This window comes from Methylotenera sp., assembly GCF_029945535.1.
Classification (GTDB): domain Bacteria; phylum Pseudomonadota; class Gammaproteobacteria; order Burkholderiales; family Methylophilaceae; genus Methylotenera.
In genome coordinates this window covers 462,892-520,562 of record NZ_JAQSCU010000013.1, presented here as the reverse complement: position 1 = coordinate 520,562, position 57,671 = coordinate 462,892, and the positions used below count along the sequence as shown (strand labels likewise).

General features: G+C 41.4%; 52 protein-coding genes and 3 tRNA genes (2 of these 55 only partly in view). 22 read left to right on the top strand and 33 right to left on the bottom strand.

All coding sequences use genetic code 11. The features are described 5' to 3' along the window. The 3 genes from PSU72_RS10160 to queD all read left to right on the top strand — a co-directional run. Positions 1 to 879: the 3' portion of an HD-GYP domain-containing protein gene (locus PSU72_RS10160; RefSeq protein WP_300432289.1), read on the top strand. Its footprint begins 738 nt before the window's first position; 879 of the gene's 1,617 nt are visible here — the last part of the coding sequence; its start codon lies off the left edge, out of view; it ends in the stop codon at positions 877 to 879. Beyond that, positions 872 to 2,704: an EAL domain-containing protein gene (locus PSU72_RS10155; RefSeq protein ID WP_300432287.1), complete on the top strand. Its 1,833-nt coding sequence runs from the start codon at positions 872 to 874 to the stop codon at positions 2,702 to 2,704. The genes PSU72_RS10160 and PSU72_RS10155 overlap by 8 nt, the downstream gene beginning before the upstream one ends. Before the next feature lie 106 nt (positions 2,705 to 2,810). Beyond that, complete coding sequence (gene queD, locus PSU72_RS10150; RefSeq protein ID WP_300432285.1) at positions 2,811 to 3,251, top strand: 6-carboxytetrahydropterin synthase QueD; 441 nt, start codon at positions 2,811 to 2,813, stop codon at positions 3,249 to 3,251. Positions 3,252 to 3,342: 91 nt separating this feature from the next. On the opposite strand, the gene rfbB is transcribed toward queD, so the two are convergent. From rfbB to PSU72_RS10130, 4 genes are read right to left on the bottom strand one after another with little or no spacing between them, the layout of a single operon-like run. Continuing rightward, the gene (gene rfbB, locus PSU72_RS10145) at positions 3,343 to 4,428 is read right to left on the bottom strand and encodes a dTDP-glucose 4,6-dehydratase (RefSeq protein ID WP_300432284.1); all 1,086 of its coding nucleotides are present in this window, start codon (positions 4,426 to 4,428) and stop codon (positions 3,343 to 3,345) included. A 55-nt stretch (positions 4,429 to 4,483) separates the two neighbouring features. Then, the gene (gene dnaQ / locus PSU72_RS10140) at positions 4,484 to 5,191 is read right to left on the bottom strand and encodes a DNA polymerase III subunit epsilon (protein ID WP_300432283.1); all 708 of its coding nucleotides are present in this window, start codon (positions 5,189 to 5,191) and stop codon (positions 4,484 to 4,486) included. Then, on the bottom strand, positions 5,191 to 5,649 hold the full coding sequence (rnhA, locus tag PSU72_RS10135) for a ribonuclease HI (RefSeq protein WP_300432281.1): 459 nt from the start codon (positions 5,647 to 5,649) through the stop codon (positions 5,191 to 5,193). Before rnhA ends, dnaQ begins: the two co-directional genes overlap by 1 nt. Before the next feature lie 7 nt (positions 5,650 to 5,656). Further along, on the bottom strand, positions 5,657 to 6,445 hold the full coding sequence (locus tag PSU72_RS10130; RefSeq protein ID WP_300432280.1) for a methyltransferase domain-containing protein: 789 nt from the start codon (positions 6,443 to 6,445) through the stop codon (positions 5,657 to 5,659). Here PSU72_RS10130 and gloB point away from each other — a divergent pair. From gloB to PSU72_RS10100, 6 genes are all read left to right on the top strand, one after another. Next, on the top strand, positions 6,403 to 7,245 hold the full coding sequence (gene gloB / locus PSU72_RS10125; protein WP_367186087.1) for a hydroxyacylglutathione hydrolase: 843 nt from the start codon (positions 6,403 to 6,405) through the stop codon (positions 7,243 to 7,245). The two genes, PSU72_RS10130 and gloB, sit on opposite strands and share 43 nt — an antisense overlap. Positions 7,246 to 7,459: 214 nt before the next feature. Beyond that, positions 7,460 to 9,178, top strand: a complete 1,719-nt coding sequence (locus tag PSU72_RS10120; protein ID WP_300432279.1) for a transglycosylase SLT domain-containing protein — start codon at positions 7,460 to 7,462, stop codon at positions 9,176 to 9,178. Positions 9,179 to 9,310: 132 nt separating this feature from the next. Continuing rightward, positions 9,311 to 10,924: a peptide-binding protein gene (locus tag PSU72_RS10115; RefSeq protein ID WP_300432523.1), complete on the top strand. Its 1,614-nt coding sequence runs from the start codon at positions 9,311 to 9,313 to the stop codon at positions 10,922 to 10,924. A gap of 19 nt (positions 10,925 to 10,943) precedes the next feature. Next, entirely contained in the window at positions 10,944 to 11,963 is a 1,020-nt protein-coding gene (locus PSU72_RS10110) for an ABC transporter permease (RefSeq protein WP_300432277.1), read from the top strand. Continuing rightward, complete coding sequence (locus tag PSU72_RS10105; RefSeq protein WP_300432276.1) at positions 11,960 to 12,781, top strand: ABC transporter permease; 822 nt, start codon at positions 11,960 to 11,962, stop codon at positions 12,779 to 12,781. Before PSU72_RS10110 ends, PSU72_RS10105 begins: the two co-directional genes overlap by 4 nt. Before the next feature lie 40 nt (positions 12,782 to 12,821). Further along, a complete protein-coding gene (locus PSU72_RS10100; RefSeq protein WP_300432275.1) occupies positions 12,822 to 13,607 on the top strand; it encodes an SDR family oxidoreductase in 786 nt (261 codons plus the stop codon). A 66-nt stretch (positions 13,608 to 13,673) separates the two neighbouring features. On the opposite strand, the gene PSU72_RS10095 is transcribed toward PSU72_RS10100, so the two are convergent. From PSU72_RS10095 to PSU72_RS10050, 10 genes are all read right to left on the bottom strand, one after another. Then, positions 13,674 to 15,575, bottom strand: a complete 1,902-nt coding sequence (locus PSU72_RS10095) for a SurA N-terminal domain-containing protein (RefSeq protein WP_300432274.1) — start codon at positions 15,573 to 15,575, stop codon at positions 13,674 to 13,676. A gap of 243 nt (positions 15,576 to 15,818) precedes the next feature. Further along, positions 15,819 to 15,895: transfer RNA gene (locus tag PSU72_RS10090), tRNA-Asp, on the bottom strand. Positions 15,896 to 16,023: 128 nt separating this feature from the next. Beyond that, positions 16,024 to 16,099: transfer RNA gene (locus PSU72_RS10085), tRNA-Val, on the bottom strand. A 19-nt stretch (positions 16,100 to 16,118) separates the two neighbouring features. After that, positions 16,119 to 16,391, bottom strand: coding sequence for an HU family DNA-binding protein (locus PSU72_RS10080; protein ID WP_300432273.1), 273 nt, complete (start codon positions 16,389 to 16,391; stop codon positions 16,119 to 16,121). Positions 16,392 to 16,522: 131 nt separating this feature from the next. After that, entirely contained in the window at positions 16,523 to 18,982 is a 2,460-nt protein-coding gene (lon, locus tag PSU72_RS10075) for an endopeptidase La (protein ID WP_300432272.1), read from the bottom strand. A 157-nt stretch (positions 18,983 to 19,139) separates the two neighbouring features. Continuing rightward, a complete protein-coding gene (gene clpX / locus PSU72_RS10070; RefSeq protein ID WP_013148224.1) occupies positions 19,140 to 20,420 on the bottom strand; it encodes an ATP-dependent Clp protease ATP-binding subunit ClpX in 1,281 nt (426 codons plus the stop codon). A gap of 80 nt (positions 20,421 to 20,500) precedes the next feature. Continuing rightward, the gene (gene clpP / locus PSU72_RS10065) at positions 20,501 to 21,160 is read right to left on the bottom strand and encodes an ATP-dependent Clp endopeptidase proteolytic subunit ClpP (RefSeq protein WP_300432271.1); all 660 of its coding nucleotides are present in this window, start codon (positions 21,158 to 21,160) and stop codon (positions 20,501 to 20,503) included. Further along, complete coding sequence (gene tig / locus PSU72_RS10060) at positions 21,161 to 22,465, bottom strand: trigger factor (protein WP_300432269.1); 1,305 nt, start codon at positions 22,463 to 22,465, stop codon at positions 21,161 to 21,163. Between the two features lie 251 nt (positions 22,466 to 22,716). Further along, the gene (locus tag PSU72_RS10055) at positions 22,717 to 23,646 is read right to left on the bottom strand and encodes a TorF family putative porin (RefSeq protein ID WP_300432268.1); all 930 of its coding nucleotides are present in this window, start codon (positions 23,644 to 23,646) and stop codon (positions 22,717 to 22,719) included. A gap of 338 nt (positions 23,647 to 23,984) precedes the next feature. Continuing rightward, positions 23,985 to 24,069 (bottom strand) — tRNA-Leu (locus PSU72_RS10050). 220 nt (positions 24,070 to 24,289) lie between these two features. Between PSU72_RS10050 and PSU72_RS10045 the strand changes: the two genes are divergently transcribed. From PSU72_RS10045 to PSU72_RS10030, 4 genes are read left to right on the top strand one after another with little or no spacing between them, the layout of a single operon-like run. Continuing rightward, positions 24,290 to 24,538 (top strand): hypothetical protein, encoded by a 249-nt coding sequence (locus tag PSU72_RS10045; protein ID WP_300432266.1) that lies wholly within the window; start codon positions 24,290 to 24,292, stop codon positions 24,536 to 24,538. Positions 24,539 to 24,597: 59 nt separating this feature from the next. Beyond that, positions 24,598 to 26,052 carry a TolC family protein gene (locus PSU72_RS10040; protein ID WP_300432265.1) on the top strand — a complete coding sequence of 485 codons (1,455 nt, stop codon included), beginning with the start codon at positions 24,598 to 24,600 and terminating at the stop codon, positions 26,050 to 26,052. After that, entirely contained in the window at positions 26,049 to 27,134 is a 1,086-nt protein-coding gene (locus PSU72_RS10035; RefSeq protein ID WP_300432264.1) for a hypothetical protein, read from the top strand. Before PSU72_RS10040 ends, PSU72_RS10035 begins: the two co-directional genes overlap by 4 nt. 8 nt (positions 27,135 to 27,142) lie before the next feature. Continuing rightward, positions 27,143 to 30,274 carry an efflux RND transporter permease subunit gene (locus PSU72_RS10030; protein WP_300432263.1) on the top strand — a complete coding sequence of 1,044 codons (3,132 nt, stop codon included), beginning with the start codon at positions 27,143 to 27,145 and terminating at the stop codon, positions 30,272 to 30,274. Between the two features lie 11 nt (positions 30,275 to 30,285). On the opposite strand, the gene PSU72_RS10025 is transcribed toward PSU72_RS10030, so the two are convergent. From PSU72_RS10025 to PSU72_RS10005, 5 genes are read right to left on the bottom strand one after another with little or no spacing between them, the layout of a single operon-like run. Continuing rightward, positions 30,286 to 30,657 (bottom strand): 4a-hydroxytetrahydrobiopterin dehydratase, encoded by a 372-nt coding sequence (locus PSU72_RS10025; RefSeq protein WP_013148232.1) that lies wholly within the window; start codon positions 30,655 to 30,657, stop codon positions 30,286 to 30,288. Positions 30,658 to 30,667: 10 nt separating this feature from the next. Next, positions 30,668 to 31,306 (bottom strand): uridylate kinase, encoded by a 639-nt coding sequence (locus tag PSU72_RS10020; RefSeq protein WP_300432261.1) that lies wholly within the window; start codon positions 31,304 to 31,306, stop codon positions 30,668 to 30,670. A gap of 22 nt (positions 31,307 to 31,328) precedes the next feature. Beyond that, complete coding sequence (gene pabB / locus PSU72_RS10015) at positions 31,329 to 32,735, bottom strand: aminodeoxychorismate synthase component I (RefSeq protein ID WP_300432259.1); 1,407 nt, start codon at positions 32,733 to 32,735, stop codon at positions 31,329 to 31,331. 19 nt (positions 32,736 to 32,754) lie between these two features. Further along, positions 32,755 to 33,825, bottom strand: coding sequence for a hydantoinase/oxoprolinase family protein (locus PSU72_RS10010; RefSeq protein WP_300432257.1), 1,071 nt, complete (start codon positions 33,823 to 33,825; stop codon positions 32,755 to 32,757). Beyond that, positions 33,822 to 34,868, bottom strand: coding sequence for an ATP-grasp domain-containing protein (locus tag PSU72_RS10005; protein WP_300432256.1), 1,047 nt, complete (start codon positions 34,866 to 34,868; stop codon positions 33,822 to 33,824). The genes PSU72_RS10010 and PSU72_RS10005 overlap by 4 nt, the downstream gene beginning before the upstream one ends. A gap of 1 nt (position 34,869) precedes the next feature. On the opposite strand from PSU72_RS10005, the gene PSU72_RS10000 reads away from it, so the two are divergent. Beyond that, the gene (locus PSU72_RS10000; protein ID WP_300432255.1) at positions 34,870 to 35,580 is read left to right on the top strand and encodes a HisA/HisF-related TIM barrel protein; all 711 of its coding nucleotides are present in this window, start codon (positions 34,870 to 34,872) and stop codon (positions 35,578 to 35,580) included. Between the two features lie 81 nt (positions 35,581 to 35,661). On the opposite strand, the gene hxlB is transcribed toward PSU72_RS10000, so the two are convergent. The 12 genes from hxlB to PSU72_RS09940 all read right to left on the bottom strand — a co-directional run bounded on the left by hxlB (position 35,662) and on the right by PSU72_RS09940 (position 48,468). Further along, on the bottom strand, positions 35,662 to 36,201 hold the full coding sequence (gene hxlB / locus PSU72_RS09995) for a 6-phospho-3-hexuloisomerase (RefSeq protein ID WP_300432254.1): 540 nt from the start codon (positions 36,199 to 36,201) through the stop codon (positions 35,662 to 35,664). Positions 36,202 to 36,393: 192 nt separating this feature from the next. Further along, positions 36,394 to 37,026 carry a 3-hexulose-6-phosphate synthase gene (gene hxlA, locus PSU72_RS09990; protein ID WP_300388664.1) on the bottom strand — a complete coding sequence of 211 codons (633 nt, stop codon included), beginning with the start codon at positions 37,024 to 37,026 and terminating at the stop codon, positions 36,394 to 36,396. Positions 37,027 to 37,247: 221 nt separating this feature from the next. Next, on the bottom strand, positions 37,248 to 38,201 hold the full coding sequence (gene tal, locus PSU72_RS09985; RefSeq protein WP_300432253.1) for a transaldolase: 954 nt from the start codon (positions 38,199 to 38,201) through the stop codon (positions 37,248 to 37,250). A gap of 206 nt (positions 38,202 to 38,407) precedes the next feature. Next, complete coding sequence (locus PSU72_RS09980; protein ID WP_300432252.1) at positions 38,408 to 40,315, bottom strand: CHASE2 and HATPase_c domain-containing protein; 1,908 nt, start codon at positions 40,313 to 40,315, stop codon at positions 38,408 to 38,410. Between the two features lie 99 nt (positions 40,316 to 40,414). Then, entirely contained in the window at positions 40,415 to 41,752 is a 1,338-nt protein-coding gene (locus tag PSU72_RS09975) for a FecR domain-containing protein (RefSeq protein ID WP_300432250.1), read from the bottom strand. Between the two features lie 6 nt (positions 41,753 to 41,758). Further along, positions 41,759 to 42,481, bottom strand: a complete 723-nt coding sequence (locus PSU72_RS09970; RefSeq protein WP_367186086.1) for a response regulator transcription factor — start codon at positions 42,479 to 42,481, stop codon at positions 41,759 to 41,761. A gap of 136 nt (positions 42,482 to 42,617) precedes the next feature. Then, positions 42,618 to 43,478, bottom strand: coding sequence for a triphosphoribosyl-dephospho-CoA synthase (locus PSU72_RS09965; RefSeq protein WP_300432248.1), 861 nt, complete (start codon positions 43,476 to 43,478; stop codon positions 42,618 to 42,620). A gap of 2 nt (positions 43,479 to 43,480) precedes the next feature. Continuing rightward, positions 43,481 to 44,371: a RimK family alpha-L-glutamate ligase gene (locus tag PSU72_RS09960; RefSeq protein ID WP_300432246.1), complete on the bottom strand. Its 891-nt coding sequence runs from the start codon at positions 44,369 to 44,371 to the stop codon at positions 43,481 to 43,483. Between the two features lie 20 nt (positions 44,372 to 44,391). After that, complete coding sequence (mch, locus tag PSU72_RS09955; protein WP_300432245.1) at positions 44,392 to 45,375, bottom strand: methenyltetrahydromethanopterin cyclohydrolase; 984 nt, start codon at positions 45,373 to 45,375, stop codon at positions 44,392 to 44,394. Next, the gene (locus tag PSU72_RS09950; protein ID WP_300432243.1) at positions 45,362 to 46,471 is read right to left on the bottom strand and encodes an ATP-grasp domain-containing protein; all 1,110 of its coding nucleotides are present in this window, start codon (positions 46,469 to 46,471) and stop codon (positions 45,362 to 45,364) included. The genes mch and PSU72_RS09950 overlap by 14 nt, the downstream gene beginning before the upstream one ends. A gap of 37 nt (positions 46,472 to 46,508) precedes the next feature. Continuing rightward, positions 46,509 to 47,402: a methylenetetrahydromethanopterin dehydrogenase gene (locus PSU72_RS09945; RefSeq protein ID WP_300432242.1), complete on the bottom strand. Its 894-nt coding sequence runs from the start codon at positions 47,400 to 47,402 to the stop codon at positions 46,509 to 46,511. Positions 47,403 to 47,451: 49 nt separating this feature from the next. Beyond that, entirely contained in the window at positions 47,452 to 48,468 is a 1,017-nt protein-coding gene (locus tag PSU72_RS09940; protein ID WP_300432241.1) for a beta-ribofuranosylaminobenzene 5'-phosphate synthase family protein, read from the bottom strand. Positions 48,469 to 48,708: 240 nt separating this feature from the next. Here PSU72_RS09940 and ppsA point away from each other — a divergent pair, with 240 nt between their 5' ends. Together ppsA and PSU72_RS09930 are read left to right on the top strand one after the other, a co-directional pair. Beyond that, positions 48,709 to 51,081, top strand: coding sequence for a phosphoenolpyruvate synthase (ppsA, locus tag PSU72_RS09935; protein ID WP_300432240.1), 2,373 nt, complete (start codon positions 48,709 to 48,711; stop codon positions 51,079 to 51,081). A gap of 40 nt (positions 51,082 to 51,121) precedes the next feature. Then, positions 51,122 to 51,928: a pyruvate, water dikinase regulatory protein gene (locus PSU72_RS09930; protein ID WP_300432239.1), complete on the top strand. Its 807-nt coding sequence runs from the start codon at positions 51,122 to 51,124 to the stop codon at positions 51,926 to 51,928. 71 nt (positions 51,929 to 51,999) lie between these two features. Here the strand turns inward: PSU72_RS09930 and PSU72_RS09925 are convergent, their stop codons facing one another. Both PSU72_RS09925 and chrA read right to left on the bottom strand, forming a co-directional pair. After that, complete coding sequence (locus PSU72_RS09925) at positions 52,000 to 52,530, bottom strand: glutathione peroxidase (RefSeq protein ID WP_300432237.1); 531 nt, start codon at positions 52,528 to 52,530, stop codon at positions 52,000 to 52,002. A gap of 93 nt (positions 52,531 to 52,623) precedes the next feature. Further along, positions 52,624 to 53,982 (bottom strand): chromate efflux transporter, encoded by a 1,359-nt coding sequence (gene chrA / locus PSU72_RS09920; protein ID WP_300432236.1) that lies wholly within the window; start codon positions 53,980 to 53,982, stop codon positions 52,624 to 52,626. Between the two features lie 134 nt (positions 53,983 to 54,116). Between chrA and PSU72_RS09915 the strand changes: the two genes are divergently transcribed. From PSU72_RS09915 to mltF, 6 genes are all read left to right on the top strand, one after another. After that, on the top strand, positions 54,117 to 54,494 hold the full coding sequence (locus PSU72_RS09915) for a hypothetical protein (protein WP_300432235.1): 378 nt from the start codon (positions 54,117 to 54,119) through the stop codon (positions 54,492 to 54,494). 3 nt (positions 54,495 to 54,497) lie between these two features. Beyond that, positions 54,498 to 55,004: a transcription elongation factor GreB gene (greB, locus tag PSU72_RS09910; protein ID WP_300432233.1), complete on the top strand. Its 507-nt coding sequence runs from the start codon at positions 54,498 to 54,500 to the stop codon at positions 55,002 to 55,004. 21 nt (positions 55,005 to 55,025) lie between these two features. Next, complete coding sequence (gene earP / locus PSU72_RS09905) at positions 55,026 to 56,129, top strand: elongation factor P maturation arginine rhamnosyltransferase EarP (RefSeq protein WP_300432232.1); 1,104 nt, start codon at positions 55,026 to 55,028, stop codon at positions 56,127 to 56,129. A gap of 46 nt (positions 56,130 to 56,175) precedes the next feature. Next, positions 56,176 to 56,736, top strand: a complete 561-nt coding sequence (gene efp, locus PSU72_RS09900; RefSeq protein ID WP_300432230.1) for an elongation factor P — start codon at positions 56,176 to 56,178, stop codon at positions 56,734 to 56,736. A 154-nt stretch (positions 56,737 to 56,890) separates the two neighbouring features. Continuing rightward, positions 56,891 to 57,568, top strand: a complete 678-nt coding sequence (gene rpiA / locus PSU72_RS09895; RefSeq protein WP_300432229.1) for a ribose-5-phosphate isomerase RpiA — start codon at positions 56,891 to 56,893, stop codon at positions 57,566 to 57,568. Positions 57,569 to 57,576: 8 nt separating this feature from the next. Next, positions 57,577 to 57,671, top strand: the start of a protein-coding gene (gene mltF, locus PSU72_RS09890; protein ID WP_367186085.1) for a membrane-bound lytic murein transglycosylase MltF. Its footprint extends 1,366 nt past the window's final position; the window shows 95 of its 1,461 coding nt (coding positions 1-95); its start codon is at positions 57,577 to 57,579; its stop codon lies off the right edge, out of view.

Sequence of the window (57,671 nt, the reverse complement as noted above, 5' to 3'; positions counted from 1 at the left end):
ATGTTTGAAGCATTGGCCCTAGACCACGAAATTGATTTAACTAAAATTCATGAAGCATTAGATGGCATGGTGGAAAGCATAGAGCGCAACCCTGATGCGCTGTTGTGGCTGGCTAAACTTAAGCAAACTGACGACTATTCATACAACCATGCAATGAGCGTTTCAATTACGTTAATGGCATTGGCAAACTTTATGTCGCTGCCTAAAAAGCAAGTGAAAGATTTAGGCTTAGCTGGATTACTGCAAGACATAGGCAAAGCAAAAATTCCTACTGAACTTTTGCATAAACAAGACAAAATTACGCATGATGAGTTTGAAATTCTGAAAAAGCATGTTGAGCATGCACTTGCTTTATTAGAAGCTACAGAAAATATTTCCAGCACGGTTATTTTAACGGTTTCACAGCACCATGAGCGCATAGATGGTAGCGGCTATCCATATAAACTATCTGGTAACCAGATCAGTTTAACTGGTCAGATGGCGGGTCTAATTGACACGTATTGCGCACTAACCACTAACAAAGTGTATGCAAAAGGCGTTTATAACCAAATCGCTTTAGAAGAGATTCACTCTCTGCGTGGCTTTAAATTCAACGGTGTATTAATTGACCAACTAGTACAATTTCTAGGCATGTATCCTGTCAGTTCACTTGTAGATCTGAACTCTGGTGAAGTTGGTGTTGTGATTCAACAAAATAGTGTGCGGCGCTTGCTACCTAGAATTATGATATTACTCAACCCAGACAAAACCAGAAATGAATATCCCGCGATTATTAACTTAATCAACTCACCACTTACACCGTCAGGCGAACCTTATAAAATTTTAAGGGGTCTGCCGCCTGATAGTTACGGCTTAAGTGCTAACAATTATTATGCCTAATCTTACTAACATCACGTTACAACTCGCGCACCAATCAAACACAACAACGCTATACCAAGATTTTGAAATTCAATTAGATTCAAACTTACTGCTGCAGTTGATGGCGAGTTACAACCTAAAAGCCTCTGATGTCACGGGTGATTATGTTTTCAACTCTTTGGTGTTTGAGCAGTTTGTTAAAACTGAGCCATATAACGGCGGAAACAGTGTATTAAAAAACACAACTCACGCTATTAGCCGTTGGCCACAAAAATTAAGTTGGTCTCAGTTGAACCAACAAATAAATAACTTTCTACTTGCTTGGCTTAACGATTACAAATTAGGTGCAAATTTAGATGTAGCCTTTTTGCTAACGCGCTGTTTAGAATTAAAATCTAATAAAAATGTTCAATTTCAGAGTTTGCTCACCCATCTTATTGCTCGTGTAACAAACCAGCTTGAACAATATAAATTCAGTTATGTACAAAACTTTGATTTAGATACAGGTCTTCCAAATCAACATTTGTTACTCAACTTACTTAACCTAAGTTTAAATAATAACAAGAGTTTAAGTAACAACCAGGTGAGTGATTTATCTAAACTAGCTAACCCAGCAGAATCAGCACATTTAGGCTTAATATTAGTCAATCTCAATATCAACTATGGTGAAGTCTCTCAATTAAACTCCGCATCCTCTAGCTTAATGCTTGCGGCTATGCACACCATTCAACAGCACTTAAGTGATGATGCAACCTTATTTCATCTAGGTGCCATAGACTTAGCGATTTTGATTAACCCATTAAAATCGCCAACTCAGTTAAACCTAATCGCAACCAAATTATTGCATGCATTTGAAACAGCACTACCACTAGAAAATATCACATTAATACTAAATCCATACTTTGGTGCCATAAGCACGTTTAACATACAAACAAACGCTATTTCTTTATATGAGCACGCCAGGTTGGCTTTAAATCAGGCGATTGTTAAAAATGAACAGATTAAAATTTACGATCAAAATATCTCTTCATCATTCATGAACTCACAACTTCTTGATGAAGCGATTATTGAAGCATTACAGCAAAATGAACTGTCCCTGTTCTTGCAGCCTATAGTCACAATTAACGATCACTCCTCTCCAGATAAAACTAACACCACTGAAAAATGCGCAAGTGCAGAGGTACTATTACGTTGGCCGAGCCAAGAATGGCAATCTATTTCACCGGCAAGGTTGCTTGATGTCATCTATAAAAAAGGTTTCGGCAGAGTATTTATACGTTGGTTAATCAATAATGCATGTCAACGTTGTGCTGAGTTAGCATCTACCTATCAGCACCATGTTTCACTGACAATCAACTTAAGCAGCAGCGATTTGTTAGACTCCGACTTACCCGAACTACTCTGGCAATCTATTGCGCTTTGGAACATCCCAGCTGGCAGTCTAACCATTGAAATCACTGAGAATGACATTCTGGTTGATGAAGTGAAAGTATTGAAGGTACTCGATCAAATCGTAAAGTTGGGCTGTAAAATCGCTTTAGATGATTTTGGCACTGGTTACTCATCCATGGCGCGCCTACGCAATATGCCAATCAACATTGTCAAAATTGATCAAAGTTTTGTGCGAAACATCTCCACCTCAACTCAAGACAAAGCCATTGTTAAATCCATCATTAAATTAGCCCATAGTTTGGGTAAAGAAGTGATTGCTGAAGGTGTTGAGGATTTAGCATGTCTTAATATATTAAAAGAAATGAATTGTGAGAAGATTCAAGGTTATTACTACGGAAAACCCATGTCTTTCGAAGACTTTACTATCTGGCTAGGCGCATTTAAAATGCAATAGTCGTTTAAGCTGTATAAAAATCAACTTAATTTTTTGAATTAAGCTTAGCTTAAAATAGTTAACAGTCAGCGTATAATTGTCATACGTTATCAATTAAGTCACCACCATGCAAATTACCACCCGCCTAGAGTTTGATGCTGGGCATCGTATTCCAAGCCATAAAAGCCAATGTAAAAATCTGCATGGGCACCGCTATGCCATTGAAATCACGCTGTCTGGCGACATCATCACACTTGAAAACGCCTCTGAAAATGGCATGGTGATGGATTTCTCTGACGTAAAAGCAATAGCAAAAAGTGCAGTTGTTGACGTGTGGGACCATGCATTTTTGGTATATCAGCATGATGCAGAAATTTTGGACTTTCTGAACTCACTACCCAACCATAAAACAGTTGCATTCCCTACCGTACCTACTGCTGAGAACATGGCAGCCGAAGCATTTAAAATATTGAAAAGTCAGTATCAAGACACTTACGGCAATCATTTAAAACTAGAGAAAGTACGCTTATATGAAACACCTAACAATTGGGCTGATGCATTAAGTTAGGACGTGTAAGTCAAACGTATCGGGTTAAAACTCGAGCTATACTTTAATAGCACTGGAAGCTGACATTGATACAGCTTCCAGATACTTACTACTAAGCCATCTCTTCACCGCGTTCGGCGTAATGCTTCGCGACCCAATGACGATATTCACCACTCACTATATTAGCTACCCATTCTTGATGATCAAGATACCAGTTTACAGTTTTCTCAATCCCCGTTTCAAAGGTCTCTTTTGGCTTCCAGCCTAACTGTGTTGCTATTTTTGTAGCATCAATCGCATAGCGTTGATCATGACCTAAGCGATCTTCAACGTGAGTAATTTGGTCTATATAAGATTTGCCATCCTCACGTGGTTTTTTTGCATCTAACATTCTGCAAAGCGTTTTCACTATTTCGATATTGGGTTTTTCATTCCAGCCACCTATGTTGTAGACCTCTCCAACCTGCCCAGCTTCTAAAACACGTCTGATTGCAGCACAATGATCCTCAACATACAACCAGTCACGAACCTGATGACCAGTGCCATAAATCGGCAATGGCTTACCTGCAAGCGCATTATGAATCACTAAAGGTATTAATTTTTCAGGGAAATGATGTGGACCATAGTTATTAGAACAATTTGTGGTTAATGTCGGCATGCCATAAGTATGGTGATATGCGCGCACCAAATGATCTGAAGAAGCTTTAGAAGCCGAGTATGGGCTATTCGGCGCATAGGGATGGGTTTCAGTGAATGCTGGATCCGTTTTACCAAGTGAACCATACACTTCATCGGTTGAAACATGTAAAAATCTAAAGTCTTTACGATTCTCTAAACTTAAACTGCCCCAATATGCACGTACAGCTTCTAACAAATGAAAGGTGCCAACCACATTGGTTTGAATAAAGTCTCCAGGTCCATGAATAGAACGGTCTACATGGCTTTCTGCGGCAAAATTAACCACCGCACAAGGCTTATGTTTGACTAACAACTCAGCGACCAGTGACTGGTCACCAATATCGCCATGCACAAAAATATGCTCTGGATTATGCTGAACTTCTACAAGGTTTTCTAAGTTGCCGGCGTAAGTCAGCTTATCAAGATTAACGATTGGGCCTAAACCCTGCTTGATCCAAGCCAATACAAAATTAGCGCCAATAAAACCAGCACCACCAGTCACAATAATCGTTTTGTTCATACAATTAACTTTCTATACTTTGATATTCTTGAGATATTCTTGATATTTTTTCTGTTTATGATTCTGTAGTGTTTGCATCTAATTTAACCCACAAACAATCACTAGATTTTGCCAATGCAGCAATATATTCATCATGCGCAGAAGTTTCTGCTTGATTGGCTAATTTCACTAACACGGGCTGCTTAATCTGTTGTATTGCATCGCCATTTTTTTGCTGTGGCTTATCCAACTCCATCATCAAGCTATCTTGACCGCGCGTCATCGCCATATATACATCAGCGAGTAACTCAGCATCTAGCAATGCGCCATGCAGGGTGCGCTTAGAGTTATCAATGCCATAATGTTTGCACAGCGCATCTAAGCTATTACGCTGTCCGGGTCGCATTTCTTTAGCGATTTTCAGTGTATCGGTAATTTTTGCAGTAATACTCTCAACTGGTTTTTGCTCGATTAAGCCAAACTCTCTATTCAGAAATCCCACATCAAACGGTGCGTTATGCATGATTAACTCAGAGTCTGCAATAAATGCAATCAACTCATTTGCAATATCGGCAAAGCGTGGCTTGTCTTGTAAAAACTCCAATGAAATTCCATGCACTTCTTGTGCGCCTTGATCAATTTCACGGTCTGGATTCAAATAGTAATGAAAATGCTGTTTGGTTAATCGACGATTAATCACCTCAACCGCAGCCACCTCAATGACGCGATGGCCTTGTGCGTGATACAAGCCAGTCGTTTCCGTATCTAAAAAGATTTGACGCATTATGCTACAGCTCCTTGTAAAATCTGCTCTACGCCTTTATTCGCCAGCATATCTGCCCGCTCATTTCCTACATTACCAGCATGCCCTTTTACCCAAATCCATTGTACGGTGTGTTGCTGTGCCAACACATCCAAAGCTCGCCATAAATCGTCATTTTTAACTGGCTTTTTATCTGCCGTACGCCAATTACGCGCTTTCCAACCAACGATCCATTCAGTCATGCCTTTTTGCACATACACAGAATCCGTAAATACTTTGGCATGGCATGATTGATTGAGTGCCTCCAATGCACGAATAACAGCGGTTAACTCCATACGATTATTAGTCGTCAACAATTCCCCACCAAACAACTCTTTTTCGCGTCCTGCGTAACTTATCCATGCTCCCCAACCACCTGGCCCAGGATTGCCTTTACAGGCGCCATCCGCATAAATTTCAACTTCTTTACTATCGTTCATATACTTTTTATTTTCTTCTATTACTTTGTTTTAATAATTCTTTTTGTGTGGGTTTTGACTGTGTTGGACTTGGAATCAATGTCGACTTTAAAGGTGAAAGCTTCCAGTTTGGTTTAATTGGCGTCATACCCACCACACGCTTTTTGGCCACCACAAAATACACACCACCTAGCATAGCACAGCGCCTACTGCTGACCTTATCAAAAAACGAAAAACGCTTGTGCCACGAGTGCTGCTCAAATGGTGGAATGTGGCAGCACATTTCTACCAAAATCACTTCAAAACCAAGTAAGGCCAGCCAATCTTTTAAGCGCGCTAAACCTATAAATTTTCCATTCCAAGGATAGGACAGATGATTTGAAGTAGCTTTTTTAAAGCCAGCCGTTGCCCCCCATAGGCTTAATTGATTAAACCCAGAGATGACCAGATGACCTTCTGGCATCATCACCCTCGCCGCTTCGCGCAAGGTTTGATGTGGACGCTCACTGAACTCCAGCCGGTGCGGCAACAGTAACAGATCTATGCTCATGTCTGCAAAAGGCAAAAAATCGTCACTACAGCTGAGCTGACTTTGTACAGTATCAATTGGAAATTCAGAAGCCACAAATCGATTAGGTATACGAGAATTTCGCAATAACTCCATTTGCGCACACCCCATTTGCAAGGCGTTAAACCCAAACAAATCAACTACTGCATGGTCATACAAATCTTGCTCTTTAGCTTGTAAATATTGTCCCGCAGTGGAAGCAAGCCATGCCTGTAGTTGTTGCTGATTTGAGCGAAGCGCTATTGACATTTAAGTACACAGGCCAAATGATAGATGGTATGAATCATAATCTGCAAATTATACCAATTCCAGCATTTAAGGATAATTATATCTGGCTTATCCATAATGGCACTCAGGCCACGGTAGTAGACCCTGGCGATGCGGCGCCTGTGATTGCGAGCTTAAATCATTTAAACCTCACGCTTACGACTATTTTAATCACACACCATCATCATGATCACATTGGCGGTGTGGCAGAGTTGCTTAAAGCTTTTCCAAACGCGATCGCTTATGCACCTGCACTTGAACAGTATGCTTTTGAGCATACTGCCATTTCAGAGCAAAACACTGTTCACTTAAAAGACTTAAACATCTCGTTTTCCATTTTAGACTTACCTGGTCACACATTAGGCCATATTGCTTATTATTCTGCCAAACATGAGGTTTTATTTTGTGGCGACACTTTATTTGGCGCCGGTTGCGGTAGATTATTTGAAGGTACTCCAACACAAATGTATCACTCACTAAAAAAACTAGCAGCATTGCCATCTGCAACAAAAATTTACTGTACTCACGAATACACTATGCACAACATTAACTTTGCTTTAATGTTTGAGCCCAAGAATCAAAGGCTGATTGAACGGCATAAAACTACGCAAAAACTGCGTGAATCTAACTTCCCAAGCTTGCCTTCTACCATCGAATTAGAGTTGGCAACTAATCCTTTTTTGCGTTGTGATTATCAAGAAATTCAATTATCTATCCAATTGAAAAATGCAAGTGAAATTGAAACTTTTAGTAAATTAAGAGAACTAAGAAATCATTATTAATCAAATAGATAAGACATATTATTAAAGTTAATTTTAATAATAATTAACTTGACTTTAAACGTCATATTTTGTTAACATTTCGCTACTTTTTGACTTTGAGTGTTTTATACTTCACCTAAACTTTGTAATCAAACGTCATTTCAACCACAACCTACAACGCAATATCTCGAGAACTCTTATTAAACTTTCAAGTAAGTTAATTTGGTCAGCTTTAATGGCTGTTTCAACCACTATACCTAGCTTATCCGCATATGCGGATACCAATGTGATGGGCGAAGAAATCATCATCTATTCTGATGATGGTTATAAACCTGCACCTAGAGATCTAGGCGTAATTGACAAATCCACAAGTGACAAAGCTACTAGCAAAAAATTAGGTGGGAATCGTTTAGGCGACTCATTTGATACCGAACTTCATACTGACACAACCGATACACAAGAACCTGTAGCGGTAAATAACGATGACTTATGGCAACGCATACGAAATGGCTATGCAATACCAGATAGCAGATCCAGCTTAGTTGCACGGCATGAAGAGTGGTATAGCACGCGCCCTGACTACATAAAACGTATGGTTGAACGTAGCCAAAAGTACTTATTCCATATTGTTGAAGAAGTAGAAAAACGAGGCATGCCAACTGAAATCGCATTACTGCCAATGATAGAAAGCGCCTATAACCCACAAGCTAACTCAACAAGTAGCGCTTCTGGCATTTGGCAGTTTGTGCCAGCTACAGGCAAACACTTCGGGCTTAAACAAAACTGGTGGGTAGATAATAGACGCAATGTGACGTTTGCCACTGACGCTGCGTTAACTTATTTGCAAAAACTATATAACATGTTTGGCGCATGGGATTTAGCGCTAGCCGCATACAATGCGGGCGAAGGTACAGTTGGACGGGCTATAGAGCGTAACCGCAAGCTTGGTTTACCTACAGATTATGAAAGCCTAGATTTACCAGCAGAAACAAAAAATTATGTTCCTAAGTTGCAGGCCATTAAAAACCTAATGACCAACCCTGAGAATTACGGGCTTAAAATTCAAACCATAGCTAACACACCCTATTTTGCAAAAGTCACTGCACCAGCGCAGATTGACGCTCATTTGGCGGCCAAACTTGCCGAAATCAGTGATGATGAATTTTTAGCACTTAACCCAAGTAATAAGCGACCAGTGATCACAAGTAATGGTGAGAAGCATGAGCTATTATTGCCTATATTGTCCGCACAAACTTTTAGAAACAACCTTGCTGGCTATGATAAGCCGCTTGTGAGTTGGCGCACCTACTTCGCCAAACGCGGTGAGCGCATGGAAAGTATTGCCTCTAAATTTGGCATGCAGCTTTCTCAACTAAGGGTTGTGAATAATCTACCTAGTCAAAATAAAATTAAAAACTCAGCCACAATCTTAGTTCCAAATGGCAATAAAACCGACTTCAACACAGCAAAATCTATTACTAAAACCAATGATGCTGAACTCGCTCCAACAGTGGAGAGTAATGATGAGATTAATGCCAAACAAGGCTCAGCAAATATCGATATTAACAACACTGAAACACCTGTAGAAAACAATGCTGATAAAATTGAACCTGTGAGGCAAGTCAGCGTCACACACAGGGTTAAAAAAGGTGAGAATATGCAAACCATCGCTAAGCACTATGGTATTAGCGTAAAGCAAATTATGGCTGCAAACTCACTAAAAAATTATAAATTAAAAGTCGGACAAACTATAAAATTAGATATTGAAACTGCAAATACTGCAGCTAAAAAGAAAACATCAAATGACAAGTCTAAGGGTAAAAATACTGAGAAAAATCTTGGTAAAAAATCAAATGCCAAGTCAAAAGTTGTTAAAAAATCTGAAACAAGCAACAAAAATAAAACTAAGAATAAGAGCAAAGCGAGCACTAAAAAAGTAAAGCAGCATAAATAGATATTCGCATAAATTGTCTCTACTTGAGCAATGTTGATAAAAGGCAATATTGGAATGATGCAAATCAAACATAATCAATTAGTAAAGCTAGGGTTCATAAAACTAGCAATCATTGCCCTATTCGCGCCCTTCATGATTGCAGCTTGCAGTGATTCATCTTCAAGCAATCAAATAAACAATAAGATTGATTACACAAAAAACTATCCACCCAGCAATGGCGGCACGCTAATAGATGCCATGACTGGCGAACCGAGCAGCTTAATCGCCATGATTGCAGGTGAGTCTGCTGCATCTGCAATTGCAGGTAATATTTTTAACAGTCTATTAAAGTACGATAAGAATTTAGAGTTAACGGGCGAGTTAGTAGAGTCTTGGGATGTTTCAAGCGACCAAAAAACGATTACATTCCATCTCAAAACAAACCTTAAATGGGCAGACAATCAGCCCTTAACTAGTGATGACGTGCTATTCACTTGGCAAAAAGTCACGGATGAAAAAACCCGTACGCCCTATGGTTCAGATTTCAAATTAGTAACGAAAGCTGAAACTCCTGATGCAAACACCTTTCGTGTGACCTATGCCGCACCTTATGCGCCAGCACTTGATACATGGGCTGGCTTACATATTTTGCCTAAGCACCTTCTTAAAGATCAAGACATCAACACTACTGCATTTGCGCGCAATCCTGTGGGCAGCCATTACTACAAACTTGAGAAATGGAAGAATGGTCAATTCTTAAAGCTGACCCGTAATGAAAATGCTACACAAGGCCAAGCCAAAATTGACAACTTACTGTCACGTATCATCCCTGATAAAGCAGCACAATTTTTAGAGTTAAGCGCGGATAATATTGACTCTATGGGCTTAAACCCCATTCAATACGCTAGAATTTTTCCTGCTAGACCTGACCTCAACAAAAATATTGCACTCTACAAAGAGTTGGGGAATAGCTATACCTACCTAGGCTTTAATCTTAAACGCAAACCATTTGATGACATACGTGTACGTCAGGCAATTAATTACGCGATTAATAAGCAAGAAATCATAGATGGTGTGCTGTTAGGTCTTGGCGAGCCTGTCGCATCGCCTTACAAGCCAGGTACAAGATGGAGCAATCCTGACCTTAAACCCTATCCTTACGACCCCAATAAAGCGAGAGCGTTACTAAAAGCCGCTGGATATGAAGACCATGATGGTGATGGCATTTTAGATAAAGACGGCAAACCTTTTACATTTGAGATTCTAACTAATCAGAATAAAGAGCGTGAAATGACTGGGGTTTTAATACAACGGCGCCTGAATGAGATCGGAATAAAAGCGAACATACGCGTATTAGAATGGGCTAGCTTCCTAGGGCGCTTTATTAAGCCTAAGGAGTTTGATGTAGTCGTGTTAGGCTGGAGCTTATCGTTAGACCCAGATCAATACAGTATTTGGCATTCTAGCCAGCAAGCACCAGGGCAGTTCAATTTTATTAGCTACAGCAATCCACGTGTAGATAAATTACTCGAAGCAGGCAGACTAGAACTCAACCCAGATAAGCGCATGAAAATCTATCACGAATTTTCAAAAATTTTACTAGAAGATAGCCCTATCGTGTTCTTATCAGCCGGTTACGGTTTAACAGCTATTCATAAACGTGTGAGAGGTATTAGCAACCCTGCGCCACCCGCTGGCATCGGTCACAATACCTATGAATGGTATATCCCTAGTGCCTATGCCCGTAATGAAATGAGTGAGCATTAAATAATGCAGAAAAATTCATATGCTTAAATATTTGGTCAAACGTATTTTCTGGATGGTTCCATTATTGATTGGAATCAGCTTAATTTCATTTTTTATCATGCACTTAGCACCTGGTGACATTACCACCAGCGAAGCCAGTTTCAATCCAAAAGCTAGCGAAGAGTCACGGCAGAAATTGCGTGAGCTATATAGTCTGGATAAACCAGTGATTGTGCAATATAGCCTATGGGTGAAACGCATGGCGACGCTAGACTTTGGTACCTCGTTTGCATCGCATCAACGTCCTGTGTTTTGGCAAACCAAAGATAAAGATGGCAACGTTACGCTAGGCATGATTCAAGAAGCGCTGCCGATTACCTTGCTTATCAATGTTCTCAGTTTAATACTCATTATCAGTGTTGCTCTGCCGCTCGGCGTCGTTTCTGCACTTAATCAAAATCAGCTAACAGATCGCAGCATCACCTTATTTGTATTCATAGGTTTTGCAATCCCCGGCTTTTGGCTTGCGCTAATGTTGATGTATTGGACTGGCGTACAGCATACATGGCTTCCGATTTCAGGATTACAAAGCATTGGGCATGAAAACATGAGTTGGATCGCTCAAACCACAGACACATTAAAACACTTAGTGCTTCCAGTATTTATTTCTGGCATTACGGGCTTGGCTGGCATCTCGTTATTTGTGAGAAATGGCATGCTGGAAGTACTGCATCAAGATTACATCACCACTGCACGCTCAAAAGGTTTAAGTGAAAATCGCGTGATTTACGGTCATGCTTTGCGTAATGCACTGCTACCGTTAATCACGATTTTCGGCCTAAGCATTCCGGGCTTAATTGGCGGATCTGTTATTGCTGAAAGCATTTTCGCAATTCCAGGCATGGGTAAGCTGTTTTACGATGCAGTGTTAATGCGCGACTTTCCAGTCATTATGGGTATTCTTACCATAGGTGCAGTGCTCACTTTGATCGGCAATTTATTAGCAGATGTGGCCTACGCATGGGCTGACCCCCGCGTTAGACGTGGAGTGGTGCAATGAGAAAGCTACTTTCTAATCCGTTAGTTCTGATTGGCTTTATTATTATTGCAAGCGTTCTTTTACTTGCAGTTATTGCGCCATTAGTTGCGCCATACGACCCGGATGCCATTGATGTAAAAGCAATACTGCTATCTCCCTCATCTATCCATTTAATGGGCACTGATGGCTTAGGTCGAGATGTATTTTCACGCATGCTATACGGCGCCCGTATATCGCTGATGGTCGGTTTTGTAGCTGTAGGTATCGCCACGGCTATTGGCATCGTCCTAGGCGCGATTGCAGGCTTCTACAGAGGCTGGGTAGATACGCTCATCATGCGTATTGTTGATGTGATGTTATCCATTCCCACTTTCTTTTTGATTTTAGCCGTAATCGCATTTTTAACGCCATCAATCTGGAACATTATGATCGTTATTGGCTTAACCTCATGGATGGGAGTCACCCGCTTAGTCCGTGCAGAGTTTCTAAGCTTAAGAAATAGGGAGTTTGTATTAGCCGCTCAAGCTTTAGGAGCTAAAGATGTCCGTTTGATTTTCACCCATTTATTACCCAACAGCCTCACACCAATTATTGTCAGCTCAATTTTAGGCATTGCCAGCGCCGTGCTTGTAGAGTCAGGTCTCAGCTTTTTAGGTTTAGGCGTACAAGCCCCACAAGCCTCTTGGGGCAACATCCTCACTGATGGCAAAGAATATATTCAATTTGCATGGTGGCTTTCACTTTTCCCCGGCCTTGCGATATTGATAACGGTGTTAGGGTATAATCTGCTTGGAGACGGTTTACGTGAAGCGTATAACCCCAGAAGCAGTCAGCATTAGTATTCATCATATTTAAGAGTTAAAGATAGGAACAAATGTCATGGGATTTTTAGCAGGTAAAAAAGTATTAATCACCGGTTTATTGAGCAACCGCTCAATTGCTTACGGTATTGCAGCAGCAATGAAGCGCGAAGGTGCAGAATTAGCGTTCACTTACCAAATGGAGAAACACCAAGAGCGTGTTGCAAAATTAGCTGCAGATTTCGACTCTACATTAGTCTTTCATTGTGACGTTGCCGAAGATAACTTGATTGATGCCCTATTCCCTCAAATTGCTAAACATTGGGATGGCATAGACTCAATCGTCCATTCCATTGCATTCGTACCAAAAGATGCACTTGATGGTGATTACCTAGAAAAAGTAACACGTGAAAACTTCCGCATCGCGCATGACATCAGCTCATACAGTTTCGCTGCGTTAGCTAAGGCAGCATTGCCGATGATGCAAGGCAGAGGCGGCAGCTTATTAACATTGAGCTATCTAGGTGCAGAACGCACGATGCCTAACTACAACGTGATGGGCTTAGCAAAAGCCAGCCTTGAAGCCAACGTACGTTACATGGCGCAAAGCTTAGGCCCTAAAGGCATCCGTGTAAACGCTGTATCTGCCGGTCCGATCAAAACGCTGGCAGCTTCTGGTATTGGTGATTTTGATAAAATGATTAGTTACAACGAAAAACATGCAGCCTTGCGCCGCAATGTCACGATCGAAGAAGTTGGCAACGTATCTGCATTCCTGTGCAGTGATTTAGCTTCAGGTGTTACTGGCGAAATCACTTACGTAGATGGCGGTATGAATATCACAGCTGCTGGCGTGATTGATTAAAATACATCAGATTTAACCAAATAAAAAAGGCACTCTCGAGTGCCTTTTTTATTATCTAACTTTTAACTATTTTGCTGCATTACTTAACAAAAGCTTTTCATTCACTGTCACTTTTGCTTTTTCACGAAGTGATTGCTTATAAGCAGCGATGTATTCATTTGCTAAAGCTGCATTTAACTGGGCTTTAGCTGCTTTTTTAGTTTCCTCATCCACTAATGAAGATGAATCAACTTTAATCACTTTAACGAGCAAGTAACCTTGCTTACTATCAGTCAAACCAGAGTAAGCAGGTAGTTTTGCAGTATTGGTTTTAAATACTTGATTCATCGCTAAATCTGTTAGACCTTGGGCATTTTTACGATCAACCGTTACCTCTTTAATCCACTCAATACCTGCAACATTTTTACCATCACGCAAATCTTTAAGTGCAGCTTCACCTTTACTAACTGCGAGCTTAGATGCAGCCTCTAGTTTAAGTAAAGCCTCAATACCAGCTTTCACTTCATCAAAGCTCTTTGGAGCAGCAGGTTTATAGTCTACAACGCGTGCTGAAACCATATTATCTGTAGAAACTTCAATAGCTTCGGTATTGCGGCGATCTTTAAGCACTTCATTTGAAAAAATCAAACTCATGATTTTGTCATTATTTTTAAAGAACTTCGCGCCTGATTCACGACTTAGCCAATCCGACTTCTGTATCTGACCACCAAAAGCCTTAGCAGCAGGCTCTAAGCTACCTGATTGCGTATAAACTAAATCACTAAATGCTTCTGCTTGTTTAGCAAACTCATCTTTAGCTTTTTGGAACATTAAGTCGCCTTTGATTTGTGGCTTCAAACTATTAAAGTCAGCATTTTGACCAGAGATTTCTGTCACTTTAATAATATGGTAGCCAAATTCAGACTCAACCAAATCGCTCACTTGATTTACTTTCATACCAAATGCAGCATCTTCAAATGGCTTTACCATTGCGCCACGTCCAAAACTGCCTAAATCCCCACCTTTAACAGCAGAGCCTGGATCTTGTGAATTTTTAAGTGCTAATTGCTCAAACTTACTAGGATCTTTTTTAATTTGAGCCAAGATTTCTTCAGCTTTAGCTTTAGCTTGCTGCTTTTGCTCAGGTGTAGCACTTACGCCAAAAGCAATTAAAATATGACTGGCACGTCTTTGTTCATTACCCTGGAACTTAGCAGCATTATCATCATAGTATTTCTTAACTTCATCATCGCTAACATTCACATTACGCATAAAGTTCACAGGTGCTAATGATACAAACTCAATTTTCACTTGTTCTGGAACGATGAGTTTATTTTTATGCTGCTCGTAATAGGATTTTACTTCTTCAGGCTTAACTGTTACTTGATCAACAAAGTCTTTAGTTTTTATTTCTGACACAGTAACAACACGTTGCTGATTAGCAAGTTGAAGCACTTCATCTGCACGCGCATTAGAAATAAATCCTAATCGAGCAATACCATCTTGCGCCTGCTGTGCCAATAAATCAGCGCGCATGCCTGCTTCAAATTTACTTGGTGAAAGCTGGTTTTGAGCTAAAGTTTGATCATAAAGCTCTTGTGAAAACTTGCCGTCCTTCTGAAATTCAGGCATTCCAGTCACATAAGTAGCGAGCTGTGTGTCGCTAATTGCGTACTTAGCATTGTGTATTTCATCACTTAGTAATTGCTTATTAATAAGCTGATCTAAGACTAAAGCTTTGACTTCAGGACTATCTAGTTGTGCTTGTTCAAACTTACCTTCTGATTGCAAGCGATTACGCATATTTTTCAAAGCATTATCATATGCTTGGACAGAGATGCTATTGCTACCTACCTTAGCCACAGAAGCATTATTACCTGCGCTACTTAAGTACGAATCAATACCAAATAATGCAAAAGGAATAGTAATTAAAGCCAATAAAGCTTTGCCAACCCAACCCTGGGCTACGGTGCGAATTTGATCTAACATAAAAACTTTCTATCCTTAATAAATACACATCTTCTAGACTTAAAGTCAGTTCAGAAATTCAGACTTTAAGCTTTAATTCTCATTAAAAACTTTGGATGGAACCGCATGAAATCCAAAACGTCACTAATATATCATAAGATAGGCTGAGTAATTTTCTTAGATGCACAATACAGAAGCATTTCAGCCATACAAAAGCAAAAGTACAAATAAAAATAGCGAGTCCTAAGACTCGCTATTTTTATTTGGCGGAGCGGACGGGACTCGAACCCGCGACCCCCTGCGTGACAGGCAGGTATTCTAACCAACTGAACTACCACTCCATAAAACTTTATATATCAACAATATTTAATTAATGCGCTCTTATTTTCAACAAAATAAAAGAGTGCTCAAAATACCAGCACTCTCAAATTTAAAATTAGGAACGGCTTAGTCACATTTTTGTGTTATTTGGTGGGTGCTAACGGGGTCGAACCGCTGACATTCGCCTTGTAAGGGCGACGCTCTACCAACTGAGCTAAGCACCCTGCTTAACCAACAAAAACGCTAGTTTACAGCATCTTTAAGAGATTTACCAGCCCTAAATTTAGGAGAGTTTGCTGCCTCAATCTTAATTGTCGCCCCTGTACGTGGGTTGCGGCCATTGCGTGCCTCGCGCTTACCAACATAGAATGTGCCAAAGCCAATTAGTGTTACTAAATCGCCTTTTTTCATTGCGGCAGTTATAGCTGCTGTAGTTGCATCTAACGCACGACCAGCTGCAGCTTTTGAAAGGCCAGAAGCACCTGCAATACTGTCAATCAGTTCTGATTTATTCACGAGTAATCCCCTCTTAAAGGTTGTTAAATAAAAATCGAGTTAAATTCAGGGTATTGACTACCCGTACAACTTTATATCAAGCCTATAAAGGCTGTGTCAAGCTTTTAAAGCCTAGATTGGCACTTATTTTTCTAGTGCTTGATAGCCTCAACAACAGTATTATTATTTTCCACCGACTTATCAGCAGCTTGCGCATCATTTGCAACAATTTCATTAACTTGCGGCATTTCTGACAAAGGTACTGGCTGTGAAGCCAATGCAAGCGCCAACACCTCATCTATCCATTGTACGGGGTGAATATCCAAATGGTTTTTGATGTTTTCAGGAATATCCGCCAAATCTTTAACATTTTGACTTGGAATTAATACAGTTTTAATGCCTCCACGATGAGCTGCAAGCAATTTCTCTTTCAAACCGCCAATAGGCAGTACTTCACCACGTAGCGTAATTTCACCTGTCATCGCCACATCTGCGCGCACTGGAATGCCCGTTAAAATCGAAACTAGGGCCGTAGTAATGGCAATACCTGCACTAGGTCCATCTTTAGGCGTAGCGCCTTCTGGAAAGTGGATATGAATATCATTCTTTTCATAAAAGTCATCTGAAATACCAAGTCGTTTAGCACGACTACGAACAACACTCATTGCAGCTTGAGTAGACTCCTTCATGACTTCGCCAAGCTTACCTGTCGTCGTCGTTTTACCTTTACCAGGCAATAACACAGCTTCAATCGTCAGTAATTCGCCACCTACAGATGTCCAAGCTAAGCCTGTCACTTGTCCCACTTGATTATCTTTTGCAGCAACGCCATAGTCGTAACGTTGCACGCCTAAGTACTTATCTAAGTTTTTCGGTGTAACAGTGATTTTCTTAGCAGCTTTAGCTCCTTCTTTAGCCTTAACCGTAATCAACTCTTTAACAATTTTACGGCAAACTTTTGCAATCTCTTGCTCAAGCTTACGCACCCCAGCTTCACGTGAATAATAGCGAATAATGTCACGTACTGCCGCTTCAGAAACACTGGCCTCTTGCTCTTTTAAGCCGTGAGATTTCAATTGTTTAGGCAGTAAATAACGCATGGAAATATTTACTTTTTCATCTTCGGTATAACCTGAAAGATGAATAATCTCCATACGATCTAGGAGCGCCGCAGGTATATTCATTGAGTTTGCAGTTGCAACAAACATAACATCTGACAAGTCATACTCTACTTCTACATAATGATCGGCAAACGTATGGTTTTGCTCAGGATCTAACACCTCTAACAGTGCAGAAGATGGGTCACCACGCATGTCTTGACCCATTTTATCAACTTCATCGAGTAAAAATAATGGATTCTTAACACCAACTTTGCTCATGCTTTGCAAAATCTTACCTGGCATGGAGCCAATATAAGTGCGTCTGTGACCACGGATTTCAGACTCATCACGCACACCGCCTAAAGCCATGCGAACGAATTTGCGATTTACAGCTTTTGCAATACTTTGTCCGAGCGAAGTTTTACCCACGCCTGGAGGACCAACTAAACATAAAATTGGTGCTTTTATCTTATCAACACGTTGTTGAACCGCTAAATACTCAACGATACGCTCTTTGACTTTTTCTAGACCATAATGATCATCGTCCAGAACCTTTTCAGCGGCTAATAAATCTTTACTGATTTTCGTCTTTTTCTTCCAAGGCAAGTTAATCAGAATATCAATGTAGTTACGCACCACTGAAGCTTCAGCAGACATCGGTGACATCAGCTTTAATTTTTTCAACTCACTCGCAACTTTAGCTAACGCCTCTTTAGGCATGCGAGCCGCTTCTATGCGTTTCTCAAGCTCTTCCATTTCAGCGTTTTCATCTTGCTCACCCAACTCTTTTTGAATGGCTTTGACTTGCTCGTTTAAATAATACTCACGCTGAGTTTTTTCCATTTGGCGTTTTACACGTCCACGGATACGCTTCTCAACTTGTAGTATATCTATCTCGCCTTCCATCAAGCGCAGCAAATGTTCTAAACGTTCAGCCACACTGAACATCTCTAATATTTTTTGTTTTTCATCCAACTTCAATGTTAAATGGGCCGCAATCGTGTCTGCTAAGCGTCCCGCTTCATCAATGGTAGCAAGCGAAGTTAATATTTCTGGTGGGATTTTTTTATTAAGCTTAACGTATTGATCAAACTGAGCGAACACAGTGCGCATCAAGGCTTGAATCTCTACATCATTCACAGACTCAGCAATTAGCTCAGCACTAGCGGCAAAGCACTCTTCTGTTTCAACAAATCCAGTAACTTTGGCGCGCTGCACACCCTCAACTAAGACCTTAACGGTGCCATCAGGTAGTTTCAGCATTTGAAGCACAGTTGCAATTGTGCCGACTTCGTACAAGTCAGCAGCATCTGGCTCATCTTTATTAGCCGATTTCTGAGCAACCAACAAAATCTGCTTATTACCTTCTGAAGCAATTTCCAGAGCTTTTACAGATTTAGTGCGACCAACAAATAATGGAATCACCAAATGTGGGTAAACGACCACATCTCGCAAAGGCAATACTGGCAATAAGCCATTATCAGGAGAATATACAGGTAATGATTTTGTCATGGAGACTTCCGAATTAAGCTAAAAAGTAAGCCATTTATGCCTACAGAATCATTTATGGGGCTGAAACTTTAGAGTTCAAGTCTAAAGTTTCAGCAGATGCTTTAATTTTCAAACAAAATAATTTAAAGACGAAAGCAATGAGGTGTGTTAACGGCGCTTAGCCAACTGCTTCTTCAGTAGGTTTATCTGCATAAATTAAAATTGCTGGTGCATCACCGCGGACAACGCCTTCGTCGACCACAACTTTACTCAAGTTTTCTAAAGAAGGTAACTCATACATAATATCGAGTAAAGAATGCTCAAGTATTGATCGTAAGCCTCGTGCACCTGTTTTACGCTCTAATGCTTTTTTAGCAATTAAGAGTAATGCAGATTCTCTAAACTCTAACTCGACACCTTCCATCTTAAAGAGCTTGATATATTGCTTAGTTAGCGCATTTTTAGGCTCTGTCAAAATAGTCATCAATGCAGCTTCATCAAGTGATTCTAATGTTGCAACCACTGGCAAACGACCGATAAACTCTGGAATTAATCCGAATTTAATCAAGTCTTCAGGCTCTACATCGCGTAGCACTGCACCTACCTGACGAATGTCATTTTTACCTTTTACTTCTGCACCAAAACCAATACCACCTTTTTCGGAGCGTAAGCGGATAACTTTTTCTAAACCGTCAAAAGCACCACCACAGATAAATAATATATTAGTCGTATCAAGCTGAACAAACTCTTGATTTGGGTGCTTACGACCACCTTGTGGTGGTATAGAAGCAACCGTACCTTCTATTAGTTTAAGTAAGGCTTGCTGTACGCCCTCACCCGAAACATCACGTGTGATAGAGGCGTTTTCAGATTTACGTGAAATCTTATCTACTTCATCGATATAAACAATACCACGCTTGGCTTTTTCTACATCATAATCACATTTTTGCAATAGTTTTTGCATAATGTTTTCAACGTCTTCGCCCACATAACCTGCTTCAGTCAAAGTGGTAGCGTCTGCCATCACAAAAGGCACATCAAGCAATCGTGCCAATGTTTGAGCTAATAATGTTTTACCTGATCCTGTTGGACCGATCAACAAAATATTACTTTTTGAGATTTCAACTTCGTCTTTTTGACCACCATCAGACAGATTATTGTGCCCAAGACGCTTGTAATGGTTGTATACCGCAACCGCTAAGTTCTTTTTAGCGTGTGTTTGACCAATCACATATTGATCTAAAATCTTACAAATTTCTTGTGGTGTAGGTAAGCTTTGATCTGTAGATTTCAAGCCATCAGTATTCTTTACTTCTTCTCTGATAATGTCATTACACAAGTCAACGCACTCATTGCAAACGAACACAGAAGGTCCAGCAATGAGTTTTTTTACTTCATGTTGGCTTTTGCCACAGAATGAACAATAGAGTAGCTTGTCGCCGTCGGCTTTATTCGCCATGTGTAATTCCTAATTAAATTGTAGCTTTTGTAACAACATTACTATTATTACGACTTCAAAACCATTAACTTAAAGCAATCTTATGCCGCTTCTGTGCGACTTTCAATCACTTTATCAATCATGCCATATTCAACTGACTGTGTAGCACTCATAAAGTTATCACGTTCAGTATCACGGTCAATTTCTGCAGCTGTTTTGCCTGTATGGTGAGCCAAAATATCGTTTAACTTCGCACGCAAATACAAGATTTCTTTAGCATGAATTTCAATGTCTGTAGATTGACCTTGGAAACCACCTGACGGCTGATGAATCATCACGCGTGAGTTTGGAAGACTGAAACGTTTACCTTTAGCACCCGCAGCTAGTAAAAATGCGCCCATACTTGCCGCTTGACCAATACACAACGTGCTTACATCGGCTTTGATGAACTGCATAGTGTCATAAATAGACATGCCAGCAGTCACAGAGCCACCTGGAGAGTTAATATACAGTGAAATATCTTTATCTGGATTCTCGGCCTCTAAGAATAGAAGCTGAGCCACTACAAGGTTTGCTGACATATCGTTGACTGGGCCAACAAGAAATATCACACGCTCTTTTAGTAAACGGGAATAGATGTCATAAGAGCGCTCACCGCGACCACTTTGCTCTACAACCATTGGGATATAACCCAAGCCTTGTGGGCTCATATCTAACTCTGCTTGCGGTTGTTGCATACTATTTATATTAAAACCTGTCATTTAGGCATTCCCCATTAAATCATCGAATTTAACTTTTTTATCAGTTACTTTAGCCTTGGACAACACATAAGCCACAGCGTTCTCTTCAGTAGCCAAAGCTGATGGCTCATCTAAACGTTTAGGATCAGCGTAGTACCAAGTCACTACGTCTGCTGGGCGCTCAAAGCTTTGTGAGAACACATCAACCATCGCACGGATCTGGTCTGCATTTGCATGTAAACCATTAGTATTAATCAATTCCCCCAAAATCAAACGAAGTGTAGTGCTGCGTTTAGCCTGCTCTTCAAACATTGAAGGCTCAAGTTTTATGGTACTCAAATCAGCACCACGTTGTTTTAGGTTTTGTGCAGTAGTTTCCATCATGCGGTTGATTTCAGAACCAAGCAGTATGCGAGGAATCTCGAAATCAGCACTATCAACCAAAGCTTGGAATACTTGTTCTTTAAGCTTAGCACTTACACGCTTAGTCACTTCTTGATTCAAGCTTTCAGTGATTTCCGCCTTCATTTTTTCAACGTCACCGTCTTCGATACCTAAACTTTTAGCAAAGTCAGCATCTAGTTCTGGCAATTTTGGCTCTGAAACGCTTACATAACTAACATCATAAGTGACAGTTTTGCCTGCAAGTTGCTCAGGTGTATGGTCTGCCGGGTAGCTAATATCAAACTGTTTTGATGTACCAGCCTTACCACCTGTTAGCTCAGCATCAAATGACTCTACACGACCAGCCTCACCTAATACTAAATCAATACCTTTGTCGCCAGTAGACTCAACTTCTTTACCATCAATAGAGGCTTTAAGCGTGACATTAATACGATCACCTTTTTTAGCCGCACGTTTAACAGGTGAATAACTCACACGTTGTTTCACCAAAACATCTAATGTTTTTTTAACATCAGCCTCACCCACTTCAATCACTGGGCGCTCAATTTTCATTTTAGCCAAATCGCCATAAACAACTTCAGGAAATACTTCAAAAGTAGCTGTATACTCTAAGTTTTGAGTAGCCGCATCAAATGGTTTATGCTCAATATTTGGGTAGCCCGCAACGCGCAATTTAGCCTCGTCCACGGCATCGCCAAAACTTTTCTCAACCGCGCCAGAATACACTTCATCACGCACTTGCTCACCATAGTGCTGATTCACCAATCCCATAGGCGCTTTACCTGGTCTAAAACCAGCGAATTTTGCCGTACGTGACATTTGAGCCAAACGCTGATGAATCTGCGCCTGAAGTGGTTGGAGTGGAACTGAAATCGTAATACGACGTTCTAGTTTACTGATAGTTTCAACATTCAATGCCATGCGGTTTATTCCTAAAGGTCAAGATTCTAAAGTGTGCTGAGAGTTTTAGATTAAGGTTAACACACAAAAATTTTCTAAAACTCGCTTAATTTAAGCGCCAAACTATAGCATATTAGGCATTTGTTCACAAACAACAAGGATTAGTTTTATTTGCAAACATTAATAAATTGTATCTAGGTATTTATATTAATAACCCATGAAAAAAGGCGCCTAAGCGCCCTTTTTACTCTAGCTAATTTGCAGAAGTACTATTACCAGCTACGTTTAACAAAGAACGTAAACGCCCGATCATTCACCACTTTGCCATTGTCATCTGTGTAATACGCAGTGTTAATTGAACATTGCTCTTCACCAAAGGTTCCAGTGTAATTAAAGCCAGCATTAAAACCATCTAGAGGTTTCCCAGCAGTTGGCAATGAAAAGTTTCTATTCAAACCAATCAAATAGTCTTTCTGATTTAAACAAATATCGTTAGAACGTTGATAACCCACTTTGGCAGCCAAGTTTAGACCTGCAAATGGTAAAGTATTACTATATTTGAATTCATGATATTCAACACCGCTAGTGTCAGCTGCCGCTTCTGCGGCATTTGGACCTCGACCAGCAGCTGCGCCAATTCTTGTATTACCAATACCATACCAGTCGGTAAACGCATGATAGAAAGTATACGTGAAGCCGTAAGCAGAAATATTTAGATTACCTTCAAAAGTATCTTGATTTCTATCGTGATACGATTTTTCACCTTCTGGATACCATACATAGTTACCGCCAATACCCAACGTAACTGGGCCAAATGCATGCGTGTAACCGCCGTACCAATCCGTCTCCACATGATTACCAGTGCCTAGCGGGGCACCATTTGGTGCAACGCTAACAGCACTACCAGAGCCGCCTAAAGTTAATGGGTCTGTAGTTGAAAACCAAGCGCCTAAGTAGAAGCCACTGCTGTGCGCCCAATCAATACCACCTTGCAAGGCAGGACCATCACCCCAGTTAACACCACGTCCAATATAATTAGAATATACGCCAAGGTTGTATGTAAGTGTATATGGAGGTGCTGCTTCAGAAGAAGCAGCCGCAGCAACTTCTTCTGCAGATGTATAAGCACAGTTTAATAAAATTGGTGCTGCGCATAGTGCGCTTACCACGTGACGATTTGTAATCCAACTCAATGCTTTCATGTGATTTCCTTAATTAATGAAAAGATTAAAACCAAAAATAATTTTCTTGTACAGATATTGAATTAATTATTCCTGTGCTGCAACATATAATTCACATATATACAACAATTCAACATAAATACAACAGCTTAGTTAGCTTGAATTTGGTGCAAATTTACTAATTTTGCACCTTGCGGGTGCGGCGGCGAAACAGAACTTACTTACCCTAATGATTTATAAGGAAATTTAAAGTTAGATTCAACTTTATTAGCTGCACTGATTGAGGGGTGATGACTTTAAAAATTTTGAGATTTTTCAGACAACAAAAAAGGGCTTTCCAATTGGAAAGCCCTTATATTTGGTGCGAAAGGAGAGACTCGAACTCTCACGCCTTACAGCGCTGGAACCTAAATCCAGTGCGTCTACCAATTCCGCCACTCTCGCAGGTAGATAACGACAAAATTGCTGCCGTTTCGAACAAGCGGGCATTATATCTTAACTACTGCAAATGGGAATAGATAAAACTGAAATATTTATATATTTCAGTTTAAATGCATTTTTGCTTGGGTTTGCGACTGATTATCTAGCAGAGCTAGCCACGATTATGCGAGAATGACACATATATTATATGAATCATTAATACCATTTAAATAGAGTCGATACCATGCAAACTAACATCAATCAAAACGAAATCAGTATGCTAAGAGCTGAATTAGAGCTTTTAATGCGCGAACGCCAATCTTTGTTGAAAGTAACGGGTGCTGCTGCGGGCTTGATTGCAGAGATGGATAGTCACGATCTAGCTATTTCAACGATAGAAGCCGCTGACTTACTTGCAACAACCATTAACGGCTTAAGTGAAGAGACGTTGCAAGATGCATTAAGCGCAGTAAATGCAGAAATCGTTGAGTAACACTCCCGTAATGATGCCCGAGTTCTGCATTCATTACTTCTGCTGCCATTATTACTGCTTTGATTAAGCACGCTAAACTAAACACAAACCACCAACCAAGGCTACTTAGAGCAATTGCCTTAGCGACTTGCTTTTCAACAGCTTTAACCGGCTGTAGTTTTCAACAGTATTCTGCTAAACCCATTAAACCTGCCACTATAGCTGCCAAGTTTGAGCTTAAAGACCCTTCAGGCAAATCGTTTACAGAATATTTGCTAAATAACGGTTACCCAGCCGAACACTTACCAATTCAACAATGGGGCTTAGACGAACTAACCTATTGCGCACTCTTTTTTCACCCCAGCTTAGATGTTGCGCGCGCTCAGTGGCGTGCAACTCAATCTTCTGAGGCAAGAGCTGCGCAAGGCCCAGCACCTACGCTAAACGGTAATGTAGCTCACAGCGATGATCCCGACCCAACAAAAAAGCCATTTGCTTTTGGCTTGAGCATTGATGTACCAATAGAAACTGCCAATAAGCGTGATATACGCATAGAGAACGCTCAACACTTATCACAGGCAGCCAAGCTTGAAATTGCACAAACGGCTTGGCAATTACGAAACAATATTGCACAAACGCTGAGTGAATATGAGTTTAATCAGACTCAGTTGCGCTTATTGTCCGCGGAGGAGCTGCGTCGCGCAGAAATTGTGAATATCTACCAAAAGCGCGTCAGTGCTGGTGCAGCTTCTAATATTGAGCTTAGCAATGCAAAACTACAATTGCAAACCATAAGCGCTACTGTCAATTCCGCGCAACAAAATAAGCTGATATTACTATCTAAACTTGCCAGCAATGTAGGGCTACCTCTAGCAAAGGTAGAGGTAATGTCACTGGCAATTGACCATAAGCGATCATTAGACAATATTCCAAAAACCGATTTACAAACCACTGCCCTACTCAACCGCCTAGATATTCGTATTGCACTTGAGCGTTACGCGGCGGCAGAAGCTAAATTGAAGTTAGAAATTGCCGGGCAATATCCTGACATTGTGATTAGCCCAGGTGCAGCTTATGAATTTGGCGATAATATTTGGTCGCTTGGTTTATCTGGTCTACTTAGCTTATTGAATAAAAACAAGGTCGCTATTGCAGAAACGACTACGCTACGCGAAGTTGAGGCTGCGCAATTTGAAGCATTACAAACGAAAGTGATATTAGATGCATCCATTGCAAATGCTGAAGTCAATCAGGCTAAACAGGCATTGGAACATCAACAGCGTCTATTGACTCAACAGCAATCAAACACTCAACGCATGCAGCGAAAACTAGCTGCAGGTGACATTGATAGATTAGAAATGACTTATGCTAAATTAGAAGATATTAACGCTGAGAAGAATGTCGCTATAGCCAATTTTCAGTTAAACAAATCACTAGACCAATTAGAAAATACTTTGCAAAAACCGCTTGCCGATGATGGTGCGGCAGGTTCAAACATAGTGAAAGCTGCGATTAAATTAGAGGGTAAAAAATGAACCGTAAGGCAACCATTATTATCGGCCTGCAAGCGGCTTTAATTGTCATTTTATTTTGGTTTTTAATTTTTTACGGTAAAGACGAATATGAAGCAGCGAGTACCAAAGGCGAAGAAGGTATTGAGACTAAATCTCTGGTAGTCGCCAATCAAGCAAATGAAAAAGGTGCGGCAACCCTCATATTGCCAACTGCATTACAACAACAAAGCGGCATACAGACCACTAAACTACAAACAACACAAAATCAATCGGCTACGGCGTCATTCGGTACGGTAGAACCAATCGACAGCTTAATTGAAATGCGCACCCGTTATTTAGCCGCTCTTGCTGATGGCAATGTGACGCGCTCAACGATTACAAGCGCCGAGCAAAATTTACACCGCTTACAGCTTTTAAACCAAGATGATAAAAACGTGTCTGACCGCGCAGTGCAAGAAGCACAAGCGAGCTTGAATAGTGAGAAAGCAAAATTAGCCACTTCCGCAACATTAGCCAATGGCATACGCGATAATATGCGTCAGCAATGGGGTAGCACGTTAGCCAACTGGGCAACGCAAACTAGAAGTAACAGTGAGTTTGAATCACTTTTGCAATCACGTGAAGTGCTGCTAAAAATCACTTTACCATTTGATGTTACGCCAAATAAAAATACCCCACTGCAAATTGCACCTATGGGTTCGCAAACACAGCTTGTTAAAGCACGATTTATCTCAGATGCACCACAAGCTGACAGTACTATTCAAGGTAAAACTTATTTTTACAGTGCGCCCGCTGGCAGCCTACGTGCTGGCATGCGCGTAACAACAAGGCTTAACACGCAAGGTAAGACGAGTTCTGGCGTGATTATTCCGCATGAAGCCGTTGTTTGGTACTCCAATCAGGCATGGGTTTACCAAAAAATCGGCGCAGATAAATTTGTTCGTCGCCTGATTAGCACTGAAGTTGAAATTGAAAGTGAAGCGATTAGTGGTTGGTATAACACTACAGGGTTGGTGGCAAACGATGTAGTGGTGATTAGTGGCGCGCAGCTATTGTTATCAGAGGAATTGAAATATCAAATTAAAAATGAGAACGAGGACTAATCTCCATCATGATGTCCGCCCTCGTACGATTTTCCATTCGCTTTCATGGTGTAGTCATTGGCTTGGCTTGCCTACTCGTCGTGTATGGCGTGTATGGCCTTAGCCGCACTAATTTAGATGTATTCCCAGAGTTCTCGCCTACACTAGTCGTTATACAAACTGAATCGCCGGGCTTATCCTCTAGCCTAGTAGAGCAGTTAGTCACCCAACCTATAGAAACCACGCTATCAGGCACGGTAGGTGTTGAGTCTATGCGCTCTCAATCTATACCTGGTTTGTCTGTTATCACTATTATTTTCGACGAAAACACTGACATATATCGCAACAGACAAGTGGTGGCTGAGCGATTAGCTACGCTCAATAACCAATTACCAAAAAACATCGTACCCAACATTACACCATTGGCATCAAGCGCCAGCACAGTTCTAGGGATGGGCATTACCTCAGATAAACGCAGCTTGATGGAGCTACGGACATTGGTAGATTGGACAATACGCCCACACATTATGGCCGTGCCTGGCGTGGCGGATGTGAACGTATTGGGTGGTGATGTACGGCAATTTCAGATTCTGGTGGATCCTAGCAAGCTCATACGCTACAACCTGTCTATCCAAGAAGTATTGACTGCAACGGCACGTGTTACAGGCGTGCGCGGCGCAGGGTATATTGAAAATAATAATCAACGTATTTTAATTAATACAGAAGGCCAAGCTAAAAATGTAGGTCAGCTTGGACAAATGCCTATTGTGCATCGCAATGGACAAACAGTACGCTTGAGCGACTTAGGTCAGGTGGTAGAAGGCGCAGCACCAGCCATTAGTGCAGCAGCCATTAACGGTAAAGAAGGTGTATATTTTTCTGTGCAAGGCCAATTGGGCGCCAATACCAAAGCGGTAACTGAGGCGGTTGAAAAGGCCATGCGCGAACTGGCGCCAGAACTAAAGGCACAGCAAATCACTTTCTACCCTGCCCTATTCCGCCCTGCCAGTTTTATCGAAACCGCAATCGATGGCGTTAAAACTGATATTTTAATTGGTTCCACGCTGGTCATTGCCGTGTTATTTCTATTTTTGTTTAATGTGCGTACTGCGTTTATTTCTGCCACGGCTATTCCACTTTCACTACTCGCAGCTACCATCGTGTTGGGCTACTTTGGCACTGGCTTGAATATTATGGTGCTAGGCGGCTTAGCCATTGCATTGGGAGAAGTGGTCGATGATGCGATTATTGACACTGAGAATATTTTTAGACGTATGCGTGAAAATCGACTGTTAACTAACCCCCTGCCTGCGCATCAAGTCGTGTTTAATGCTTCTATGGAAGTGCGAAGCTCGGTTGTATATGCCACGATTATTGTCGTTCTGGTATTTCTACCACTACTGACTTTATCAGGTGTGGCGGGCAAGCTGTTTGCACCTTTGGGCTATGCTTACATTAGCGCGATTGTAGCTTCTTTAGTAGTTGCTTTAACTTTAACCCCTGCTTTATGTTACATATTTTTTTCTCGTGGAAAATTAGACAGTAGCGACCCACCACTCATTGCTTGGATGAAAAAAGGTTATGTGCGCTTATTGCAACGCATTGAGCGTAATTACGTGATGGTGATTAGCTTGACAACTATCATTATTGCGCTAGGTCTAGGCATTTTGCCTTTATTTAAAAGTCAATTTATCCCCAATCTGCATGAAGGCCATTACATCATGCACATGACTGCCGTACCTGGAACGTCTGCACGCGAGTCTTTACGCATAGGTGAAAAAGTTGCTACGGTTGTTGGCCACATCAAAGGCGTTAAATCAGTGACGCAATGGGTTGGTCGCGCACCTAATGCCGCAGATACCTTTGGCACACATTACAGTGAGTTTGAAGTTGAGTTAGATAGCTTGTCAGGCCCGGAACAAAACCGCGTACTCAATAACATACGTGAAGAATTAGCGGGCGAAGCTGTTGATGATGATAATGACGGTAAAGCTGAAACAGGCTTTATCGGCGTGACTTTTGCCATCAATACTTTTTTAACTGAACGTATTGAAGAAACCATTTCAGGCTTCACCGCCGCTATGGTCATTAATATTCACGGGCAAGATTTAGATGCCTTAGACCGCGATGCCCGTGAAGTGGCCAACATACTTAGCAGTATTCCAGGCGCGTCAGAAGTACAAATTCAATCTCCACCAGGCACCCCAGAACTCACCATACGCTTACGACCAGAGCAGCTTGCCTTGTATGGCTTACAATCACTTGATGTACTAGAAAACATACAAGCAGCCTATGAAGGTGTGCAAGCTTCGCAAATCTATCAAGGCAATCAAGTGACCAGCGTGAATGTTATGTTTAGCCGTTCCGTACGAGATGATTTGCGCGAAATTGGCTCGCTGCCACTTAAAAATCCTGATGGCAAGATTATCTATCTCAAGAATGTAGCAGATATTAGCCAAGAAAATGGCCGCTCAAAAATTCTGCATGCAGGGGCTAAACGCATTCAAACTGTGACTTGCAACATTCAGAATCGCGATATTGCTAGCTTTTCTAGAGAAATGAAAAAGCGAATTAACACTGAAATTCAATTATCGTCTGGCAATTTTGTGACTTATACAGGCGAAGCTGAAGCCAATGCAAAATCACGCGAAGACTTAATTGTGCATTCGTTACTCGCAGCAGTTGGTATCTTCTTGATGCTGTACATCGCCTTTGGCAGATTACGCAATTTGTTACTCACTTTCGCTAACCTACCCTTCGCCCTGATTGGCGGTGTGATTGCAGCTATGTTTACCGGTGGTTGGATTTCATTAGGCTCTTTAGTTGGCTTTGTCACACTATTTGGCATCACTCTGCGCAACTCAATCATGATGGTATCGCACTATCAGCACCTGATTGACGAAGAAAACTGTGTTTGGGGGCTAGAAACCTGCATACGAGGTGCATCAGAACGACTACCATCAATCTTAATGACAGCACTGGTAACAGCGCTGGGCCTGCTACCTTTAGCCCTAGGTAGCGGTCAGCCAGGGCGAGAAATCGAAGGCCCAATGGCGACGATTATTGTTGGAGGTTTGGTGACGTCAACGATACTAAATTTATTAATACTGCCCACAATCATGTTGCATTTTGGGCAGTTTAAAAAAGAGAACTTTACTTAATATTATCCGAACTAATCGTATTTAATATACTTAAAACGCGCATCTTCATTGGGCGTGCCTTCTAGCACACCACCTTCTAATGCGGGTTGCCAGGCAATCACTGACTCAATCTTCGTTGCCAACTCAAAGTCTTTATCTGTGATGCCTTTAGCGTCATGGGTGCACAACTTCACAATTACAAATGCATAAGAAACTGTTAAATCTGGATGATGCCATGCCGCTTCAGCCAAATGCCCTACCGTATTCACCACCATGAGCGTGGCTTTCCAGCCGCTAGTTCTATACTTACGGCGTATCCAGCCATTTTCTAAAAACCAATGTGGCAGTTCAGCCTTTAATTTCTCTTCAACTTCTTGGTCTGAATACACTTTACTTGTCGTCATAACATCACCTTTAATTGATTATATTATTGAGCTGCAAACCTTTTTCTTGCAGCTTTTGCACACTAAAACCTTGCTCAAAAATAGTGTAGTCCGCTTTATTTAGCGCCCAAGCATTAAAGCTTTTACCTTTGGAAAAGTTAACGAATTGACTGTCTATCAATTCATCATCTACTAAATGCTGCAACTTGCTTGGCGCTTCTTTTTGATAGGTGATTAAAGACTTAGATTTCACCAATATAAGCTGTTCCGCACCTAATTTATTAGCAAGCCAAGCGCTCAAGCTATCGGAGGTCACTTGCCAATTTTGCGGAATACTAGTATCAGCCAAAGCCATTTTGCTGGGTAGCCACACAATGCCACGATGTTGCCAGCCGCGCTCAGCAAGTTCTAACTCACTGCTCGCAGTAACCAAGCCAGGATTCATACCTGCAAGCAATAAACCAAACTGATCCATCGCTAAAAGTGCTAATTGATGTGCCACTTCATCGCTAGCATTTGAAATTTGCTGCGCCTCGCGCACAGAGTTTGCAAACAAGCCGCCACCGGGCACAATCACCACTTTGCCATCACCAAATTTCACCAATAGCTCAAGCCAGCGCAACAATTCTGGTGCGCCGAGCAAACTACCGCCTAATTTGATTACCCACATGTGGTCACCCTCAAATGCTTATCTAATCCGCATGCCTAAAAAATCGCATAGTTTTCATCATACTTGAAGCCTTATCCAAAGTTTCGGCGTACTCTTTTTCTAAAACTGAGTCTGCCACAATGCCGCCCCCAGCATAAAAATTAATTTCACCTGCACCATGCTCATCTTGCGAATAGACAGCAGTACGAATTGCAATATTCGTATCCATATTGCCGTCAAAGCCAATATAGCCAATGGCACCACAATAAACACCGCGCCGATTGGGTTCTAATTCTTCAATAATCTGCATGGATCTTAACTTTGGTGCACCTGTAATCGAACCGCCGGGAAAACAACCACGCAGTAAATCAATCACAGATTTACCCGGTTTTAACATTCCTGTGACGATGCTGACCAGATGATGCACGTTAGCAAAGCTTTGTAGTAGAAACAGTTTATCAGCCTTCACTGAGCCAATTTCGCAGTTTTTGCTAATATCGTTGCGTAGTAAATCAACGATCATCAAGTTCTCTGCGCGGTCTTTAATGCTTGCTTGCAAATCATCGGCATATTGCTGATCTTGCTCGGCATTCTCAGAACGCGGCCGAGTGCCTTTAATTGGTCGAGTTTCCACATGATTGCCGACCACTTGCAAAAATCGCTCTGGCGAGCCTGAAAGTACCTGCAAATCGCCAAAATTCATATATGCCATAAACGGTGCGGGGCTGATTTCTCTCAGCTTATTGTAAGCAACCCAGGCATTTCCTTGTGCTTTAGCCGAAAAGCGTTGTGCTAAATTCACCTGATAACAATCACCCTCAACAATGTAGCGTTTAATCGTATTAAAAGCTTTGGCATACTGGTTAAAATCCATATTGCTAGTTACTGCAGAGGTTAACTTAAAGTTTTCTAAACTTTGTGATTCTATAGGCGCATCAAACAGAGCGCATAAATCAGCCCAGCCATCACGTGTAGATTGCTGAAATCCATTTGAAATCAAACAAGCTGTTTTCTCACGATGATCAACCACCACGGCCCAATCATAAATACCTACCATCATGTGTGGAATAGTTGGATTAGGTAGACTTAAATTTGGTAACACTTCTACTTGCCGCGCTAAATCATAAGAAAAATAGCCAACGGCACCGCCACAAAATGGCATAACATTCTGCGCGGCTTTATAAGGAGCCATCAGACTGTTCAGAATATCGAATGGATCATCAGCACTTACTTCCACCATACCCTGCCGAGTAATCCTAGTCTTAGTTTTAACACCATCGTCAACGCTACTCACTGTGATAAATGGATCTGCCACAATAATGTCATAACGCCCATATTGACTTTGGGGCTGGCCGCTATCAAGCAGTATCGCCCATGGTTTATGACTTAAGCGTGCAAATAACTGCGCTGTTTTCACTTGATATTTCAAATTATGTTTAAGCAAATTCATGTCGGGTTCTATTGCATTATTAATTATTATGGAACGCCAAATAAGCTACGGCATATGCAGGCAAACAGACCGTTGCCCAATGTTTTAATTCACTATCGCAGAAAGATTGCGAATGAGCAATAAAGTCTGCCACGTCTATATACGGCAATTTCATATTCTCGGCGATTTCTCGCACTAAAAAACTGCCCGCACCGGCGCCTATGATACTTAATTTTGAATTATTTTTAACACGTAAAATATGTTGAGCTGCCACCTCTTGCAAACGCGAAACTTGCTGCTGTTTAAATGACTGTGCTAACGCTATCCAAGTGTCTAAAGACTTGTCATCAGCATCGTGTCCTATCATGCGTGCAAGTCGTTGCGCACTGGCTTGAATAGTCTTTTCTTTGCCGTCCGCAGTATCTGTCATATCATCTTCGACCACTAAGTCATCTGTCAAACGGTAGGCATCCGCAGTAGTAGCAAAGTATTCAGCCGCAACAGAAGTAACCATATTCTCAAACTGAATCTTTTGCGTAAGCGCCATCAATGGCGTGCGTATCACACCAGTGTAAACCAACTCCTCAGTCTGCATACGCGCTGCATCGGTTAAGCCTAAGCAAACTGGCGTATGTTGAGTAATCAAAACAAAATCTGAGGTGGTACTGCCAATATCAATCAGCAAAGCATGCTCCACTTGCTTGGCAACAAAAGCCGCACTTGCTAACCAATTGGCAGAAGCAATATGCTGCCAATGGGCATTCACTTCATCTATCGCTACAAATCCAGCAAAATCTAAATCATGGGAGCCTGTGTAAAACTGTTTAGTACCTACAAGGTTGGCATGCATTATGCGGCTAATTTCACATACGCCAGTTTGGCGATTAGCGAATAAATCGACAAGCTCGCCTGTCATCGTAATCGCGTGTGTTGCAGTTGAAATAGAAAACTGACTTAACACCTCGTCAATGGCTGCTTCTAATTCATTCAAACCGCGCCACAACGCACAAGGCACTTGAAGCACTTGCAACAAGTTACCTTCAGCATCAAGCAAAGCGGCTTTAAGGTGCGCCCCACCTATATCCCAGCCTATGGTAGGTGATTTGTTCATAATGAAATTTCAACCATGTTTCTCTGCAATGCTGGCATTGTGAATTGGGAATCTTTAATACTTTCTAAAATTATTTTGGCTGGATTATGCCCGATTGCCTCACGCAAACCGACATAGCTAGTGGTAAGTCGTGGGTTGATTTCAACCACATAAATCTTGTCATTTTCCACATCGACAATCACATCAACCCCTATATACCCAGCTGCATCTGGCAACATTTTAGCAATTTTACGCGCAAGTGTTTCAAACCGTTGCCAATAAGTCTGCATGCCGTTTACTGTAATGCCAGTTAAGTTAAACGTATCAGCATTAAGGCTAATATTTTGTTTATTACAACTTAATAACCAGCCCTTACCAGCGCGACATAGCATAGACAAGCTTGCAGTAATGCCTTGCTGAAATGGCTGAATAATATAATTCAAATATCTATCATCTTGCTTTAGCCAAACCATTAATTTTTGCAAGTCATCAAATATTTTAATACCCTCACAACCTGTACCATCCTCAGGCTTTGCAATCCAACGGCTATGGTTAAGCGCTTGTATGGATTGAGCCACAGTAAATTCTTCATCTAGAACAAAATCGTCACCTGTAATGGTAGGTATTGTCAAAATTTTAGCTTCTTGTAAAGCCTCGCAAGCTAAAGATTTACTGGTGCCAATTAAAGTAGCATCAAACTCACAACCTAAAAAAATCACATCAGCTTCATAGCACATTTCGCTTAGCTTCAACAAAGTGCCATTTGATTCTGGAGCAATCAGCCAAACCAAATCAACTTGAGTTAGCATATTTTTAAAGCTAACTTCGAAGTTGTTATCAACTTGCAGGCTGCTTTTAACTAGGGGCGAAGCAGCTAATCTTGCATCATGTGTCATCACAATTTCATAGCCATCAAGCTCAATCAAGTCAGCCAGCAATGCATCACGCATTAACGCACCTTCTTTAACCAGCGATGCAGGCAATGCCTCCGCACATAAACCGCCACCAGTGATAAACTCGCATACAAACAGTTTTAACAGCGGCTCTATTTTAGGCGATTCCATTTTGAAAGTTATTCCAGTAATCGATTTATTAAATGGTGTGGTGGTTCATGCAAAAAAAGGTGACCGAGCGGCGTATCAAGCGATACATTCGCAGCTCACACCGTCATCACAACCATTAGATATTGTAGCGGCTTTATTAGATGTTTATCCGTTTCAGCAGCTCTATATTGCGGACTTAAATGCTATTCAAAAATTAGAGGCTAGCCACGAAAATAATTATAACGTGATTGCTTCCATTAAAGCAGTCTACCCAGCGCTTGAGTTGTGGGTTGATGCGGGCATTAGCAACAACGCCGAACTTAATTTTTGGCTAGGACTCGATGCACGCTTAATAATCGGTAGTGAAAACTTCTCTCATATTAAAAATTATACTTCGCTTAATATTCAAGACAAAAACTACATTCTATCCTTAGACTTCATGCCGCTTGGTTACCAAGGCCCAACGGAACTGCTCACCAATACAGAGTATTGGCCACAGGATGTCATTGTGATGTCGCTAAGCAATGTTGGGGCGAATAATGGTGTGAATATAGATTTGCTGAATAAGACTATGGCACGCGCAAAGAGCTTTAATATCATTGCGGCTGGTGGCATTAGAAATGCCGACGATTTAGTTATGCTAAAAGAAATGGGGATAAGCGCCGCATTACTAGCCACAGCTCTACACCAGAAGCAAATTTCAACTGAGCAACTTGAAAGTATCAAGCAATAAAGTTTAAGCCAATAAAAAGCCCGACAAGTCGGGCTTTTAACAAACAAAAATAATTACTTTAAGATAATTATTTTTAGACAACTACTCTAAGTTAGCATGAATTGCGCGCATGCCTTCTTCAGTTAAGCCTTTAGCCTCAATCAAATCAGCAATAGCTGCTTCTAAGAACACCAATGTTGAAAGCTCAAACTGTGAGCCCATTGGCATACCTTTTGTTAGCGGGAAACTATTATCGTTACCAATTTGGATAACCAAATCAGCAACATCTGCCATTGCAGATGTCTTTTTCATTGAAACAACAACTAACTTAGCACCAACAGATTTTGCTTTTTTCACGAATGGCAATAATGTTTCTGTACCGCCTGAACCTGAAACCAATAACAATAAATCGCCGGCTTTGATTGCTGGAGTTACCACTTCACCAATCATACTGACATTGTAGCCTGCATGTACTAGGCGCATAGCGAAGAAACGTGAAACTAATAGTGAGCGACCTGCGCCACCAATGAATGTGCGGCCAGCACCTTCTACTAACTTTAAAAGCTCAGCGGCTTTAGAATTATCTGTTTCAGACAGAATGCTAGTTAATTTGTCTAAAATTAATTTTTGACTGCTACTCATGATTTTTTCCTTAAATATTCAATGGCACTGTAATTAAGCCAGATGTTGTGGTTAAACAGGGCTCTTTTAGCAAGCCACTATGTTTAAACACTTTATTAAAAAAAATCCCGACTCGATAAAGAGTCGGGATTTTTTAATTACTCATTTCAATAATTACTTATTGAGTTTGGTTAATTAAAACCAAGCTTAAACTTAAGCGTGAGCAATAGCTGTGATTTCAGCAGCAGAAGCAGCAGGATCAGCAGCACCGTAGATAGCAGCACCAGCAACAATGATAGTTGCGCCAGCATCACGTACTTGAGCAGCTGTAGAAGCTTTAACGCCACCAGCAACTGAAATTTCAACGCCTAGGTTCAAAGCAGCAACCATACCTAAGTCATTGAATGGTGTTTGACCAGCAGCTTGTTGATCTAAACCAGTGTGAACGCCAATGATGTGTGCACCAGCAGCAACAACTTCTTTAGTTTTAGCAGCTTTATCAGCAACGTTGATCAAGTCAACTTGAGCTTTTTTACCGTATTTGTTAGCAACATCGATTACACCTTTGATTGTACCGATATCAGCACAACCTAGAACTGTACAGATGTCAGCGCCAGCTTTGTAGAATGGCTCAGCTTCGTAGAAACCAGCATCCATTGTTTTTAAGTCAACTAAGATTTTGTTGTTTGGGAATTTAGCGCGCAAAACTTCAAGCAATTTAACACCGTTGTGTTTAATGCAAGGTGTACCGATTTCAAGAATATCTACGTGCGGTGCTACTAATGTAGCTAATGCAACTGTACCGTCAAAATCTAATGAATCTAAAGCCATTTGTGTTAATGCCATGGTGTTTCTCCGTTTAATAATTTTTTAAAATCTTACTAATTTATTGCTATTTTAGTAAAAAAACTCCATTTCAATCTTATCTAAGGCTGAAATGCTAATTTAATACTATAATTTTTTACTACACTAAAAACTGGACACTTATAGTAAATGTCTAGCAAATATAAGTCAATTCTAAACTTGTAACATTACATTCAAATTACAAAATTTAGAATTTGACTAAATTACAATTTTGCGCTTAAAGCCGCCTCAAGTTTGTTTTGATCCGCTACAAAACCGCGAATACCTTCTGACAATTTCTCAATAGCCATGGCATCTTGGTTCAATTCAAAGCGGAATTCTGCTTCAGTCATTTTTGCTGGTGCCGTCTTAGTTGCGCCATTATCCTTCATCACTTGTACTAAAGTGCCTTCTGTTGCTGCCAAATCTTGCAATAAGTTTGGTGAAACAGTTAAACGATCACAGCCAGCCAACGCAATTAACTCGCCAGTGTTACGGAATGAAGCACCCATTACCACTGTTTTATAGCCATGCTCTTTGTAGTATGCATAGATTGCGCGAACTGAAACTACGCCTGGATCTGTTTCTTGTGTGTATTCTGTTGTTGGGTTTTTAGCTTTGTACCAATCTAAGATACGACCAACAAATGGTGAAATCAAGAATACGCCAGCTTCAGCACATGCACGCGCTTGACCGAAACCGAATAGCAATGTTAGGTTACACTGAATGCCTTCTTTTTCAAGAATCTCGCCCGCTTTAATACCTTCCCATGTTGAAGCCAATTTAATCAACACGCGGTCTTTGCTGATGCCTGACTCTTCGTAAAGTGCAATCAATTTACGGCCTTTAGCCACCATTGCATCTAAATTGAAAGATAAACGTGCATCTACTTCAGTTGAGATACGACCTGGTACTTCTTTAGTAATTTCAGCACCAATCAACACTGCTAATTTGTCAGCAGCGCTGTCAATTTGTTCTGCTTTAGTACCACCTTGTGCTTTTGCATAAGCAATCGCTGTTTCAATTAAAGGTGCGTATTGTGGCAATTGACTTGCTTTTAAAACTAATGATGGATTAGTTGTTGCATCCACTGGTTTTACTGCTTTAATCGCTTCTACATCACCAGTATCGGCCACGATAGTTGTGATTGCTTTGAGTTGGTCTAATAAATTTGCCATTGATTGCCTCCTGAAAATTATTTGAAAGTATTCTTGCTTTTCAAACCTGCTAACTAGGCAAGCTAATTAAATATTTGAAATTGCTGAAGTCATGCATAAAATCTAGTGCAAGATTATATCTTAAAATTCTAGCGCTGTCGTTATAAGCGCTATTTGATTAGCCTTTTATCACGAACTATTTTTGTGTTGATTGCTGATTGTTAAATTTATTGCAACTCTAACGGCAAAGTCAAAGTAAATGTTGCACCATGACCAAGCTCACTACGCACAAAAAAACTTCCGCCATGCTTTTTAATGGTCACATCTACAAAATACAAACCTAAACCGGTACCCTCTGCGGCCTGATGATCACCTTCTGCTCGGCTAAAGCGCTTAAACAACTTAGCGACTCTTTCTGACTCTATACCTGGCCCAGCATCAGTAATGCTTAATATTGCCTCGTTATTTCTTTCTTCTAACTCTACATATATCATGCCTTCTAATGGCGAGTACTTTACTGCATTCAATAAAACATTCGTGACAGCGCGCTGCAGCAAACCAAAATCACCTTTTAGCCAAAGATTATCGTCAGGCAAGTTAGTATTGAGTATTATTTTCTTAGAATGCGCTACCGCATAAACATCGTCCAAGGCCTGTTGAACTAGACTCACTAAATCTAAATCTTGAAATTTACTCGCATCAGCCATTTCGGCTCTTGATGATTGCAAGAAGCTATCAGCCATAGCGAGAGATTTATTAAGCATATTGGCAATACGTGGCAAATGCTTATGATTAACATCATCTTCATTTAGTAACATAATTGCAGCCCCAAGCGGCGCACGTAAATCATGCGAAATAAAAGATAAGGTGTCTCGCCTCACACCGTGTAGATCTCGCAAATGTTTTGAAGCCAGCCTTACATTAGAGATACGTGAACGCATGGAGTCTTTATCGTTTTCATACTCCAACTCTCTTTTATCTACGCCTAACAAAGCTAAATCATCATGAAGGTTTTTGAGTGCATGATCTAAATAAACTTGAGCGGACTCCAGCTTACGCCAACTCCATATAGGATATGCAAGTAGTATTGCGATTAACGCGCTTGCTGGCGGCACCCAAATATTAAAGAGAGATGGCATCGCGATAGCCATCACCATCACTACAAAGTAATATCCAACAATAGAAAGTAAAGATTTTAATGGGCTGAGCTTTGGCAAGAACAGTAATGGAACCAAGGCCAACATAACGCTTATCAAACAAGTAAGCCAAATTGGTAAGTTAACAATTAAAGCAGAATCTCGCATTGCCGCAATAGTATTTGCATGAAACTCAACGCCGGGCATGGGCTGCATTTGTGCTGACACTGGCGTAGGCAATATATCCCCCATACCGACAGCGGTTGCACCGACCAAAACAATTTTGTCTTTAAATAAATGAGCTGGAAACTCTCCTGTGAGCACGTTGATGTAAGAAATACGTCGGAAATGTCCAGGTGGGCCTAAAAACTTAACTCTGCGTTCATCAAGTGAAATTAAGCGGTCTGACTTAGTTAAAGATATTTTTGTGTGTAATGTATTGACAGGAAATAGACTGAGATTGCTAGGCAACTCTTTGGCTGCCTCTAACACAGCTTGTGAGAAATGCTGAAGGCTAGCTGAGCCCAAACCTTCCCACAAATAAATGCTACGGGCAATACCATCGGCATCTAATGGCACATGGACTCGTCCTAAAGCCGCGGCATGTAGCGCAAAACTTTCCAAAGGTACACTTTGCTTAATTGGTGAGCCTTTGTATGGCTCTTCAAATAACACGGGTAATACTACATTGTCAGCTTTTTCTATAGCTTCAGCCAATGCCAGATCAGCTTTAGGATTGCTTAACTCAGGCTCAGAAAAAATAATATCCAAACCTATCACGCGTGCCTGCTGTTGCTTAAGTTTATTAATTAAATCAGCATGAACATTGCGAGACCAAGGCCACCTGCCTATGCTTTTCAAGCTAGCCTCATCGATTGCAACAATCACAATGTCAGCAGGCGCTGGTTTAAATGTGAGGTAACGACCTAAATCGTAATGAAGATTGTCAAACCGAACTAACAAGCCGCTGTAAGCCAACACTGAAGCAAAAAGCGTCAATATCAGGGCTGTAAAAAGACGGTCACTTAGCTGGTTAAATTTAAATAGCACACTGATGGACAATATCTACATTAGAGATCTAAATTTAGATCTCTAGGTTTAACGAGAGAATGTTCTAATGTTTGAAAATTTTTGTGACTTGCCGCCAGACAGTGCTGCAACTCGCCAATAAAACACACCTGCACCAAACGACTGATTGATTGTGAGCTTGCTGTAAGAACTATGACGCTCATATAAATTATCAGTAAAGTTAATATCTCGAGCCACTTGTACGAGGTAGCTAGTCGCTGTTGGTACAGGCGTCCAGCTCAAGTCGGTTGGCGCAAGCGGAATCACCGCACCATCTAAAGGCTCAATTAACTCCAGCAACGGTTCTGGCGGCAGTGCTTTAACATGGAAAACATGGGTTGCATCTATACTTTGCAAACCATGCTGATCTTGCGTTCTAAGCTTCAAGAAATATTGACCATCGGTTAAATCTGCAAAAATCAACTTTCCTGCTTGAGTGGTTTGCTCATTCAATATTTTTGTAAAGTCTGCATCTAAAGCCAACTGCCCAATCCATGCAACGACACCTTGTTGGGCAGAAAAGTTAAATTCAGCAGAGTTAATCTCAAATAACTTTGGCAATGCGCTTACATCTGGCGCACCAGGTAATTGAATCGGCGGCAAAGGCGCTTTGTCTTTTTCTGCCGCGCTACCATAACCTTTTACCAACAACACTTCTTGGCCACTTGCACTAAAGGCTACTCGACCTTCTAGAGTTTCTTGCAAAGAAACATTCTCTTCAGCAGCCACTCTAAATTGCGTGCCGCGTACAGCAGCAACTGCCGACGGAGTTTGTATCTTTAAAGTATTGCCTACAACATGCTCTGGATTAGCAGAAACTTGGCTGCGGCCTTTGACCAATTTCAAATTCGTTACAAAAGTTTCTTTACCCACATATTGGTAACTGTCTTGAATACTTAGATTAGAGTTTGACTGAATATCGATCTTTGAGCCATCTGCAAAAAGCAACTTTGCAAGACTATTTTTACCTGTAGCTAAAGAATCACCAGCCACGAATAAGTCATCTTTTTTCACTTGATGCGTATCGCCACCTGCAATGCTAGTAGCATTTACATCACCATAAACCAGTAAAACCTGTGCGTTTTTAGGTGTTCTTCTAAGCATTTCAACAGGAATGTTGATGACTTGTGCGGGTTGTAATTTCTTGCTGAGCGGGTGATGATTGTATTCTGACAGCGCAGCAATATTGGCACGCTTATTTAAATACTTTTGATAAATACGCTCGAAAGAATCATCCTTAAGCACACTATATGCCCAAACTGTTTCTTGGTTTCCCGCAGGATTCAGTTCGGCACTTACGTCATCGGCATGACTAACAATACTAACAAACAACAGCGCAATGCTGAAAATATGGAGAGAGTTTTTCATAGATGACTATTCAGCTCTCTCTAAACGGTAACCTTGCTGATAAATGGAAGTAAGCTTCCATCCATACTCAGGTGTTAACTTCAGCTTAGTCCGTAAATGGCTAACATGTACATCAACCTTGCGCGTTTCGATATCTGCGCTGGAACCCCATACCACCTGCATCAAATGTACTCTAGATAAAAGCACCCCAACATTTTTCAAAAAGTACCAAGCTAAATCCAGCTCCTTGTCTGTGAGTTTAACTTCTTCACCATCCAACAATACCAAACGCTGCTTAGTATCAATTTTTAGGCTACCTAAATCACAAACCGTTTCGTTCTTATATTCAGGCTGCGTTCTTCTTAGTAGCGCGTTGACTCGTGCCATAATCAACTGGCGGCTGGCTGGTTTCACCATGTAATCATCAGCGCCTGATTCAATCACGCGAACAATATCATCCTCCTCGCTACGGCCCGTCAAGAAAATAATTGGAGGTAGTTTATTAGATCTGAGCTTAATGCTCACCATGACATCTGGGCCTTCCATATCAGGCAGCGCCCAATCAAAAAGACAAAGATCATATTGTGAATTGGAAAACTTACGAAGGAAATCTAAGCCTGTCACAAAGTGATCTACCTCAAAACCAGCTTCGTTAAACCACTCTAAAATTGTTTCAGCAAAGGCTAAATCATCTTCTAAAAACGCAATTCTTGGTTTTTTATTAGCTTCCACCATTATTTTTACTCTCAATTTTTATTTTCTAGTTTAAATACCAAAAAACATCCAAATGTTTGATATTTAATATTATTCTTACAAATTATCATTAATTTACATTATCCACAATACACCCTTTTGAGCTGTAAAACCCAGCCACCACTCAGATTCTCTAAACAATTCCCTCAAAATTACTCACCATTAAGCAAGTAACAGTCAAATCTGCACTAGTACCAGGGTTGATGTTCTGCGCCTTCAAAGAAGCATCCCATACTAATAATTTTTTTTGCACTAATTTTGGGTTTTCCGTCGCCCAATATAGGGTTTGCAGATCAACAGCCTCTTGCATAACTTCTTTGGCTAACGCTTCACCGTACTTACGGATGACATGGCTATCTAATTGTCTTGCTAAAAAGCCTAAATACAGCGCTGTGGTGGCCCAAGCTTGGTTATTCCATTTATGCATCGCCTTCTTGTAATGAGGCAAACCAAACTCAAACACATCAGCAAAAGCATTTGCATATTGCCAGGCAATGCGGTCTTTATCCTGTGCTGAAGCCATCATCTCTAGCAAGCTCACACTAGAGGACTCATGAACATCGTTCACGTTAGAGTTGCCTAACCCTGCTGGATTTGCCAATACAATCGCCTGTCCAGTTAAAGTGGCATCCTCCACCTTCAGTTGATTTAAAGTGAAATTCAAACGTTGCTGTAAGCTTTGATTTACGACATCTGGAGCCTCATTATCATGTAAAGCCGCATGAATCAAAGGTGCACATAATAAAATAATACCTAAGTTGGTATTCATCCCAACGGCTATTTGCGTGGCTTTTACTGACTGGAATACTCGCTCACCAACACTTAAATTTTCTTGAGCGATTACTGCCGCTGAAGCATCCGCGCTCTTAATAAAGTCATGTATCGTCATGCCATGACCATCGGCAAACACATGCACGTTACCTGGCTTTAAAGCTTCAAGTTCAACCATGCAGGCGTTTCGATAAGCTTGTGCTATTTTTGCTGAAATCGCCATTGTTAAGCCTTTAATTTAGACAAAAAATCATCGGCTAATAATTGCGCAACATCTACCCTAGACACACTCTGCAAGCCTTTCCACGCAGGGACACTATTGACTTCCAAGACATAATATTCACCCGAAATAGACTGAATAATATCAACACCACAATAATCAATATCAAGTGCTAAGGCAGCTTGTATAGCTAGCGTTGTCATCTCATGATTGGCATCAAGCTCAACGCCTTCACAGCGACCGCCTGCTGCAACGTTATTCACCCAACTACTCCCTATGCGCCTCATGGCGGCAACCACTTTGCCTTGAATAACAAATACGCGGTAATCATGCGGCGCATCGCCAGTTTCAATGAATTGCTGAAGATAATAGACGCCATCCACAAATTGCTGCATGGGCACGGGCAATGTTTCGTTAACTAATAACTGACGAACGCCCAACCCCTGAGAACCAAACAAGGGTTTTAATACTAAAACTTGCTTATTTTGATTGGCAGTATGACGAAAATTTTCTACTTGCGCTTTGGATTCACTCACCCAAGTTGCAGGTGTAGCTACACCATTTCGACGCAATAAAAAGCTTGTCATCGCTTTATCTACGGTACGTTCTATGGCCTTTACATCGTTATAGATAACGACCTTAAGCATAGACAGCATGTGTAAAACGTTTAAACGTGTGATGACTTGCTGCATGGTACCGCCAGAAACGCCGCGGACGAAAACCGCAGGTGGCAGAGTGTCGAAATTGGGGATTTGAATACTAGGCTGAGCGCCATTCAAATTGATGACACAGTCTTGCAACGAGACGTAAACTGCTTCTACATTATGTTTAGCAAAAGCTTCTTTTAAACGCGCGCCATGCCAGCCTGGGTCATCAGTAAAGATTGGGATTTTCAAAACAACTCACTACATAAAGACTAATCTCCGAATGATAGCGCAATTAAGTCTGCGTTTAATTGACCACCTTCAAAAACTTTGCCTGTTTGTAGATTAGTCACTGTCACCTTAGCAGGGCTAAACAACATGGCATCAATTTTATAAAAATCCATATTGTAAAATTTAAAGACTTGCGCAAAGGTTTTGCCATAGTCTTTAGATGAACTACTAGGTAAATTTAAGGCAAGCTCTGCAGCCGCAGCGTCTTCACAACGTACCTGCAAGCTTACTTCACCGCCAAACAAAATCGCGTCATTAGTGCGACCCATCGCCGTCATAAAGTCTTTAGACACAGGCGGTAAAACGGCTACACCTGAACCGCTGACAATATTTTCTAAAGGGAAATGAATGGTATGCGCTTTATGCAGTGCCACCTCTAAAACCCGTCCAACGATCTGTACAACGCCAGCAATACTAGTGGTTGGCGTAAGAATAATCGTCAGATCCTCTGCTGAAACTTGTGTATCACGCACAATCTTGTCGATGACTTCCATAGGTGGAATTTTGTCAGTTTCCAACACGATGCAAGTGCTATCAGCGGAATCTTTATAGGCTAGCTCTTTAAACAAATCTTCACGCTGCGCCAATGCGCGTGCAGGGCCAGAACCTAATGAGAAGAACTTTTCATGGCTCAACGCCCAACCTGCATATTGGCTTGCCAAACAAGCTAATACTGGTTGATTTGATGTCACGGCAATCGCCTCAGTGAAACCAGCAAAACGATTGTCTGCTTGCAAACTGACCTCACCAAGCCCGCCCATACAAATCTCAGCAATCAAGCGCCCTGCTTCTGCACAGCCCGCATGCTGAATCCCCGCATCGACAATCGTACAGCCAGAGGCATGAATAGAGATGCCAAGTTGCAAAACATCAGCCTGCGCAAGCAATTGCGTGACAATCAGGTTAGCGCGCTGATTCACGCTGATTGAATTAGCACTCACATCCATCGTATTATTTTGAGTCATGAAGCAGCTCCCTCTTTAATATTTTAGTTTTTTGTAATACTAATTGCTGTGCGGCTAAAGCATCTTGCGCTTCCGCAAACACAGTACAAATAGGTTCATTCTCAGCAATTTTAATGCTGCCATTTTCAAAACTCGGTATATCTGCAACCCAATCTGGCCAACTAAAATCTACTGGGATATTAAGCGCGTGATCCGCATATAAAATCAATTCTGCTTTAGATGTACTCATTTTGGCTAGGTAAAACTCGTTAGATACCTTTACAAACTCACCACTACTAGCTCCTATGTGCGATTTCAGCAAATTTGGATAGAGGTTAAAAGTTGCACTCAAACGTGGGTTCAACTCTAATATCCACAACTTTTTACCTTCAAGCACCGCATCAAGGCTATTAATACCTTTTAAACCCAACGCAGCCGTTAACTTTCCAGCTGCTTCAACAAATTGCTGCTGCACCTGTAGAGGCAATACCACATTGTTAACAGCACCTGCAAAACGATACGGCATCTCAACAGTAGGTGCGCTAAACTGTTGATTAAAACCTATCGTTGTCGCTACTTTTCCATCTGCAACAAACAATAATGAAACAGGAACACCTTCAATTTTTCGCTGAAAATAATCATCTTTTTTGCACATTGAAGCTGGTTTTACATGCGTGCCACCAGTGCTAAACAAACTTTTTGCCAGCCAGTCATCGGCATCATCTGGCGCGCTCAACTGCACCTCAGGATGCACGATATTCAAATCATCAAGCAACTTAAAAAAATCAAAACTTCTTACTAGCTGCAAGGCTCCGGCTGAATTACCTATCAAATTTACACGCTCGGCAACCCATGCCAATAAGGCAGGTTTTGTATCGAATAAGCTGCCATATACAAAACAACTATCGCTATCTAGTTCTATTTGTGAAAACTGATGCTTAAAATCAGCTTCATCCACTCCATTTTCGCCGAACTTAATCTTAAAACATTGCTCAGTAAGCGCTTGCGTATCTGCGTCAGCAAAAGCATCTAAGGTAATCACACTGTAAGCTTGCGCTTGAGCAGCTTGCGCATACCCTCGCGCGGAAATCGCCGCGATAATCAGCTTTTCTTTCACGCTATAAAATCTAGGCAGGTAATTATTAAAAGGCTCGTTAACCTAAACTACGCGCCATTTCAAATGCCGCCATAAACTCTAAATAGCAAGGTTTGTCAGCGGCGAGCATTTGCTTAAGCAGGTTATGTTGTGTTGTATATTTCAAATTACCAATCGCTAATGCGCCTATGCCTACGACTTCAGTACCTTCAATCAGCACGCCGTCTGCCATCACATCCACGCCTTCTGCACCTGTAGGGGCTACTGCATTGACATCAGCAATCACTTTTAAGGTTTTTGATTGTGCAATTTGCCCAATGGTGACCACGCGAATTCCAGCTGCAGCTGCACATAACACGACATCGGCAGTGTTTACGATGGCTTGTTTTGCATTTTCATTAGTACCGTCGGCAAAACCGATTCTAGTACCATAACGTTGATTGTAACCTTCGGCTTTTTCACGCACTTCATCCACCGTTTTGTGTCCTACTAAAATAGCTTCAGCGCCTAAATTAGCTGTAATAACCGCTACACATCCACCAACAGGGCCAGTTGCACCAAATATGGCCACTCTCTTACCTGCTAAATCTGTGTGAAAATGTTTTTTAAGTTGCAATTCCACCTTGGCAACCATCGCTGCTGCGGTAGTAAAAGCACCCGATGGATCCGCAAATACCGAAATCTCGAATGGTGGAAACATGGCTTTTTCTGCTGCGCCTAACATATCCATGGCTAAATCAATATCGCGCCCACCTATAAATATAGATTCGCGCTTAATACCTGATGGACTTCGTGAAAAAATAGCATCTTGCGTTAAACCAACTACCTCTGGTAGCGCGACGTTGGTGTATGGAATAACTTGGTCAAAACCTGCATCTATAGCCATGTTCACATCAAATGGACTGGCATTTTTAGCCGCAGTGATTAAATGCAAAATACTATCTTTTTCCATGATTTCAGCTTCTCTTAAATTTGGTGCTCTAAAAATTTTGGTGCGTTTATTAAGCTCTGAGTACTTCAGAGCCTTCATTGTTAGCACTACATATTTGCCATGTTAAATGAGGTTCAGTAAATTTCATTTTGAGCTCTAGCATGGTTTTCTGTGCCAGTTCTTCATTTTCAAATACGGCAAATCCAGTTGGTCCCCATGAACTTTGTCCATGGCAAGCCACACCCAAGGTTTCCAGGTGTTGCAAAACTGCACCTACGTACTTGCTAGCATAGCGCCCACCTTGGGCAGGTGCAAAATAGTCTCCAACATACATTTGTAGCTCTCTAATGCTATACCCAAATGCTGCTAAATCTTTCTCTACCATTGCAGGCATTGCTTGCATCAGCACACTGCGACATAGATGTGCCGCTAAATTTTCCGGGAAAATAGGCAATGTTTTAAATGCAGCTAGCTCTTCTTCGCCATGAATACCTGGCTGATTATTGTCTAATATCAGTAATATTCGCCAATCCTTAGGAAAATCATAACGCGCAATTAATGGTGGTACTTTTAGATTAGTCAGTGTCGCTTGGCTTGGCTGCACTTTACTTGCGTGTGAACGAGCTGCATGAGAAACACGCCCTCCATCAATTAACAACCCGCCTTGATCAAATGCAGCTATCCCAATACCAGAACGGCCGCCGCGACCTGTTAATTCAGCTATTTGCGCCGTATTTAAATTCAAACCATATAGTTGACTGATAGCAGTACCAATCGTTAACGCAAACTGCGTACCTGAGCCCATGCCCGCATGTTCGGGTATATTTTGTTTAATTTTAAGATTCACGGCACCAGTGAGATTAAGTTTAGCAATCAATTTTTTTGCAACTTCTTCAGCACGATTACTTGCAAAACCGCTAACGCAGAGCTTTTCCGAACGCATTGCTAACAACTCAACGTTAGGCGCAGCCAAACTTAAGCCTATACTCCCAAATTTGCGCCCTAAGCCACCATGCAAGTCAAAAAAACCCATGTGTAATCGAGCCGTGCTCTTAACAGTAATTTCAGTAAAATTGACTAGCGACATAACTTTTTCATCAGTTCATTTTTCTTGTTAATTAAGGTATTAGGAGAAGCTTCATGCATCATTAATGCCTATGCATTTTAGCTGACAGTCATGCAATTTGGTGCGTAAAGACAGGCACCAATTAAACTTTTTAGCCTCAAGCGCTTCTTTTCAGGTGACAGCGCTTCGTTATTTAGGCAAAATGTAACCTAAATATTAAACCAAAATTAATCCTCCCGTTCGAACATCTAAGGAACTATCATGTCAGTCCACGTTATTCCATTTGAAAATCTCAGAAATATCGACGTACCTTCAGTTGGCGGTAAAAACGCTTCATTAGGCGAGATGATTTCGCAACTATCAGCAAAAGGCGTGCGCGTGCCAACCGGTTTTGCAACAACCGCAGACGCATATCGTGAGTTTTTAGCACAAAATGGTTTAGACGTTAAAATTAATGCAGCACTTGATGCTTTGAATGTGGATGACACACAAGCGCTTGCCATTTGCGGCAAACAAGTGCGTGATTGGATTATGGCTGCCCCCTTCCCAGCTGCATTAGATAAAGCAATAGCTGAAAACTATGAATTGCTCACAGCTAAATCTGGCAACGGCGCAACTTTCGCCGTGCGATCATCTGCTACGGCAGAAGACTTACCTGACGCTTCATTTGCAGGTCAGCAAGAATCATTTTTAAACATTCAAGGTTTAGATAACATTCTGCACGCGATTAAAGAAGTGTTTGCTTCTTTATACAATGACCGCGCGATTTCATACCGCGTTCATAAAGGCTTTGTGCATGCTGATGTAGCGTTGTCTGCTGGTGTACAACAAATGGTGCGTAGTGATATTGGCTGTGCAGGTGTGATGTTCACGATTGATACTGAGTCAGGCTTTAAAGATGTTGTGTTTATCACTTCATCATACGGTTTAGGGGAAACGGTTGTACAAGGTGCAGTGAACCCTGATGAGTTCTATGTGCACAAACCAACGCTAGCACTTGGCAAGCCATCTATCGTACGTCGCACGATGGGTTCTAAACTTATCAAAATGGTATTCTCAGATGCAACTCGTGCAGGTAAAAGCACGCATACCATTGAAGTTGATACTGCTGATAGCGACCGTTATTCATTATCAAATGAAGATGTGCTTGAGTTAGCACGTTATGCCATGACCATTGAAGCGCATTATGGCTGTCCAATGGATATTGAATGGGGCAAAAATGGCGTGGATAACAAGCTATATATCTTGCAAGCACGTCCTGAAACCGTGAAATCACAAGAGTCATTAAACAACATCACCGAGACTTTTAAGCTCAATAAACACAGTGAAAAACCTTTAGTGGTTGGTCGTGCTGTAACGCAAAAAGTTGGCGTTGGTCCTGTACGTATTGTGTTAGATCCAGCAGACATGCACTTGGTACAACCTGGTGATGTACTAGTTGCCGACATGACAGACCCTAACTGGGAGCCTGTGATGAAGCGTGCTAGTGCGCTGGTCACCAATCGTGGTGGTCGTACTTGCCATGCGGCGATTATCGCTCGCGAACTTGGCATTCCAGCAATTGTGGGTTCTGTAAACGCAACAGATGTATTACGTGAAGGCGAAATCGTTACAGTTTCTTGCGCTGAAGGTGAGTCAGGTTTTGTTTACCACGGTGCGATTGAATTTGAAGTGAGCACTCAAGCAACTGCGTCAATGCCACCAGCACCTTGCAAAATCATGATGAACGTTGGTAACCCAGACATGGCGTTTGGTTTTGCAAAAACACCTAATGACGGCGTAGGTTTAGCGCGTTTAGAGTTTGTCATCAACAACATGGTTGGCATTCACCCGAAAGCCATCTTAAACGTTGATGCGATGCCACAGGCAATACAAAAAACCATCAAAAATCGTGCTCGCGGCTATGCCTCACCTAAACAGTTTTACATTGATAAAGTGGCTGAAGGCGTGGCTACTATTGCTGCAGCGTTCTATCCAAAACCAGTAATTGTGCGTACTTCTGATTTCAAATCAAACGAGTACAAAAAACTAGTCGGTGGCGAGATTTACGAGCCAGATGAAGAAAACCCAATGATTGGCTTCCGTGGCGCTGCGCGCTACATGGCAGAAGACTTTAAAGAGTGCTTCGCTATGGAATGTACTGCCATGAAAAAAGTACGTGATGAAATGGGTTTAACCAACGTAGAGTTGATGATTCCATTTGTACGTACTCTTGCTGAAGCCAAAGCCGTGACTGAAATCATGGCAGCGAATGGTCTTAAACGTGGTCAAAACGGCCTGCGCTTAATTATGATGTGTGAAATTCCATCAAATGCCATATTAGCTGAGCAGTTCCTTCAATACTTTGACGGCTTCTCAATCGGCTCTAACGACCTTACCCAACTTACATTAGGTATGGACCGCGACTCAGGTATTTTGGCTGACGGCTTTGATGAACGTAACGAAGCAGTGAAAGAACTCATCAGAATGGCGATTCACACTTGCAACCGCTTAGGTAAATATGTAGGTATTTGCGGCCAAGGCCCATCTGACCATCCTGACTTTGCGGAATGGCTAGTAGCTGAAGGCATACAATCAATGTCATTAAACCCAGATACAGTGGTAAGCACTTGGCAAAGACTAGCAAAGAAATAACTAGCTAAAATAACTAGTCAAAATTAAAAAGGTTGCTGTAATGCTAAAACGCACTGTATTTTTCATTTCAGATGGTACTGGCATTACAGCAGGCGCCTTGGGTAAGTTACTGGAACATTTTCCAGGTACCAACTTTACCCAAGTGCGCTTACCTTTCTCTGATACCTTGGATAAAATCAAACAAGCGCAAGAAGACATACTCAAAGCGGCTGAAGAAGACGGTGGCCGCCCAGTAGTGATTATGTCTTTAGGTAACATAGAGTTACGCAATACCTTAAAGCAATCAAATGCTTACTTCATTGACTTATTTAATACGTTTATCGATCCCCTAGGCTTAGAGTTAGATCAGCAACCGCTGACAGGTGCGGGTATTGCGCACAGTGTCATGGGTACCAAATACAATGACCGCATGGAAGCGGTGAACTTCACGCTGAATCACGATGACGGCATGACCAATTCAGGTTTAGAAGAAGCACAAGTCATACTTATCGGCGTGTCACGCTGCGGCAAAACCCCCACCAGCGTTTATCTTGCAATGCAGTTTGGTATTAAAGCTGCCAACTACCCGCTGATTCCAGAAGACTTTGAGCGCGGCTCTTTGCCTGCTGTGCTGCATAAACATCTGGATAAAATATTTGGCCTTACTATTAAGCCAGAACGCCTGCATGCAGTGCGTAATGAGCGCAGATCTGGTAGTTTTTATGCTTCACTAGATAATTGCCGTAAAGAGATTGCGACAGCAGAGACGTTAATGCGTAATGCTGGTATCACATGGGCAGATTCAACTAGCCGCTCAGTTGAAGAGCTTTCTGCCATCATTATGGAAAAAACGCGTAAACACGTTTAAAAAAACATATTTTATAAAAGACCAGCAAAAAAGGCGCTATACGCGCCTTTTTTGTTCTTTCAAATTTACGGTTATTTCAAACTTGGTTTTATCTTACCTAAAATCTCCGCAGATTCCGGCGTCACTTCGCTACTGTAAGCATACACATTCTTACCACCCGGCAGAATCACATATTTATAAAAATTCCACTGGGGCTCTTGGCCTGTTTTAGCAATCAACTGTTTATAAAACGGGTTGGCATTTGCACCTGTGACAGAGCTTTTAGTCATCATAGGAAATTTAACCGCATAAGTGAGTTTACAGAAATCACCGATTTGCTTGTCGTTACCCGGCTCTTGCCTAAAGTCATTAGATGGAAAGCCTATTACCAACAAGCCTTTGCTTTTATATTGGCTATACAAGCCTTCAAGTGCTTCAAACTGTGGTGTGAAGCCACATTTACTCGCCGTATTCACCACTAAAATAGGCTTATCCTGATAATCACACAGATTGATTTTCTCACCCTGCAACGTTGTGAACTGATGATTGTAAATATCTAAACAAGCAGCATTAGCCATATGTGATGCTCCAAATAATAGAACTGAAAGTAGGATTTTTTTCATGTGAGATCGCCTATTAAAATTTGTGTCTAAGTTATGATTAAATTTGAATTAATAACCATTTTTTGACTAGGCAACGCTAATTTCGTTCTTCATTCAAATAAAACTTAATGCTAATCCAATCAAGGCATACGCCAGAATCAATTTAATAATGCTGACTTTAAACTTAAATAGTGCAATAAAACCTACAACTGCCAATGCAAGTGCCACCCAATCCATATGCATTGTTGATTGATTAGGCATAAAAACATGCATTGCAAAAAATAAGGCTAAACTCAAAATCACCCCCACCACAGCGGCTGTAATGGCAGTTAGCGGCGCAGTAAATTTTAAGTTGTTTTGTGTGCTTTCAATCAGTGGCGCACCTAAAAAGATAAACAAAAATGATGGCAAAAACGTAAAAAATGTAACCACGCTAGCCGCTACGATACCTGATAGCAAAAGGCTATCAACACCAAATACCTGTTGCGTCCAACCTCCCACAAAACCAACAAATGCCACCACCATAATCAACGGACCTGGTGTAGTTTCACCCAAAGCTAAGCCATCAATCATTTGTGTTGCCGTAAGCCATTGGTAATGGTCAACCGCGCCTTGATAAACATAAGGTAATACCGCGTAGGCGCCACCAAAAGTAAGTAAAGCTGCCTTGGTAAAAAACCAACCCATTTGCGTGAGCGTCGCTTGCCAGCCATACACCACCATTAACAACCCCATAGCGAGCATCCATAAAGCAATGCCCACCACTAACACCTTAGCCAAATGACACAAGTTGAATTTTGCATGTTCTGGTGTAGGGCTACTATCATCAATCACGGCTTTGCCATAGCTTTTGTCAGAAGCCTTGTGACCACTACCCGCATTAAATGTAGCAGGTGAATATTTGCCTCCTACATAGCCAATTAAGGCTGCAAACAGCACAATTAAGGGGAAAGGCAACCTAAATAAAACGATTGCTACAAAAGCGGCCAGTGAAATCAGCCACAACCATTTATTTTTTAAAGCTCGGCTGCCAATTCTATAAGCGGCAAATAGCACAATCGCTACCACCGCAGGTTTAATACCGTATAGTACGCCTGCAACCAAAGGTTGATTACCGAAGCGTAAGTAGATATAAGTGAGGGCAATTAAAATAAATAACGAAGGCAATACAAACAGGCAACCTGCAATCAACCCACCCCAAGTGCGATGCATCAGCCAGCCGATGTAAGTTGCTAACTGCTGCGCTTCAGGACCAGGCAACACCATGCAATAATTTAACGCGTGTAAAAAGCGCTTTTCAGAAATCCAACGTTTTTTCTCTACCAAATCGTGGTGCATGATAGAAATTTGCCCAGCTGGCCCGCCAAAACTAACAAACCCGAGTTTTAACCAATACCAAAAAGCTTCTTTTAGCGTTGGTGCGACTGGTGCTTCGTCGTTAGTAGGTAGTTGATTTTTGTTATCCGGACTCACGCATGACCTCAACTCTTGGTAGATTTAAATTGGAGAAATACACGTTTCAGAAAAATGTCTGAACAGGTATTATCTGATTTTAGCTTGATTACATAAATCTCAACACATTTTCTCACCCAATTTTAAGGTCGCTTATGTTCAGTAATTTAAAAAGTTTATTAAAGTATGTCGCGTGGATAGTGATTATTCCAATCGCTCTGTTTGCGCTTTACACTTGGGCAAGCACCAACTGGGTTTACTCTTCAGGCGAGCGCGCAGGCTACGTACAGAAATTCTCGCTAAAGGGTTATGTATGTAAAACGTGGGAAGGCGAAATCGTTTTAGTCTCCATGCCAGGCACCCAAGCGGAGAAATTTCTGTTTACAGTGAAAGATGATGCAATCGCAAAAATGGTGAACGACTCGTTGGGAAAACGAGTGAAACTCAGCTATGAAGAGCACAAAGGCATTCCAAGCGCATGCTTTGGCGAAACTTCATACTTTGTTAAAAACATTAGTGTTTTAGAGAAATAACTTTTGCAAAAAAAAACAGTATCAGACGAAAAAAACTACATCACTCCTGAAGGCCACGCGGCGATTGAGGCTGAATTTACCGAGCTACTCAAAGTTGAGAGACCCGCACTAGTCAAAGTGGTTTCATGGGCTGCAGGTAACGGCGACAGAAGTGAAAACGGCGATTATATCTACGGTAAAAGACGCTTGCGACAAATCGATAGCCGCTTACGCTTTTTAATGCAACGTATGGATTTAGCAGTCATCGTAGACCCGGCCGCACAGCAAGGCTTAGAGAAAGTATTCTTCGGCGCATGGGTGACCTTATTTTCGCTTAAAGACGACACTGAACACACTTACCGCATCGTTGGTAAAGATGAATTGCAACCGTCTCTAGGCTATATTAGCTGGATATCCCCATTGGCGCGCGCCCTGCTTGGTAAACAAATTGGCGATATTGTGAAAGTCAGCGTACCCGTTGGCGAAGAAGAATACGAAATCATTGACGTTCAATACAATCCACCTAGCTAAATCACTCTTAAATTAAGTTAAATGAGCAATAACGTAGCTAAACGCTGGGATGTCTTTTGTCGTATCGTCGATAATTTTGGCGACATTGGTGTTTGCTGGCGCCTTAGTCAGCAGCTAGCGCAGGAACACCATTTGCAAGTCAGGTTATTCATTGATGATTTGACAGTCGCAAGTCATATCATCCCTGCCTTAAATTGTGAACTCACATCACAAGTCATCCATCATGTAGAAATTCTCACTTGGCAAAGCGCCGATACTACTCACCCCGCTGACGTGGCCTTAGAAACCTTCAGTTGCGAGCTTCCAGCCAATTACTTAGCCGAAATGCAAGGGATTTCGACTTGGATAAATTTAGAATATCTGTCAGCTGAATCTTGGGTGGCAGAGTTTCATGCCAGAAGCTCGAACAATACCAAACCAGCACGGCATTTCTTCTTCCCAGGCTTTACCGAAGCCACGGGAGGTTTGATTCGTGAAGCTAATATTTTTCAAAATAATCAGCTGATTGCAAGTCAGCAGCCACTGGGAAACGAGACCTTAAAAGTTTCTCTATTCTGCTACCCACATGCGCCTATTGCTGACTTACTCAATGCGATGGCAGAGTCTAATCAACCCATAGATTGCCACGTACCTACAAGCAGAATTTTCCCTAAAATTGCTGAATTCTTTCATTTAGATATCATTGAAACAGGCTCGATACTCCGCAAAAAAAATCTAACTGTTCATGCTCTACCATTCTTAAGCCAAGCCGACTACGACCAGCTACTTGCAAGTTGTGACATCAATTTTGTACGTGGTGAAGATAGCTGGATACGCGCGATTTGGGCGGCTAAACCATTTATCTGGCAGCCCTATTTGCAAACAGAAAATACGCACGTGACCAAACTGAATGCTTTCTTAGATTTGTTTTACGCTGACTGTGAGGGGTATGCCAAAGATGCTGTCTACAAAATGCATTTAGCTTGGGTCTCAGGTAACTTAACCGCCGACATATGGCAAAACTATTTAGATGCCCTTAATACTACAAAGTCATTTACCTTCACCAAAGCAAGTCAATTAGCGACACAAAATGACCTAGCCTCTAAGTTGGTGATTTTTTTGCAAAAAGTACGAGTTAAGGTATAATTCGCGACTTTATTATTTAACCAATTTCAATCAGTAAGGCAATCTCATGAAAACAGCTCAAGAACTTCGCGCCGGTAACGTTATTATGGTCGGCAGTGACCCATTGGTCGTAGTTAAAGCCGAATACACTAAATCTGGCCGCAGCACAGCTGTGGTAAAAATGAAATTTAAAAATTTGTTAACAGACACGCCTAGCGAAACTATTTACGGCGCTGGCGACAAATTTGAAGTGGTTGTGCTTGAGAAAAAAGAAGCCACCTACTCTTACTTTGCTGACCCTAGCTATGTATTCATGGACGCAGACTACAACCAATATGATGTAGATGCAGAGTTCATGGCTGACGCGCTTCCTTACCTTGAAGATGGTATGGCTGTTGATATTCGCTTTTACAATGAGAAACCAATCTCTGTAGAGTTGCCAACAACAGTAATTCGTGAAATTACTTACACTGAGCCAGCTGTTAAAGGCGATACATCAGGTAAAGTAATGAAACCGGCTAAAATTGCATCTGGCTTCGAGTTTCCAGTACCGTTATTTTGCGCACAAGGCGATAAAATTGAAATCGATACACGCACTGGTGAATACAGAAACCGTGTATTGAAATAATGCATCAATAATTTTTTCTTAGAGAAAATTTACAATTAGGGAGCAAACAAGCTCCCTTTTTTTATGTCCAAAAGAACATATTCACGTTAATATACCAAGTCACTCGAAAATGAATCTAGAATAATCAATCTAGTAAAAATGGTTGGAGAATGTAATGAACGACAAACAAATGGTCGCTTTACAGGCCGCAAAGTACGTTAAAAGCGGCATGCTTGTTGGTTTAGGCACTGGCTCTACAGCCAATTATTTTATAGAAGAGCTCGCACGACTGCAGCGTGAAGAAGGCCTGAAAGTTACTACAGTAGCCAGTTCAACGATTAGTGCCATCACTGCACAATCGCTCAACTTACCTATCGTCGCTTTAGAACATATCACTAGCATCGATTTATATGTAGACGGTGCTGATGAAGTCACGCCTGACATGACTTTGCTCAAAGGTCGAGGCAGTGACCTGGTTAAAGAGAAGTTACTCGCCAAAGCCGCTAGCAAGTTTATTGCTGTGGCAGATGAAAGCAAACTCGTTAGTCATATTGGCCAGAATTTTGTGATCCCAATTGAGGTCATTCCATTTGCTTGGCAAGTCACAAAGAAAAGTCTAGAGGCAGCAGGCGCAAAGGGTAACTTACGTCCCAACGTAGCAAAAGATGGTTTTTGGGTGACCTCTCACGGTAGCTATGTGCTCGACATGACGTTTGACCGATCACTAGATGCTAAAACGCTGAATGATTTAATCAGCAATACGCCTGGCGTTGTTGAACATGGCATTTTTTATGGCTTAACAGATGCTGTATTTATTGCGGCTAACGGTCTTATAAGCGAGCGTTGGATTTAACTTACGCCATGCGTATGTATAGTAAAACAAGTGCTATTCAGCTTAGCCAATTGTTGCGCTGGGTTTTTTTTGTATTAGTTGGCTTGCTCGTGGTTGCTTGTGA

Bases quoted from the DNA above. Each gene is read 5' to 3' on its own strand.
- PSU72_RS10115 (WP_300432523.1), top strand. From the start codon at position 9,311: ATGATTGCAGCTTGCAGTGATTCATCTTCAAGCAATCAAATAAACAAT.
- PSU72_RS10100 (WP_300432275.1), top strand. From the start codon at position 12,822: ATGGGATTTTTAGCAGGTAAAAAAGTATTAATCACCGGTTTATTGAGC.
- PSU72_RS10155 (WP_300432287.1), top strand. From the start codon at position 872: ATGCCTAATCTTACTAACATCACGTTACAACTCGCGCACCAATCAAAC.
- PSU72_RS10055 (WP_300432268.1), bottom strand. From the start codon at position 23,646: ATGAAAGCATTGAGTTGGATTACAAATCGTCACGTGGTAAGCGCACTA.
- clpX (WP_013148224.1), bottom strand. From the start codon at position 20,420: ATGGCGAATAAAGCCGACGGCGACAAGCTACTCTATTGTTCATTCTGT.
- PSU72_RS09915 (WP_300432235.1), top strand. From the start codon at position 54,117: ATGTTCAGTAATTTAAAAAGTTTATTAAAGTATGTCGCGTGGATAGTG.
- tal (WP_300432253.1), bottom strand. From the start codon at position 38,201: ATGGCAAATTTATTAGACCAACTCAAAGCAATCACAACTATCGTGGCC.
- tig (WP_300432269.1), bottom strand. From the start codon at position 22,465: ATGGCATTGAATGTTGAAACTATCAGTAAACTAGAACGTCGTATTACG.
- rfbB (WP_300432284.1), bottom strand. From the start codon at position 4,428: ATGAACAAAACGATTATTGTGACTGGTGGTGCTGGTTTTATTGGCGCT.
- queD (WP_300432285.1), top strand. From the start codon at position 2,811: ATGCAAATTACCACCCGCCTAGAGTTTGATGCTGGGCATCGTATTCCA.
- clpP (WP_300432271.1), bottom strand. From the start codon at position 21,160: ATGACAGGTTTTAATATAAATAGTATGCAACAACCGCAAGCAGAGTTA.
- PSU72_RS10130 (WP_300432280.1), bottom strand. From the start codon at position 6,445: ATGTCAATAGCGCTTCGCTCAAATCAGCAACAACTACAGGCATGGCTT.
- dnaQ (WP_300432283.1), bottom strand. From the start codon at position 5,191: ATGCGTCAAATCTTTTTAGATACGGAAACGACTGGCTTGTATCACGCA.
- PSU72_RS10120 (WP_300432279.1), top strand. From the start codon at position 7,460: ATGGCTGTTTCAACCACTATACCTAGCTTATCCGCATATGCGGATACC.
- PSU72_RS09925 (WP_300432237.1), bottom strand. From the start codon at position 52,530: ATGAAAAAAATCCTACTTTCAGTTCTATTATTTGGAGCATCACATATG.
- PSU72_RS10110 (WP_300432277.1), top strand. From the start codon at position 10,944: ATGCTTAAATATTTGGTCAAACGTATTTTCTGGATGGTTCCATTATTG.
- PSU72_RS10025 (WP_013148232.1), bottom strand. From the start codon at position 30,657: ATGACGACAAGTAAAGTGTATTCAGACCAAGAAGTTGAAGAGAAATTA.
- PSU72_RS09930 (WP_300432239.1), top strand. From the start codon at position 51,122: ATGCTAAAACGCACTGTATTTTTCATTTCAGATGGTACTGGCATTACA.
- rnhA (WP_300432281.1), bottom strand. From the start codon at position 5,649: ATGAACGATAGTAAAGAAGTTGAAATTTATGCGGATGGCGCCTGTAAA.
- hxlA (WP_300388664.1), bottom strand. From the start codon at position 37,026: ATGGCATTAACACAAATGGCTTTAGATTCATTAGATTTTGACGGTACA.
- lon (WP_300432272.1), bottom strand. From the start codon at position 18,982: ATGACAAAATCATTACCTGTATATTCTCCTGATAATGGCTTATTGCCA.
- PSU72_RS09940 (WP_300432241.1), bottom strand. From the start codon at position 48,468: ATGTCGCTAGTCAATTTTACTGAAATTACTGTTAAGAGCACGGCTCGA.
- PSU72_RS10105 (WP_300432276.1), top strand. From the start codon at position 11,960: ATGAGAAAGCTACTTTCTAATCCGTTAGTTCTGATTGGCTTTATTATT.
- hxlB (WP_300432254.1), bottom strand. From the start codon at position 36,201: ATGAGTAGCAGTCAAAAATTAATTTTAGACAAATTAACTAGCATTCTG.
- efp (WP_300432230.1), top strand. From the start codon at position 56,176: ATGAAAACAGCTCAAGAACTTCGCGCCGGTAACGTTATTATGGTCGGC.
- pabB (WP_300432259.1), bottom strand. From the start codon at position 32,735: ATGAATTTGCTTAAACATAATTTGAAATATCAAGTGAAAACAGCGCAG.
- PSU72_RS10020 (WP_300432261.1), bottom strand. From the start codon at position 31,306: ATGTGGGTAATCAAATTAGGCGGTAGTTTGCTCGGCGCACCAGAATTG.
- rpiA (WP_300432229.1), top strand. From the start codon at position 56,891: ATGAACGACAAACAAATGGTCGCTTTACAGGCCGCAAAGTACGTTAAA.
- PSU72_RS10045 (WP_300432266.1), top strand. From the start codon at position 24,290: ATGCAAACTAACATCAATCAAAACGAAATCAGTATGCTAAGAGCTGAA.
- PSU72_RS09945 (WP_300432242.1), bottom strand. From the start codon at position 47,402: ATGGAAAAAGATAGTATTTTGCATTTAATCACTGCGGCTAAAAATGCC.
- PSU72_RS10005 (WP_300432256.1), bottom strand. From the start codon at position 34,868: ATGGAATCGCCTAAAATAGAGCCGCTGTTAAAACTGTTTGTATGCGAG.
- PSU72_RS10030 (WP_300432263.1), top strand. From the start codon at position 27,143: ATGATGTCCGCCCTCGTACGATTTTCCATTCGCTTTCATGGTGTAGTC.
- ppsA (WP_300432240.1), top strand. From the start codon at position 48,709: ATGTCAGTCCACGTTATTCCATTTGAAAATCTCAGAAATATCGACGTA.
- PSU72_RS10010 (WP_300432257.1), bottom strand. From the start codon at position 33,825: ATGAACAAATCACCTACCATAGGCTGGGATATAGGTGGGGCGCACCTT.
- PSU72_RS10095 (WP_300432274.1), bottom strand. From the start codon at position 15,575: ATGTTAGATCAAATTCGCACCGTAGCCCAGGGTTGGGTTGGCAAAGCT.
- PSU72_RS10035 (WP_300432264.1), top strand. From the start codon at position 26,049: ATGAACCGTAAGGCAACCATTATTATCGGCCTGCAAGCGGCTTTAATT.
- gloB (WP_367186087.1), top strand. From the start codon at position 6,403: ATGCCTGTAGTTGTTGCTGATTTGAGCGAAGCGCTATTGACATTTAAG.
- PSU72_RS09965 (WP_300432248.1), bottom strand. From the start codon at position 43,478: ATGGCGATTTCAGCAAAAATAGCACAAGCTTATCGAAACGCCTGCATG.
- earP (WP_300432232.1), top strand. From the start codon at position 55,026: ATGAGCAATAACGTAGCTAAACGCTGGGATGTCTTTTGTCGTATCGTC.
- mch (WP_300432245.1), bottom strand. From the start codon at position 45,375: ATGACTCAAAATAATACGATGGATGTGAGTGCTAATTCAATCAGCGTG.
- PSU72_RS09975 (WP_300432250.1), bottom strand. From the start codon at position 41,752: ATGAAAAACTCTCTCCATATTTTCAGCATTGCGCTGTTGTTTGTTAGT.